Raw genomic sequence first — 46,599 nt, forward strand, 5'->3', positions numbered from 1 at the left:
TTTCGCCACTAAGTGTCGCTCCCGGCAGCACAAAGGTGCCGCTACGTTCAGGTATAAGTCGATAGCGACGGGTAAAGGTGCGGTAACGCTCGCCGTTCACCAGTTCAGTGCCTTCAGTGTCTTTGCCTAGTTGTTCTATGCTCAGGCCTTCTACTTTAGGCTCACTTAAGGAACCACGTTGTAAATCGCCCTGGAAAAAGATTTTCACCTCCAAATAAGCCAGTTGCTGCACGTAGAGAGTGGTGCTGTCCAAACTGCTTTGCACAAATAACTGCGCATCCTGACTGTTTTGAGCCGTCGCTTGAGATTCCTGAACTTCAACTTCTATGGCAGAAGAACTGATATTTTCAATCTGAAACGCTGGAATTACGAAAGTACCCGCCTTTTTGGCTTTTAATAATAAACGCCAGCTGGTGGTGCGGCTGGCTTTACCATTGATGATTTGCATTTGCTGCCCCATGGAAGGGCCCTGCACCAAAAAATGCTGATCCAATACTGAAAAATCAGGTTGCTGTGCTACCTGATCATCTGCAACCAATTCCAGTACCGCCGTCTCACCCAATAACAACGGGTTTTTATCCAGGGAAACTTTTAGCTCAGTCAAAGCCCAGACTGGACTACTTAGTAATAAAAACAAGCATAACCACTGCTTTACCATTCTTCGACAACTCCGGCTGGTGGTTGATCATAACGACGTTTTTGATATTCAAGCGCCATTTTGCGGCGTAATAACAAAGAAGGATCGTCCTGTACTTTGCGTAATAAATTATCCAGTTGCTGACTCTGTTCGGCGTTGGCATTAGGCCAGGCTTCAGAAATCGCTTTGTGTTGCTGTTCCTGTTCTTCCTGCTGTGCAGCAACCTGTTGTTCTGCTTGTTCAGCGGCTTGTTGCTGCTGCTCTTGCTTTTGCTGCTCGGTTTGACCAGGCGGCTGATCTTTTTGTGAAGCGGCATCATCGGCTTGCTGAGCAGACTGTTGTTCGGAAGATTGCTGTTCAGATGCAGAATCGTCAGATTGTTGTTTTGACGATTCTGCACCTTGGCCCTGATCGTTGGATGAGTCGCCCTGCTGCTGATCCTGTGCTTCGCCTTCACCTTGCTGCTGGTTTTGTTGCTGCTGTTGTTGTTCCAGCGCTTTTTGAACCACATCTATGTTTTGTTGGGCTTTATCAAGCGCCGGGTTTTTAGCCAAAGCCTGCTGATAGGCTTCTATTGCCTCTGCATATTTTTGCTGTTGCGCCAGACTATTGCCAAGGTTATACAAAGCATCAGCAGTGTCCTGTTGTCGATAAGACTGCTCAGCCGCTGGGTAATCTCCGGCTTTATAGGCGGCGTTGCCTTTCCACAGTGGGTCATCAAAGTTTTGCCAGGCACCGCTGTAATCCCCTTGCTGATAAGACTGCTGTGCTTTTTGGCTTTTTGTTTGCCACAGATCATTCCATTCAAAGGCTTCTGCTCTGGGCAAAAACAGCACCAGTACAAAAACAGTGAGAGCACCGCGTTTATGTAGCCACAACGCCAGAGGTAACAGCAACCAAACCAGATAAACAGCGTTGTCTTGCCACTGATCACCAAAAAGCTTTTGTTGCTCTTCGCTGTCGGTTTTTTTATCCATGGGCTTTAATGCCCATAAAGCCTCAATATCGGAGTCTCCAGAACCTGAGGTAGCAAATACTCCTGAGCCTAATTCCGCCAACTGCTCTAACTGCGTAAAAGGCACACGAGGCAGCACTATAGAGCCTTGACGATCTTTTAATAACTCACCGTTACTCAAACGCACCGGCGCACCTTGTGAGGAGCCAAAAGCCAGTACAGATAAACGATGCGGCCAGCTGTTCATTAAATCACGTAACCGAGGATAATCTGCCGAACCAAAGCCGTCGGTAAAAAGCACTACGTCTCCTTGCAGATAACCGCCTTGTTTCAGTAGTTGATCTGCCAGTAGCAGGGCGGCTTCGAGGTTGGAACCTTGAACCGGCATAATATCAGGGCTGAGTTCAGGTAAGAGTAACCGGACGTTATTGTGATCCTGAGTTAAAGGCGAAATGACAAAAGCATCACCGGCAAAACTGACCAAAGCCAGTTCCCCTTCTTTGACGCCATCTATATAGTCCAGAGCTTTAAAGCGGGCTTGGGTTAATCTGTCAGGCGATAAGTCGGTTGCACGCATCGACATCGACATATCCATCAGAATCACAGTAGCTTTTTTCAGTTGAAACACTGGTTGTGGTAAACGTTGCCAGCTCGGGCCAGCCAGAGCAATCACGCTAATCAACCAGATGATCAGGACCAGCCACAACATTGGTTTTTGCTGTTGTATGGCTGGCACTGTGAGCAACTCTTTTTGCAGATGCGGTGCTATCCAGTGTTGCCATGCACTTTGAGGTTGACGTAGTTTGGCGAACAGACCCCAGATTAGTAGCACAGGAATGAGTAACCAGAAATACTCTGGTCTTAACCAATGAAAATCAGCCCACATTATTCAGTCTCCCTGACCATCTGATTTGGCCTAAGGCAAGTAACACAGAACAAAACAACGCCGCTAATAAAGGCCAGTGCAACAGGCTTTGTTGCGGACGATAGCTGATTTGGTCGCGCTCAATAGGTTCTAATTGATCCAGCAGTTTGTATATTTGTGCCAATTCAGCCAAATCGCGGGCGCGGAAATACTTGCCGCCGGTTTCTTCTGCAATACGGGTCAGCAGCGCTTCATCTAAATCTTGCGACGGGTTGATTAACTGACGGCCAAAAATACTTTGTTGCACCATTTGTTCGGCTCCAACACCAACGGTGTACACTTTGACGCCGGCAGCTTTGGCCAGTTGCAAGGCTTCCATAGGTTGAATCACACCTGCGGTGTTGGCACCATCACTTAATAAAATCAGTACTTTGTTTGAGGTTTCATACGTATTCAGCCGTTTAACCGCTAAGCCTATGGCTTCACCTATAGCGGTACGCTCACCGACTAACCCACGCACAGCTTCATCCAGCATGGTTTGAATAGTAGTCAAGTCATAGGTTAAAGGGGTTTGTTGATAAGCAGCATCACCAAACAAAATCAGACCAATGCGGTCGCCTTTGCGTTTTTGAATAAAGTCGCTGACGACCAGCTTCACAGCTTGCAGCCTGTCTATGCTCTGGCCCTGATGTTGCATATCACTGATCGCCATAGAGCCGGATAAATCCAGCGCCAACATCAGATCGCGGCCTTGTTGTGGCAAGGTAACGGTTTCCCCCAGCCACTTGGGCTGAGTGGCCGCCAGCACTAAAAAACACCAACACAGCAGTGCCATCAAGGTTTTGACAGAGCGGGGCGCTTTGCTGACCAGGCCAGAACCCTGACTGCTGGCTTTAATCAGGGCTTTATGTGTTAAAGGACTGCCTTGCTGCTGCGTTTTACGTCGCAGCAACAAAGGCAAAGGTAATAACAAAAACAACCAGGGGTAGCTGAATTCAAACATCAAAGCCGCTCCAGCTGTTTAACAGAAACTTTATGCAGCCAGGTTTCAGCAAATTGCAAATAAGTAGTGAAATCAGTTTGATCCGATACAGATTGATACAGCACTTTCTGTAAATCAGGCAAAGGCTGTTTGGGCAATTGTTGCTGTAAAAACTCCTGCCAGTGTTTCACAGGTGCAGACAACACATTATGGCCAGGGCTGTAACAGCGCACCAGACGTTTCAGCAATTCGTTGAGCTCAGCGCTCTGCTCTGGCTGTTTAATCAGCCGCAATTCTGCTTTGGCCTGACGCAGGGGCAAGGCTTTTTGCCATTTTTTCCAGAAAAAACGAAAGCTATAGGCCAGCAGTACAATCACCAGCACAGTCAGCAACCACCAGCCCGGAGCCGGTGGCCAGAAAGTGTTAAGCATCGGCTCTTGGATATCAGCCAAGGCCAATTGGGGTTCAGTGTTCGCCATCAGGCCAACTCCTGTTTAATTGTTCGATTAAAGGCAAGGCAGCACTTATTGCTAAATAGCGACAATCAAGCTTTTTTAAGTTCAATTGCAAAGCCTGTTGCCACAGGCTTTGCTGTTGCCGGTAACTGTCTTTTAAAGCGGATGAACCTAAATCCAGCGTTTTTAGCTCCACACCATCTGTCACTGCGGCTAAACCTGAAGCAGAAAGAGGCAACTGTAAATCCAGTGGATCGGTAATATGCACACAACGAATTTCATTATGCTGGCGCATGGCCTGTAAATGGCGCAAGCCTTGTGCGTCAAGTGCGCTGAAATCTGAGATCACAAAAATAAGAGCGCCGGGACGGGCTAAACGCCGCATTAAACCCAAAGCATGGTTAATGTTGGACTCTGCTGCCATACCTTGGTTTTGCTGCACTTTAATCAGTGCATTTAAATACCTCAATACGGCCTGGCTGCGCGCTGCAGGTTTGAGCTCAAGCAATTGCTGTTCACTGAAGACCAAGCCACCCAATTTATCGCCGGTTTCACGCACATGCCAGGCCAATAAGGCAGCCAAATGTGCTGCCTGCACCGACTTGAGCAGCAGTTTGGTGCCAAAACGCATCGACTCCGACATATCTGTCAGGATAAACACTGGGCGCTCTTTTTCTTCACGGAAGAGTTTGGTATGGACTTTACCGGTGCGGGCAGTCACCCGCCAGTCGATGGTTCGCACATCATCACCGGGTTGGTAATGCCGTACTTCATCAAACTCCATACCCCGACCTTTACTGCGCGCCAGATAACTGCCTGCCAGTTTACTTTGAATGGCCATTTTGGGGGCTAAATCCAGCAACGCATGATGGCGCTGGTAGGCCAGCAGCTGCGGTAAATCCAGATGGATACCGTCTGTGGCCAGTTGTTCAAGCTGAAGTTGGGTATTCATCAATAGCACATCAGGCAACAGGAACCAGTTTTAAAATCTCTCTGAGTACATCATCTGTGCTTAAGCCCTGGGCTTCGGCATCGTAAGTTAAAATCAGGCGATGACGTAACACATTAAAAAACACCGCCTGAATATCATCCGGCGTGACAAAGTCACGGCCTTCCAACCAGGCTTTAGCGCGGGCGCAACGCTCCAGCGCAATACTGGCACGTGGGCTGGCACCATAAGCTATCCACTTCGCCAGTTGCTCGCTATAAGCTTTGGCATTGCGGGTTGCCATCACCAACTGCACTATGTAGTTTTCCAGGCTTTCGGCCATATGCAGTTTTAAAATATCCTGACGAGCGGCAAAAATATCGGCTTGGCTAATAGGACTCAATTTAGCCTTTTCATGGGATAAAGCTTCACCTCGGGTTAAACGTAAAATAGCCAGTTCAGTGGCTGCATCAGGATAATCCACTTTCAGATGTAATAAAAACCGGTCGAGCTGCGCTTCAGGCAAAGGGTAAGTACCTTCCTGCTCAAGCGGGTTTTGCGTAGCCATGACTAAAAACAGTTCGGGCAGGGCATAGGTTTTACGGCCTACGGTAATTTGTTTTTCTGCCATAGCTTCTAACAAGGCCGACTGTACTTTAGCAGGTGCGCGGTTAATTTCGTCAGCCAAAATAATATGGTGAAACAAAGGACCTGCCTGAAATTCAAATTGCCCGGTTTCAGGGCGGTAAATATCAGTGCCTGTTAAATCGGCTGGTAATAAATCCGGCGTAAACTGAATACGGTGAAAACGACCTTCGACACCATGGGCCAAAGCATTCACTGCGCGAGTTTTGGCTAAGCCCGGTGGGCCTTCCACCAGTAAATGACCATTGGCCAATAAAGCCAACAAAATACCTTCTGTCAGCGCGTGTTGACCTAAGACCTGACTGTCCAGATAGTCTTTTAAAGCGGAGAATGCCTTTACCATAATACTCACTACTATTTTTTAGTTATCATCGTCAGTTAAACCCTTCGTACTTGAAGCTGCCGCTTTGTTGACTGCGTGCTCTCGCCCCAGTCACATAAGTAAACTATGCTCCTCAGGTCTCACGCTCTTGTCGCCGCTCTGCAACACCAATTACTTTGGGTATATTGTTGTTTGTTTTCCAAGCAGTTAGCTCAAAAAAAAGCTAGGCTAAGACCACTTGCTTTTATATAAGGTTCAAGACGTTTTAAAACAAGTGTTTTAATTTGCCTGATCTCTGGTTACAATCGAAATTATCTACAGGTCAGACCTGTCAAAAGTCACATAAAGAGGATTGTCCATGGCTGCGCCACTACAACTTACCACACGTCAGGGAGACCGTATCGCCATAGTGCGTGGTCTGCGTACTCCATTTGCTAAACAAGCCACCGAATTCCATGGCGTCTCAGCGCTGGAACTGGGCAAGCTGGTCGTCAACGAACTGCTGATCCGTAGCGAATTATCGCCCAAGTTAATAGATCAATTGGTTTTTGGTCAAGTTGTACAAATGCCGGAAGCTCCAAACATTGCTCGTGAAATCGTGTTAGGCACTGGCATGAATGTGCATACAGATGCCTTCAGCGTCACCCGTGCTTGTGCTACCAGCTTCCAGTCTGTGGTCAGTGTGGCCGAAAGCATGATGGCAGGAGTGACGGAAATTGCTATCGCTGGTGGTGCAGACTCAAGCTCTGTGTTGCCTATTGGCGTCAGCAAAAAATTAGGCCGTGCTTTAGTGGATTTAAACAAAGCCAAAACTTTTGGTCAGAAACTGGCGATTTTCCGCCGCTTAGGTTTAAAAGATTTATTACCGGTACCTCCTGCTGTGGCCGAATACACCACGGGTTTGTCTATGGGGGATACGGCTGAACAAATGGCCAAAACCCATGGTATCAGCCGTGCTGATCAGGATGCGATGGCGCACCGTTCACACAGCTTAGCGGCGCAGGCCTGGAAAGACGGTTTGTTAAAAGATGAAGTGATGGCCGCTCATATTGAGCCGTACAAAACTTTCCTTGAAATCGACAACAATATCCGGATGGATTCCAAGCTGGAATCGTACAGCAAGTTAAAACCAGTATTTGACCGTCAGTTTGGTACAGTCACAGCAGCCACCAGCACCCCTTTAACAGATGGTGCTTCCGCTGTATTGATGATGACCGAAAGCCGTGCCAAAGCCATGGGCTATGAAGTGCTGGGTTATATCCGCAGCTATGCTTTTGCCGCTATTGATGTCTGGGAAGATATGCTGATGGGCCCGTCTTATGCGACACCTATTGCGTTGGATCGTGCAGGCCTGAAGCTGTCTGACCTAACCCTGATTGAAATGCACGAAGCTTTTGCCGCTCAGGCACTGGCCAATATGAAAATGTTTGGCAGCAAGAAGTTTGCTGAAGAAAAATTGGGTCGCGCTGAAGCCATAGGTGACATTGATATGGCGAAATTTAACGTCATAGGTGGTTCTTTAGCCTACGGCCATCCTTTTGCGGCGACTGGCACCCGTTTAATTACTCAAACCTTAAATGAATTAAAACGTCGTGGTGGTGGTATTGGTTTAACCACGGCTTGTGCTGCAGGTGGTTTAGGTGCAGCTATGATAGTGGAGACTGAATAATGAGCCAGCCGACTTTTAGTTTAAGCATTCGCCCTGATCAGATTGGGGTCATTAGCATGGATGTCGCTGGCGAGAGCATGAATGTGCTCAAAGCTGCTTTTGCTGATGAAATTAAATCTTTGCTCAGCGAAATCAAAAACAATAAAGATATTAAAGGTTTAGTTATTATCAGTGGCAAGCCGGATTCATTTATCGCTGGTGCTGATATTTCGATGCTGGATGGCTGCACTACAGCGCAGCAAGCCGAAGACATTGGCCGCATGGGCCAACTGGTGTTTAACCAGCTTGAAGCTTTAGCTATTCCTTTAGTGGCTGCTATTCATGGCCCTTGCTTAGGCGGTGGCTTAGAGCTGGCGTTAGCTTGTCATGCCCGTATAGCTACTACAGACAATAAAACTGTATTGGGTTTACCTGAAGTACAACTGGGCTTATTGCCTGGCAGTGGTGGTACTCAGCGTTTACCTCGTCTGGTTGGTATTCAAAAAGCTTTGGATATGATTTTAACCGGTAAGCAGCTGCGTGCTGCTCAGGCGAAAAAAATCGGTTTAGTCGATGCAGTAGTACCAAAAAGTATTTTGCTGGAAGCCGCAGTGCAATTAGCTCTCAAAGGCAAACCGGCAGCCCGTGAAGTCAAACTGAACTTTGTGGGTAAAGTGCTGGAAAAAACACCTTTTGGCCGCGCTGTTGTATTTAGCCAGGCCGAAAAACAAACCTTAGCCAAAACTCAAGGTAATTATCCTGCGCCGCTGAAGATCCTCAAAGCCATTAAAGCCGGTGTGGATGGTGGTTTTAATAAAGGTCTGGATGTAGAAGCCAAAGCTTTTGGTGAGCTCTGCATGACCAGTGAGTCCAAAGCTCTACGTTCATTATTTTTCGCCACCACTCAGATGAAAAAAGAGACTGGGGCAGGGGATGTGGTGCCACGTAAAGTGCGTAAAGCCGCTATTTTAGGTGGTGGTTTGATGGGCGGTGGTATCGCCAACGTCACAGCCACTAAAGCTGGCGTGCCGGTGCGGATCAAAGACATAAGCCAGCAGGGTATTTCCAATGCAATGAAATACAGCTACAGCCTGCTGGAGAAAAAGCTGCGTAAGCGTTTTGTTACTAAGACTGAAGTGCAAAAACAAATGTCTTTGCTGACAGGCACCACAGATTACAGTGGTTTCCACGATGTGGATTTAGTGGTTGAAGCTGTGTTTGAAGACTTAAACTTAAAGCAGCAGATGGTGGCTGATATCGAAACCAATTGCTCAGAACATACGGTGTTTGCCAGCAACACCAGTTCATTGCCAATAGGTCAGATCGCGGCCAAAGCGGCTCGCCCTGAAAATGTGATTGGTCTGCATTACTTCTCTCCTGTGGACAAAATGCCACTGGTCGAAGTGATAGCTCATGACAAAACCTCGGCTGAAACTATCGCGACTACTGTGGCTTTTGCCCGCAAGCAAGGCAAAACGCCAATAGTTGTCAAAGATGGCGCAGGTTTTTATGTCAACCGTATTCTGGCGCTGTATATGAATGAAGCGGCCAATATACTGCTTGAAGGCGAACCAGTTGAAGCGCTGGATAAAGCGCTGGTGAAATTTGGTTTCCCTGTAGGTCCTATTACCTTGCTCGATGAAGTGGGCATAGACGTAGGCGCTAAAATTTCCCCCATTCTGCTGAATGAATTGGGTGAGCGTTTTACTGCCCCAGCTGCTTTTGATCGCTTGTTAGCCGACGGTCGAAAGGGGCGTAAAACCGAAAAAGGTTTTTACCTTTACGGCGCCAAAGCCAAAGGCAAGAAACAGGTGGATGCATCAGTGTATACAGTACTGGGTTTAAACCCAGCTGCGAAATTAAGCGGAGATCAAATAGCGCTGCGCTGTGTGGTGCAAATGCTGAACGAAGCAGTGCGCTGTTTAGAAGAAGGCATTATCAGCAGTGCTCGTGACGGTGATATAGGGGCTATCTTTGGTATAGGCTTCCCGCCTTTCTTGGGCGGCCCGTTCCGCTATATCGATCAGATGGGCGCCGCCACTTTGGTAGCGCATCTGCGTAGCTTTGAGAGCCGTTTCGGTGCTCGTTTTGCCCCAAGTAAGTTGTTGCTGGAAAAAGCAGAGCAAAACACTACTTTTTACTAACAGATGATGTGATAACAAAAGGCCTCAGTTTGACCAACTGGGGCCTTTTTTCTTTTTTGCCTTCCTTTTGTTACATTTGAGTGATAACTGCTTGTTTTTCCGTGGTGGTGACTTGATTCATGATGTGTTAACGTTTTGTCTTCGTTTAACCAACAAAATCCACGTGCAGAAAAGAGAGATGAAGATGCCCAATCCAGTTCGTATCCTTAGTTATGGAGTTGCCATGCTTACCAGTGTTCAACTGATGGCCGCCATGCCGTCGTCAGCGCCAATAGCAGCTGTAAAACCTTATGTTGTGAAGTCAGAGCACGGTGACAGACAAGACCCTTACTACTGGCTTCGGGACGATAAAAGGCAGGCTCCCGAAGTTTTAGCTTATCTGAATGCCGAAAATCAGTATTACCAGCAGTATGCCGATCACTACAAAGCACTAAATAATAGCCTGGCGGATGAAATTATCGGTCGAGTGAAGCAGGATGACAGCACTGTCCCTGCTGTCAAAGGAGACTATTCCTATTACACCCGCTTTGAGCAAGGCAAAGAGTATCCTATTTATGCGCGTAAACCCAAAGCAGGCGGCGCTGAGCAAGTGATGCTGGATGTGAACAGCATGGCAGAAGGTAAAGACTTCTATCAAATAGGTAACTTTCAGGTCAGTCCCAATCAGCAGTTGCTGGCGTACGCAGAAGACACTACAGGTCGGCGTAATTACAACCTCAAAGTTCGTGACTTACGCACCGGCAAAGACTCAGCCACTACTATTACCGGTGCTGAAGCTTCTATTGCCTGGTCGGCTGATAACAGTCAGCTATTTTATATTGAAAAAGACCCACAGACATTGTTGGGTACCAAAGTGCGCCGCCATACGCTAGGTCAGGATGTGGTCAAAGATGAAGTGTTGTACGAAGAAAAAGACAGCAGCTTTTATATGGGCGTAGCCAATAGTGCTGATGATAAGTTTGTGGTGATTTGGCTTGGCAGTACAGTCTCCAATGAGATGCTGGTGCTGAAAAGTGATGATAAGTCTGGCAAATTTACCTCTATAGCACCACGTCAGCGCGATTTTAAATACGAAGTTGAGCATATCGATAATCGTTGGGTGATCCTGACCGACTGGGATGCGCCTAATTATCGTCTGATGACGGTGAATGATGATCAGATAGGTGATCGCAGCCGCTGGCAGCCGTTGTTGGCTCATAACCCTGATGTATTTATTGACTCATTCCAGCTGTTTACCGACTATCTGGTGATTAATGAACGTAGCAATGGCCTGGACAGAGTGCGTCTGATGCCTTGGGCTGATTTGACGAAAGCCCAGTATGTAGCATCTGATGAAGCTGCTTATGTGGCCAAAACAGACAACAATCCAGAACAAAATAGTCTTTGGTTACGTTACCGTTATACCTCGTTAACCACTCCGTCTTCTGTGTATGAAATGCATATGAAAACAGGCGAAAAACGTTTGTTGAAGGAACAGGAAGTCTTAGGTGGTTTTGATAAAAACAACTATCAGACAGAGCGTGTCTGGGCGACTGCTCAAGATGGTACTCAAATTCCGGTCAGTCTGTTGTATAAAAAGGGCCTGAAAAAAGATGGTACAGCACCTTTGTATCAGTACGCTTATGGCTCTTATGGCATCTCCAGTTCTCCATCCTTTCGAAGCACAGTGTTGTCTTTAGTAGACCGTGGTTTTGTATATGCTATTGCTCATATTCGTGGTGGACAGGAAATGGGGCGTGCCTGGTATGAAAACGGTAAGCTATTGAAAAAAATCAATACCTTTACTGACTTTATCGACGTCACTGATTACCTGGTCGCTGAAAAATATGCAGCGAAAGATAAAGTCTTTGCCATGGGCGGCAGTGCCGGCGGTCTGTTAATGGGCGCTATTGCCAATATGGCGCCGGAGAAATACCGTGGTCTGGTGGCTCATGTACCTTTTGTTGACGTAGTGACTACTATGCTGGATGAATCTATTCCACTGACAACCAATGAGTTTGACGAGTGGGGCAATCCAAAACAAAAAGCTTACTACGACTACATGCTGTCGTATTCACCTTATGATCAGGTTAAAAAACAGGCTTATCCGGCCATTCTGGTGACTACAGGTTTGCATGATTCGCAAGTACAGTACTTTGAACCAGCCAAATGGGTTGCGAAGCTACGTACCATCAAAACCGATCAGCAGCCTTTACTCTTTCGCACCACTATGGAAGCGGGGCATGGTGGCAAATCCGGGCGTTTCTCACGTTTGATTGAAGTTGCGGACGAATACGCTTTTATTTTGTCCCTACTACCTGCCACACCTGCGTTATAAGTCAGCATTAAGAAGTCTGAAGTAAGAGATCAACGGCGCTACATCTGTGATGTGCGCCTTTTTCTTTAATGCTGCCCTGATCCCAACTTTCGTCGCATTTCAGAATGTTTTTCTTAAACCCTGGTTGCTCTCTCTGGTATAGTGCACCGGTTTTTAAGCAGAGTTGCTACGCAGGAGGTCAGTGTGGTGTTTATCCTGAGTCTGTTATGTCTGAGCAGTGTTAGTGTCTATATTGCAGCCTTACGTGCAGGAATGGCAGCAAAGCGCTGGGCTCTGGCTGCATTCTGTTTAGGTCCTTTGGTGCTTCCTTTGTTTCATAACCATAAAAGACTGACTTTGCGTCGTGCCTTTGGTCGTTTTTCGAATTTCTTTTAAGACTGATCCCTCTCTTTTTTAATGACGTAACTATGCATGTAGTTTTTGACTGACTAAAAAGGTTATTGGTCAATTAGTTGCGGTTATTTTCTAAGCAAAATATAGCTTGCGCGGTGTTTCACAATCATTTCTTTTGACAAAGCAAAATTTTTGTTTGACGAGTCTGATTTTGTTTACCATACTGCGCACAGTTTGATTCGGATAGCTGTAGATACAACAAAATTAGAGGAAAAAAGTGATGCAGCAAAGTTTTGTCGCTAACCGTCGCTTTTTCGATGACCAGAATTTCCCTAAGGGATTCACCAGGTCCGGGCGCTTTACTCTGGCAGAGGGTAATCTGCTGGAAAAACATGGCAACGCCATGCAGGAACTGGAAGCAGGCTCACGCCAGCCAGTCAATGAAGAAGAGCAACGTTTCGTCGCTGTTTGCAAAGGTGAGCAGGAAGCCAGCAGTCAGTATGAAAAGGTTTGGATGAAGTACAAGCAACGTTTGCAGGAAAAACGCAAATTCCATACCGTATTCGGTAAGAAGCGTATTGCTGACGGTGGAGAAGATTTCTCCTTCGTAGATAACGACGCAGATTAGTACTGGGGGTCAGGCCTTGAATGTTGAATTCAACACTCAAGGCCTGACCCCTTTGGTTTTTTTCAAGCAGGAACAGCTGCTAACTTGGGTTTTTGTTGTTTCTGTTGTTTTAAGAACAAACCAAATTCCTGAGCTGACAAAGCTTTGCTGTAAAAATACCCCTGAATAATCTCACAGCGCAGTTGTTTCAGCTGTTGCAGCTGCTCTGCATGTTCTACCCCTTCGGCAACAACAGTCAGATTAAGGTTGTGTGCTATGGTGACTATAGTGTCTACCATATTGCGGCCTCTGGCTGTGTTCATATCGTCGATAAAAGCTTTATCTATTTTCAATGTGTTCAGTGGGAACTGCTTTAGATAGGCTAAAGATGAGTAGCCAGTACCAAAGTCATCCATAGCTAAATGAATGCCCCGAGCCCTTAGTTTTTTCATGGTATCTATGGCTAAGGTCGGCGACTGCATTACTGTGCCCTCAGTGATTTCTAGCTCAAGGTGATAAGACGGCAGTTCTGAGCGTCGCAAAATATCGTCTATCTGCTCACACAAGAATGGCAGCATAAATTGCTTGGCGGATAAATTGACTGCAACACGGCCATGAAACAGGCCCATATCTATCCAGCGTTTAACATCTTCACAGGTTTTTTGCAGAACTACTTCGCCAATCTCCAGAATTTGACCTGTCTCTTCTGCGACAGGAATAAAAGCAGCCGGGCTTATTAAGCCTTTTTTTGGTGTAATAAAACGAACCAAGGCCTCCATACCCACCAACTGCCCAGTAACTATGTCCATCTTTGGCTGATAATAAACAGTGAAATAATCTTCTTTTAAACCATGACGGATCAGGTTTTCTACCTGTAAACGTTTGACCGCCAGTTTATTCATGGAGTCATTAAAAAACAGATACCGGTTGGCCCCTTCATTTTTGGCGTGGTACATGGCGGTATCGGCGTTTCGCAATAGCGCCTGAGGGTCGTGGCCATCTTCCGGATAAAGTACTATGCCTATACTGCTGGTGATGGCTAATTCATGTTGTTCGATAAAAAATGGCAGATTAATTTGTTTTAGTAAATCTTTGGCCAGACTGGTGATGTTATGAATATCATTGGTGTTTTCAAGCAGTACGGCGAACTCATCCCCACCCAAACGGTATAACTTGGCTTTAAAGCGGATAAAATGACTTAAACGTTCAGATAGCTTACACAGCAGAGTATCACCCAGTTCATGACCCAAAGAGTCGTTTATTTTTTTGAAGTTGTCTAAGTCGAACACCAAAAGCGCATGCTCCACTTTTTCACGCACTGACTGGGTTAAATGACTGGAAAAACGAGCCCGGTTTGGCAAGCCTGTCAGAGTGTCAGTGTCCGCCAAACGATTCAGTTCTGCTTCTCTTTTCTTTCGATCACTGATGTCAGAAACTACGCCAACAAATTGCTGTACCTGACCTTGCTCATCCTTGATCACATCAAAACTGAGTTCAGCTTGAAACAACTCACCGTTATGCCTTTTGTCTTCAATTTCGCCAGCCCAATACCCCTGCTCCAGTAAAGCCTGGCGGATTTCGTGTAAAAAGCGGGCAGGGTAGAGGCAAAGCTCAAAAACGTTATTTAGCACGGACTCGCGACTTTTGCCCGTCATGGTGACAAAGGCAGGGTTGACCTCTAGCAAAGAAAAATTAGTATCACAGACCATCACCGCATCAGAGATGTTGTCTAAGCAACGTGCGAACAAGCTTAGGCGCTCTTCGGTTTCTTTTAATTGCTGAATATTTTTTAAGGTACCTGTCATTCTGATCGCTTGACCTTGCTCGTTCAGTTGCACCACTTTGCCTCTGTCGAGTACCCAAAGCCACTGACCATTGGCTGCTTTGATGCGATAACTGGCTTCAAATATCGGAGTCATGCCATGCATATGTTGTTGCAATGAACTAGTGACTCTCTCTACATCTTGTGGATGGATTTCAGAACGATTGGGTGGAAACTGTTGGCTATCGCCAGGTTGTTCAAGGGGTTGATGCCAGGAGCTTGAACGGTATAATTGACCGGCCTGCATGTCCCAGTCCCAAAGCTCATCACCGCTACCCCACAAAGATAGCCGCAAACGTTCTTCACTTTGCTCAAGTTTAGTCTGATAGCGGCGCATCCTTACTATGCTCAGGTGAGCCAGAGTTAATGCAACAATCGAAAGGACTGAGATAATGGTCAATACGTAAGGCTGCAACTGCTCCCAGCCTGCGGCATACGCAGGCAAAGGTGCAGTGAGAACAAGGCTAAATGCCAAAGAAAAAACAGGAGTAAGGCGCACAGTAAGACTTTTTTAATTTATGTTATTTCACGTTAACGAAAGTTGTCAGGACTGTCAAAGCCATTCCGACAATAAAGGTAATTTCTCTAATAAATTGAACGGGTTTTGTTCAGTCAAATGGCTATGGTCAGGCTTATCCCCCGTAGCCAGAAAAATAGCATCATAGTCTGGCGCCAACAGTTGGTAAAAAAATGCGATAAAATCAGTCAGGCTTAATTGCTCTAACGCCTGTTCAATTTGCCCGTTTAAGTCAAATTGATGATCACCTTGACCAATTGCCAGCCACAAACGTTTAGCTCTGGCGCCCAGGCTGCTGTCGCGTTCTTTTATTTGCGTTGACAAGCCTTGTTTCATCTGCACAAATTCCTCTTCATCCAGCGCTTCAAGCTCTGACAAAAAGTTTTTGTAAAAAGCCAAGGTGGCTTGGTACAAATCGGCACATGATGCCGAAGGGCTTTGAATATAAAAAGCGATACCGGGTAACAGGTTCATAGGCACATAACCAGTGCCCACCAGATAGCCCAACTGCTGCTCAGTGCGCAACACATGGAAATATTCCGGAGAGAGTAAATGATTTGCCAACATAAAAAGCGCCATATCCACAGGCCGCTTTTGCCGTGATGGTAAGTAAATCACCAGTGCCTGATCACTGTGTTCAACAGGCACCTTGACCCAGACAGGCCCTATACCCTCTGTGTTATAACGCTGGCGAGGCAAAGCTTCACCCTGTAGTTGTTCTGCAAGCCAAGACCTTAAAGACTGACTTAACTGTTCTGCGTCCTCTTTACGCCAGTTACCCAGCATAAAAGCGTCCAGATGGACTTGTTTCAGCAGTTGTTGATGAAACTGTTTGAAAGCGCTGAAACTTTGTTGCTGTAACGCCTCTGCCAGTTGATCAATATCTGGGTTCAAAGGCTGTAACAAGGAGGACAGCTGGCTGAATAATTTGGACACAGGTTTATTTTTGCTATGGTTTTGCCAGTGTCGTATCAACTGACGTTTGATTTCATCAAAACGCAGCTCATCAAATGGACAAAAGCACATCTGCCCCAATAAGTCAGAAACCAGTTTAATTTGATTTCCAGCTAATCCGCTGCTGTGCAAGCTGATGCCATTGTGTTGTACGTGCAAATGATAAGTCAGGCCCGCTGTTGTCGCCGCATAAAAACTTTCGTTGATTTGATCCTGAAACAACTCTAGCCATAAACGGCTGCAGGCCATTTGAGCGACAGAACCAATGCAATTGGGTAAATTCAACTGAACAAAAATATGACCTTTCGGTGTTTTAAAGTCGGTATCTGCTTTAAACCACAACTTAAAGCCACTTTCCTTCGCCATTAAAACCGGCTTGGTCATATGATCAGCTTCTTCCAACAAGTTTAGTTGTGTTACCAGGTAAGGATTACTTTGTGGCAAATGACTGCCTGCTGGCACCTGAGCCTGCAAATAGGCTTGTAACTGGATTGGTTGGAGTGGTTGCACGCTGTATGGGGTTTGATACCAGCGAGCTTCACGATTGGCCTGAATTTCAGGCGCAATAAACATCACTCTCATATTATCAGGCCTGAAAAACTGCAATAGTTCCCGGTACAAGGGATCTGGTGGCAGATCCATCCTGTAATCGCCGTAGACATAATCATCCACTGGATAATGCTGCATATTCACCGACAAGTCGCAGGCTCCCTGCAGCGCAGTGCTCGGTTCCTGATACAAGTAGCTCCATTGCACTAAACGTTGACGCTCCAAAAACAGCTGATGTGGAAATGGCGATTGACGAAGTAGCTGCAACTGACCAAACAAAGTTTCGATGATTTGTTCTTTGGCAAGGACCCCTTGCTCTGTTAACTCAAATGATAAGGTGAAATCCTTATAGTTACTGCCATCTATGCCACCACCCGCACTTAGCTGATTGACCCAGCCTTTGTCCTTTGTATAGGCGAGTAAAGAACCCGGACCTTCATCCCCTAATAAATGCGCCAAAAAAGAGATCAGCTTGTATTTATACCAAGGCTGGATGTCCGGCAACGCGAAGCTGGCAACGAGCCGTTGGCTAAATTTATGTGGAGCTATGTCTAATTGCAGAGCTTGATGTTCATCCAGATACAAAGGTTGCGATAATGAGGCTTTTGCGCTGACATCATTAGGTAAGGTTTCGAAGTATCGGTGAACCAGCTGTTCCAGTTGTTGCAAAGGTAATGGTGATACCAGGCATAAAGTCATACGACGGGCGCCGTATTGCTCTTTGAAAAACTGCTGAACAGCCTGTTGCAGGCTTTGTTCTGGTGTATCGCACAAGGTCAACAAATTGCCCACAGAAAACTTGGCAAAAGGGTGGGCTGGATTCACAGTTTCTTTGTGTACCTGATAGATGCGTCTGCTGTCGTCTTTTAACTTAAGTGAAAACTCAGCTTCAATAGCCTGGCGCTCTTTTTCAATGTAATCAGCGTGAAACAGCGGGGCTCGAAACATGTCAGAAAATCTGTCAAGGGCCTGTTCAAAGTAATCTGTGTCTATGTCGAAAAAGAAACTGCTATGTTCAGTGCCTGTCCAGGCATTGTGACTGCCACCATGATGATTAATAAAATGCTGATAGTCACCGGCATCCGGATACTTTTCCGTGCCTAAAAAAAGCATGTGCTCCAAAAAGTGGGCTAAACCCTGGCGCTCTGCCGGATCATCAAAGTGTCCGACATTGATGGTCAGAGCTGCTGCACTTTTTTCTGCATCTTGTTGATGCACTAAGAGCACGGGCAGTTGGTTCGATAAATTCAATGCCAAATACTGACGTTTATCGTTAGGGCTTTGCATTAACTGGCTTTTTTTCAATTTATGCCTCGTGACAGGAACCCTGAAAATACAGAATGCGAGGGTTCATCATAGCGATTAGGAATATAATAACGCAATTTTATGCTTTATTAGCAGTTACTGTCGGCCGTAACTTTCATTATCATAGCGCACTCTTTTCGCGAGCGTCGCGAAGTTGTAACTGGTAGCAACAATGGTAAATTTGGTTATTATGCGGCACGGTGAAGCTGAACCGCAGTACTTGAGCGACAGTGAACGACAATTAACAGCAGCAGGTCAGGCCGAAGTCAGTCAAATGGCTGAGTGGCTGCTCCACCACTATAGTGCATTTGACCGGATTTTCTCCAGCCCTTATCGTCGGACTGCTCAAACTGCGGCACTTTTGGTGTCTCATGGGCTGACAAACCAGGCTGCTGAGCTAAATACAGATCTGGTGCCTGAGGGAAATGCACAGCTAGTGGTCGATTTTCTCGACGTGCTGTACGCAGAAAATCCTGAAGCCAAAATAGTGCTGGTCTCTCATATGCCGCTGGTGAGCTTTTTGGTTGAAGCTTTAACCCGCAGTGGACAGACGCCAATCTTTGACACTGCAGGTATGGCTTGCATTTGTTACCATCAACATAAAGGGGGTATAAAAGAATATGCCTGCCCAAGCCTGATCGAGCGGGTTAAGTCGGTGTCCTGAGTAACACCAGTAAAGCACCATCCCGGCCCCATTCGGTAGGGGCCGTATGAAAAGCCCGTACATTGGGGTGCTGCACCAACCAGTTGGGTACTCTTTTTGCCAGAATACCCAGTCCTTTGCCATGAACCACACAAGCGCAATTAAAATGCTGTTGCTCGCAATAAGCCAATAAACCAGACAATTCGGTTTTGGCTTGTTGTTGGGTTAAACCATGTAAATCCAACACTACGGCTGGGCGGAATTCGCCTCTTTTTAATTGACGGGCTAAAGTGGGGTCATCACCTGTCTGGACAAAAGCCAGAGTCTGGCTATCGCTGAAAAAGCCTTCATATTGGTCGGAAAAGTAAAACAAATGGCTATCTGGACTGCTATTTGTTAAAGTTGCGGCCATTCTGACCTTGCCGGGTTGGCGGGCAAAAGGTATCTTGTCCTGCTGCAAGGGGCGTGCGCCTGTCACCGAATCTCGGAACAGCTGCTTTTCATCATCAGGAAGATCTGGAACTGGTGTTTTTTTTCGCATGCCCGAAGTCTAACCAATCACTAGAGTAAAACACAATGACAGAGCATCAAAGCAGCCATCTGACTGCGGAAATTATAGACGAAGCCATCCGCGAGCTGCATTCCATTCACGACTGGTTACGCTGGTCTGTCAGTCAGTTTAACAAAGCCCACATCTATTTTGGCCATGGTACTGATAATCCATGGGATGAGGCGGCCTTGCTGCTGGCGCACAGTTTGGATATGGCGCGTATTACTGAAAACCTGTTGTCACTGCGCATGACCAGCACCGAAGCCAAAGTCTTTTGCGATTTGTTGCTGCAACGCATTGAACAACGTATTCCGGCTGCTTATTTAACTCAGCAAGCCTTTTTCTGTGGTTTGAGTTTTTATGTCGACGAGCGGGTGTTAGTGCCACGTTCTCCTATAGGCGAGCTGATTAACCGAAGCTTCGAGCCTTGGTTTAAAGCGCAAAAACCAGCCCGTATTTTAGATTTATGCACCGGCTCTGGATGTATTGCTATTGCCTGCGCTAAGCAATTTCCTGATGCCGAAGTGGATGCATTAGATATCAGTGAAGATGCACTCGACGTGGCTATTTTTAATATCGAGCAGCATGAGCTGGAACATCAGGTATTTCCGATGTTGTCTGATGGTTATGATGCGATCAAAGGCCAGACCTACGATTTGATCGTGACTAACCCGCCCTATGTTGATGCTGAAGATATGGCTGACTTGCCAGATGAATACCATCATGAGCCTGAATTAGGTTTAGCCTCTGGTCAGGATGGTTTAGAGCTGACACGCCGCATTTTGTCTGAAGCCGCAGAACATTTAAATGATGGTGGCTGGCTGATTTGTGAAGTAGGTAACAGCATGGTCGCACTGCAAGAGCAATATCCGGATCTGCCTTTGCAATGGTTGGAGTTTGAACGTGGTGGTTTGGGCGTATTTGCCATCAGCAAAACCGATTTAGTAAAACATCAGGATAGTTTTTCAGCTTAATTAGTCAGAACAGATAATAAGATTCAGGAGTAGAAGATGTCGGGTAACTCTATAGGTCAACTGTTTAAAGTGACCACCTTTGGTGAAAGCCATGGCCCCGCTATTGGTGGCATAGTGGATGGCCTGCCGCCCGGCTTAAAGCTCGATTTGGAACAAATTCAGCTTGAACTGGATAGACGCAAACCCGGCACTTCGCGTTACACCACAGCGCGTCGCGAAGACGATATTGTCAAAATCTTATCTGGAGTATTTGAGGGTGTCAGTACAGGCGCATCCATAGGTTTATTGATTGAAAATACCGATCAGCGCTCACAGGACTATTCAGCGATTAAGGACCTGTTCCGTCCGGGGCACGCCGATTACACCTATTGGCATAAATTTGGTATCCGAGATTACCGTGGTGGCGGCCGCTCTTCAGCCCGTGAAACTGCGGTGCGTGTCGCAGCTGGTGCCATTGCCAAGCAGTACTTAAAAGCCAAGTTTGGCATCGAAATTCGTGGTTATCTGGCCCAACTTGGTCCTGTTAAAGCGCAGAAGCTGGATTGGGCTCAGGTCGAGCAAAACGCCTTTTTTTGCCCTGATGTCGATGTAGTTGAGCAGTTAGATGAGTATATGCGTCAACTGAAAAAAGACGGTGACTCAGTCGGTGCTCGTATTAACGTAGTGGCTTCCGGTGTGCCTGTGGGGTGGGGCGAGCCAGTGTTTGACCGCATTGATGCCGATATAGCCCATGCCATGATGAGTATTAATGCCGTCAAAGCAGTCGAGATTGGCGATGGTTTTGCTGTAGTAGAACAGCGCGGCTCGACTCATCGCGATGAGCTGCGTTTAGCTGGCTTTAGTGCCAACCATGCGGGCGGTACTTTAGGTGGCATTACGTCGGGCCAGGATATTAACGTCAGTATTGCGTTAAAACCTACGTCCAGTATCAGCATTCCAGGTCAAACTATTACCACTAGTGGTGAAGAAACAGAGATGATCACCAAGGGCAGACACGACCCTTGTGTCGGCATTCGTGCTGTACCTATCGCTGAGGCGATGCTGGCGATAGTACTGATGGATCATTTTCTGCGCCACAGAGCACAAAATGCGGATGTGGTTGTCACAACACCGGATATAGCAAGGCAGCCGTAACGGTTTGAGATAGAATAGAAACGTCGCTTAACGCGGCGTTTTGTTTTTTTACATCGTAGTGATGTACTTTTAATTTTGTAGTGGAAATCTGATGAAACTTGCCACCACCCCAGCTTTGGGCCTCGCTTACTTTGCTTATTTTGCCGTATTGGGCATTTTTGTTCCTTATCTGCCGATGTTTCTTGATGGTCGTGGTTTTAATTCTCACGACATAGGCTTGCTGCTGGCAATAGTCACCACCAGCCGGATTATTGGCCCTAGCCTCTGGGCTATGGTGGTAGAGCGCAAAGGCGACCCTATCAGTGTGATGCGTTTTGGCGCTGTGCTCGCATCCATTGGCTGGCTGAGCAGTTACGTTGATTTTGGCTATTGGCCTCTGGTATTGGGTTTGGGATTATTCAGCTTATTCTGGACTGCGATTTTGCCACAGCTGGAGGTCAGCGCTTTTCATTATCTGAACAACGACAGCACTGTGTACGGTCGTGTCCGCAGTTTTGGTAGTGTCGGCTACATCGTTGTTGTGATGCTGGGTGGGCTGCTGCTGCAACATTTTGGCTCAGAGTTTTTGCCTTGGGGGGCCACTGTGTTTTTGGCACTGCTGCTTGGAACTTTGTTTCTACTGCCGTCGTTTACCTTAAAAAATACTGAAGGACAGGAGTCTATTCGTTTCAGAACTCTGTTTAAGCATCCGGTGTTTTTACGTTTTATGGCGGCCACTTTTTTAATGCAAATCAGCTTTGCACCTTTTTATGGTTTCTTTATTTTGTATTGCCGCGACTTAGGTTACAGCGGTGTGACTTCAGGAATGATGATCGCACTGGCGGTGTTGGCAGAAATTATTGCGTTTTTCTACGCCGGTAAAGTATTAAACCGTTTTAGTTATAGAGTGTTACTAACCTTTTGTTATGGCCTGACCATAGTACGCTGGTTGATTGTGGCTTATTTGGCAGAACACTGGTATTGGCTGGCTTTTAGTATGTTATTCCACGCCGCCAGTTTTGCATTGGCTCACAGCTGCGCTATGCAGTTTATTCAGAGCTTTTTTGCACCAGCGCAGCGTAGCCGTGGTCAGGCTTTGTATGCAGGTGTAGTGTATGGCGGCGGTGGTGCTATTGGCGCTTATTGTGCCGGCGTACTATGGGCTGATGGACCTGGCGCTACTTTAACTTTTGTCAGTGCTGCAGTGGCGGCTTTAGGCGCCACCTTAATGGCCTTTTCTTTGCCAAAAACCTTGCGTCAACCGCAAAACCTTTAGCGCAGTAGTGAGTTCCTGCTGGGCATTGCAGGTGTAAAAGGCTACAATGCGGCGTTTTTTTTACGCTGTAGAGGGTGTTGTGGCCAGTCTGTTTCGTTTAGGTTTAATTATCAATCCTGTAGCCGGAGTAGGTGGTGCTGTTGCACTGAAAGGCAGTGATGGCGTGGTGGAACAGGCTTTAGCTTTAGGTGCTGTGCCTCAGGCGCAAAATAAAACCGCTTTGGCCTTAGATCAGTTGTTGCCTCTGAAAGAACAGATACAAATACTGACGGTTGCTGGTGCTATGGGCGCTGATTTATTAGCATCTTTAGGCTTTCACTTTCAGATTTGTTACACACCAGAATCCAGCCACACCTCTGCAGACGATACAGAACAAGCTGCTACTGCCATCGCAGAACAGGGCGTGGATTTATTGTTATTTGCCGGTGGTGATGGCACAGCACGGAATATCTGTGCTGCTGTTGGTGAACGCGCTACTGTGCTTGGTGTGCCAGCAGGCTGTAAAATTCATTCCGGCGTTTATGCCATTAGCCCATTGGCAGCTGGCAAAGTCATAGCTCAATTGGTTAAAGGCGAGTTAGTCACTTTAACCGAAGCTGCTGTGATGGATATAGACGAAACGGCCTTCCGTCAGGGCATAGTGCGCGCTAAACGTTTTGGCGAAATGCGTATTCCAGCCGAGCTGCGTTATATCCAAAGTGTGAAAAATGGCGGTAAAGAAGCAGAAGAGCTGGTTTTGGATGATTTAGCAGCCTATATAGCCAGCACCATGGACGATGACGTGCGTTATGTGATGGGCTCAGGCTCCACTGTCGCCGCCGTAATGAAAGAATTAGGTTTGCCCAATACCTTATTAGGCGTTGATGTGGTTGAAAATGGTCAACTGATTGCCTCCGATGTCACAGCCACAGAGTTGCTGGAGCTGGTGCAGGATTATCCAAGCAAGCTGGTGATCACCTTAATTGGCGGGCAGGGTCATGTGTTTGGCCGCGGTAATCAGCAATTAAGTCCTGCTGTTATTCGCGCAGTGGGCCGCGCTAATATTTGTTTAGTCGCCACTAAAACTAAACTACAGCAACTCGAAGGCCGGCCTTTATTAGCCGATACCGGTGATGCAAATCTTGATCAGCAATTACAGGGCCTGATCCCTGTGCTGGTTGGTTACAACGATTATGTGATGTACAGACTAGGTCTGGAGGAGTGAAAATGCAGGACGTTCAGGCCTATATTCAGCAGGTTGCCCAGTTTTTAGATGCAATGGTGCAAAAAGCCAGTGATGATGAATTGTTTGCCGGTGGTTATTTACGTGGCCACTTTGATTTAGCCGTGGGGCGTTTAGAGCTTACTGAACAGCACTTTGATCGGGCTGAACTTGCTGATTCTGTGCAACAGAGCCTTGATTCAGCTATTGACGGTGGTGAGCTGACTGAACAGGACCAAAGCCTGGTTTTAGGTTTATGGCAGCAGCTACAACAACTTTCGTGATCTGATGTTGCATCAGATTGAAACTGAAGCCGAATTTGATTTGCGCTTCTACAACGCGCTTCATGCGCCAAACTACAAGTGAACTTTATGTCTACTAAATTTACCAGCTTAGAGCAACACGCCAGTTATGGCATAGGCCTGCAAATGGGTCAGCAACTTGCTGACAACCCTTTTGACGGTTTGGATATTCTGGCGGTAGCCGCAGGTTTAGCTGCTGCTTTCCAGGGTGACGAGCCAGAAGTATCTGAACAGCAAATTGGTGCTGCGTTCCAGGTGATCAGCCAGCGTATGCAGGAACAACAGGAAGAACAAGCCAAAGCTTTAGCTGGCGCTGGTGAAGCTTTCCTGGCTGAAAATGCGAAAAAACCAGGCGTGACTGTGACTGAGTCGGGTTTACAATACGAAGTATTAGTACAAGGTGATGGCGAGAAACCAACCAAAGCTTCTACAGTGCGTACGCACTACCACGGCACTTTGATTGACGGTACTGTGTTTGACAGCTCGTATGACCGTGGTCAGCCTGCTGAATTCCCTGTTTCTGGCGTGATCGCCGGCTGGACTGAAGCGCTGCAACTGATGCCAGTTGGTACCAAGTTACGTTTAACTATCCCACACAACCTGGCTTACGGTGAGCGTGGCGCTGGTGGCAAAATTGCGCCATTCAGTACTTTAGTCTTTGATGTAGAGCTGTTAGCTATCATCGGCTAATAGCGTGTTTTATAAAAAAAGGAGCCTTTTGGCTCCTTTTTTAGATGTTGAATTTAGTCGTATGGATTGTATTTTTGCTTCTTAAACTGGCTGAAAATTAACATCAGTGACAGTAGCGTATAAACTACAAAAATGACACGAGTCCAGACTGGCATGGAGAGATCCATAAAACGCCAGGCTATATCACCACACATACCTGTTGGATTAAAAACTTCCGGAAACCATTTATCTAAAGGTAAACCCAGCGGGAATTCAGGAAACAAGCTGCAGGTATATAAACCGCCAGATTGCACTAGCTCTTCTACGCCTACGTGTTCGTGGGTAATGATAAAACCCCAAATCGAACTCGCACTAAAAGTGAATAAAGCTATCCAGCGTAATAAACCATTGGTCGGTGAAATTAACGCGATCAGGGCTGCGAAAATAACACCTGTCAATGCTGCTCTGGCATAAACACATAACATGCAAGGCTGTAAATTCATTTGATATTGAAAGTACAACGCCAGACCTAACAACACTGTGGCTGACAGAGCTAAAACGAGCCATGCCGATCGTTGTTTTGACCATTTTGCCAGACTGGATAACATTCGGATCCCTTTGTTTGATAAAACAAAACTATAAGTTGCTCAATCTAAGGTAAAAACAGCCGAAAGACAACCCACAGCGCGCTGAACAGCTATTTTTAATCCATAGCTTGTTAACTGCTTTGTCTCTGGTACAATCAGTGCCATTTATCTGACATTATAATAATGACAACGGGCTCATCCGCATGACTATGAATTTAATTAAAGCGCAAAGCCCAGCTGGTTTTGCTGAAGAATATATCGTTGAATCTATCTGGAATGGTAAATTTGCGCCGGGCTCCATTCTGCCAGCTGAACGTGAACTGTCAGAGCTGATCGGCGTCACCCGCACGACCCTACGCGAAGTATTGCAGCGTTTAGCTCGTGATGGCTGGTTGACTATCCAACACGGTAAACCAACAAAGGTTAATAATTTCTGGGAAACCTCAGGCTTAAATATTCTCGAAACGCTGGCGCGTTTAGATGAAGAACGTATGCCTGAGTTGGTGGATGAGTTGTTATCTGCCCGCACTAACATCAGTGCAATTTATATTCGTGGTGCTATTAAAACCCATAAAGATCAGGTCATAGCTTCGTTCGCCGGCGCAGAAGATTTAGCAGACACGGCTGAAGCTTTTGCTAGTTTTGATTACAACCTGAATCATGAAATGGCGTTGCATTCCTCCAATCGCATTTATGTGCTGATTTTAAATGGCTTCCGTGGTCTGTATAACAAAATCGCTCGGTTTTACTTTTCATCTTCTGAAGCCCGCGAGCTGGCTCGTCAGTATTACAGCCAGTTAAAGCAGTATGCAGAAGCAGGTAAACATGACGAAGTGGTGTTTGCGGTACGTAAGTACGGTAAAGAAAGTGGAAAAATCTGGGCTGGTTTACGCTCACAGATTCCAAAAGATTTAATCGAGTAGTCAGACACCGCCGAAAGGCGGTTTTTTTGTGCCTTCGTACTTGCAGCCGCAGCGTTGTTGACTGCGCGCCCGAGCCCAAGTCACATAGTGGACTATGCTCCTTGGGACTCGATTGCTTGTCGCCTTGCTGCAACAGCAATTACTTTGGCAAAATTATCCTTTAAGCTGTACTTACCTTGATCACCTTGTCACAGCTGTTGGGGCTGGTTATTATATTGCCATATATAATATAACCTTTAGTTATATGGGGCGAACCATGCAAAAGCCTGTTACCCGGCCACAAGAAATTTATCTGGATAATAATGCAACGACTCCTGTACTGGCTTGCGCTGCGGCTGCGGTGCAACATACGATGCAGCAGTGTTTTGGCAATCCAAGCAGTAGCCACAGTACTGGTATTAAAGCCAAAGTCGAGCTAGAAAGCACCAGGCAACTGGCACGCCAGCTGATTGGAGCCGGTTCCGGCGAGATCGTCTTTACCTCTGGAGCTACCGAAGGTATTCAAAGTTCTATTTTCTCTGCCTTGTTGCATGCCCGCATGTCGGGAAAAACAGGGCCTGCTTACAGCTTGCTGTACGGTGCCACAGAACACAAAGCTGTACCTCAAAGTCTTGAACACTGGAATCATGTATTGCAGCTTGGGGCGACTATTAAAGCTATTCCTGTCGATCAACATGGCCTTTTGAGTTTTGATTTTATCCAACAAGAATTGCCCAATACTCTACTGATTTGCACTATGGCCGCTAATAATGAGACAGGTGTAAAGCAGGACTTGACCGCGTTACAGCAGCTTATCCGTAGTATTGCCCCGCACGTGTTATGGATGGTGGACTGTGTGCAGGCGCTTGGAAAAATGCCCTTACAGCTGGAACAAATGACCATAGACTACGCGCCTTTTAGTGGTCATAAACTCTATGCCCCTAAAGGTATTGGCTTTTTGTATGTTCGTAAAGGAACGCCTTATCAGCCGCTCTTAGCTGGAGGCGGGCAGGAGAGTGGTTTACGTTCTGGTACTGAAAACTTGCCAGGTATTGCAGCATTGCAGGCGATATTTCAGCAGTTGAAATTAAAAGAGGGCTCGGTTTTTCAGCCAGATCAGCAGTTGTGGAGCTATCGTGATCAACTGTTGTCTGCGTTGCGTCAGGTCTTTCCTGATTTAGTTCTGAATAGCGACCAACCTTATATAGTGCCTACCACTATCAACTTCTCTGTACCAGGTTTTGCCAGCAAAGATATTATGGATTTATTTGATGCCGCGGGCATTCGAGTCAGTTCAGGTTCTGCTTGTAGCTCCAAAATTCCGACCAGTTTTGTACTCAATGCGATGGGTTTACCACTCTGGCGTAGTCAGGGGGCTATTAGGCTATCCTTTGGTCCTGCGATGACGCCACAGGAATGTCAGCAAGCATGTAGCGCTATTCTGGCATTAAAAGCCGTGGTGAATTCCTGTTGTTTAGTATTAAGTGATGCCAGTAGCACAGAACTTCAGCCTTTAGCAGGCTTAGTGCAGTTAAAACACGAAGATTTATGCAGCTATTTGCTGGTGTCAGCAGAGACCTCAGAAGTTATTATCATCGATGCCGTGTTGCCACTGGCTAGCCGCATTGCACTTTTAGTGCAGGGGCATCAGTTAAAAGTAAGGGCTATTCTTGATACGCATCAACATAAAGATCACCCTTCAGCACGGCCTGAGCTGGTCACTTTGTTAGTGGATTTACTGCACTCTGCAAATACCAACAGCCTTGGCTGGCCTTTAGACGAAACCAGCCTGAAAATGGGGCCTTATCAGTTGAACGCTGTGGCTACTCCTGGTCATAGTCCTGAAGCTGTGACTATTTTGGTACGGCAGCATCAGCAACAAAAATTTGCTTTTGTTGGTGATTTTATTCTGCCGGGAGGCACTGGACGGCTGGACTTACCGGGTGGAGACAGTCAGGCGTTTCGCCAGAGTTTACGAGCTTTGGAGCTGCAACTAGAGGCTCAAACCTTATTGGTCTCCAGCCATGACTATGCTCAGCGGTTTTTCACCCGTTGGGATCTGATGCTGCAAGAGCAACCTGTATTGCAACAGATCCTCAGAACCGAAGATACGCCTGAGCAGTGGCTAAGTGAATTGCAGCGTCAAAACGACTGGCTGCAACAGCAATCAGGGCATTTTTGTGGCGTGGTCGAGGTTTGTGCATCTGATGCCACTGCTGTGATTGATAAACATCAGATCGCAGCGTTAATACAGCAGTATCCTGATTTGCAAATATGGGATGTGCGTGAACCTCACGAGCAGGCTGCTGGCGCTTTGTCAGTGTACTTGCCTGACTTGGTTTCTAAAGACGTTCCTTTGTCTTCATTAGTGCAACGGGTCGCTGAGCACCATACAAAAACACCAGGACCAGTGCTACTAGTATGTCGTTCTGGTAATCGTAGTTTATTAGCTGCAAAAGTGTTGAACAGAGCTGGGTTTGAACTCGTGTTTAATTTAAAAGGTGGGGTAGCGCTTTTAGCCTGACTATCCTTAGTACTTAGTTTCGGCAGAAATAGGGGCGACCATAAAGGTCGCCCCTATAGTTTTCGGCTGTTTAGTAAAACAGATGCTGTAGTGGGTTTAACAAGCGTGTTAAGCCTTTTTTAAACTTCAGCGGTGCAGTTAATACCGACAGACACAAACAATCTTCACTCATAGTTCGTGGGGTATGTGTGTGGTCCGCTGTGTTAATTAATAAATCACCTTCACCATAGCAACCTGATTCGTCGTAGATTTTCCCTTTCAGTACTAAAGTTATCTCTACGCCTAAATGAGTGTGTTGTGGCACTTCACTGTCTTTGCGAATATATAGCAGAGATACGTTATGTTGGTCTTCACCTGCCAGTTTAGCTGTGCTGATACCGCCGAGATTTAGCCATTTCAGCTTGTCCTTTAGCAGTGGTCTTAGCGAAGCCGGCACTAATATTTCGCTATTTTGGATCTGCACAGCAAAAGGTTGTCTTTGTTTTTGCTGGGCTGCAGCTTCTGGTTGGGCTGTGATGAAGTCAAGCATTTGTTGCCAATCAGTTTCTGTGCTCTGAGCCTGTGGCAGAGCCGCTAACGCCACACCTGCCTCAGCTTCCAAATCCATTTTGATGCGCTGGCAATGTGGACAGAGGTCGAGGTGAGCAGCAATAGCTACGCTTAATTCGGGCGCAAGGCTGGCTTCTATATACTGCTCGAGTAACTCTACCGATGGGTGATATTTAACTGCGTGGATCATCAATAGCCTCTCTTAATCTATCAAGCGCAAGGCGAATACGAGACTTGACTGTTCCAAGCGGAATCGACAGTTCATCCGATACTTCCTGATGCGATTTTTCTTCTAAATAAACTTTTTCCATAACGTCACGCTGAGCTGGGGGCAGTTTAGCAAAGTGAGGCGCAACTTTTTCTGCCAATAACCACAGATCCCATTCGTTGCTGTCGGTGCCTTCTTGCTCAGGATAATCGCCATCGAAAAATAAATCGTCTGCTGACAGCTCATCTTTCCTGCTTTGCTTTTTGCGAAGCATATCAAATCGCACGTTCCGGGCTATAGTAAAGATCCAGGTTGAAGCACAGCCGCGACTGGCATCGAATAGCCTGGCTTTTTGCCACACGTTCAGCATGGTGTCCTGCACCATCTCCATCGCCTGTTGCTCGTTACCAAACATCTTCAGGCCGAAAGCTTTCAAACGTGGCGCAAAATAACTGAACAATTGTGAATAGGCTTGTTTATCGCGGTCCACCGCTATAAAAGTTAAAGCTTGTTCCCACTGCGTATTGTCTTGTGGTTGAACTGACATAGATCCTTGAATACTGAGCCTCTGGTAATTACCATCATCATGCCTTTGAACTGATGTTGAATCCAACATTATTCCAATCCTGCCTACATAGTTTTAACTCGTGCTTTAATTACGCTACGGCTTTGACTTTGGATTTGTTCATAAAATAGAAGGGTTTGTCTGATTTATTCTGATTTATTGTCTAAAAAGTTAAAGTTACTCTATGAGCATTCACTCGTTAGGAGAAACCATCATGGCACATGTACTAGTAATTAATAGTTCTATAAGCGGCGACAAAGGTCAATCAACTCAGTTAAGCCAGGAGTTTTTAGCGGCTCTACCTGCAGGTTTCAGCACTGAAACTGTTGATCTGGTTCAGGACAGCTACCCACATTTAACCATGACAGAAATGGCGGCCTGGATGACTCCAGAGTCAGACCGTACTGACGAACAAAAAGCTTTAGCTGCTTTGTCAGACGAAGCTGTTGCGCAAATTAAAAAGGCTGACGCTATAGTGATGGGCGTGCCTATGTACAACTTCGGTGTGCCGAGCCAGTTGAAAGCCTATTTTGACCGTCTGGCTCGGGCTGGTATTACCTTTAAGTACACTGAAACAGGTCCTGTCGGCTTGTTACAAGATAAACCAGTGTTTATTTTCGCAACTCGTGGTGGTTTGTATCAGGGCACTCCAATGGACTCGCAAACTCCGTTTGTCACTGCTTTGCTGAATTTCATCGGTTTAAAAGATTTAAACTTTATCTATGCTGAAGGTTTAAATATGGGACCAGAAAGTGCAGAAAAAGCCTTATCTGCGGCGAAAGCCCGTATTGCTGAATTAGCACCAGCTGTGGCTGCTTAACAACGGCCTTGGTTTTTTTGACCTGTTCCATTTTCCGCAAGCTTTGGCCACTTTGATTGAGTGGCCTTTTTTGAAAAAACTCTGCTTTTCCGTTGTTATTAAACCACTTTCTTCACTTAGGGTTTGGTAAGTGTGCTGGCTCTGAATTATGCTAGGTAAAACTTATGCCTCAGGGAGAGCAAGCTTTGGCAACTATTCAATCTCAACATAAATGGCGTTTTTTCCGATCAGGTGGTTTTGATCAGGTGGCGCTGGACTCTGCCGCAGATCTGCAGCATTTAACTGAACTCGACCCTAAACTCTGGACAGTGCTGAATTGTCCTACCACTGGCCTTGAATTTGACAGCCGCACTTTGGCCTTGTTGGATCTGGATGGCGATGGTCAAATCCGGGTGCCGGAAATTCTTGCTGCGGTGCGCTGGTGTTGTGAGCGGTTGCCGGATGCGGAAATCATGTTTAAAGCACCGGGCTTACCGCTTAACGCTATAAGCGATCAAGATGCCGAAGGCGCTAATTTGAAAGCTGCCGCTCTGCGGGTATTGGAAATTACAGGTAAAACACCAGCCGATCCATTGCAGGTTGCGGACTTAGCCGATATGACGCTGCTGTTTTCTCCACACCATTTTAATGGAGACGGCGTGGTGATGGCAGAACTGACCTCTGATACAGAATTGGCTCAGTTGATCACTGAAATTATTCAGACTCAAGGTGCTCAACCCGATCGCAGCGGTGGGAAAGGTATTGACGGCGATAGCCTGAATGCCTTTTATCAGCAAGCTACAGCTGTGGTGGAATGGCATGCGGCCGGAGGTACTGACGATCCTTTGTTTTGCCCGCTGGGTGATAAAACGACAGAAGCTGTTGCGGTATTTGAAGCGGTAAAAGCCAAGGTAGATGACTTTTTTGTCCGCTGTCAGTTGGCTGCTTTTGATAGTCGCGCTGCAGAAGCGTTAAATCCTGCTGTTGCTGCCTATGATTTGCTGAGTAATAAAGCCATCAGCGCTGCAGATACTGATGTAGCGGCCTTACCACTCGCAGCTATTGCCGCTGGGCAATCCTTACCACTGGGCGAGGGGGTTAATCCGGCCTGGGCCAGTGCTATGACCCAGTTCAAACTTCTGGTTGTTGAGCCTTTAGTTAGTAGCAAAAGCAAAAGTAAAGCCGGGCATTTAACGGCGGAGCAGTGGCAACAGATTTGTCAGTTGTTAGAGCCCTGGCGCTCATGGCAGGCAGCTAAACCAGATACTACTTTGCATCAACTGGGGCTTGATCGTCTGAAGGCTATAGTAGCCGGAGATGGTAAAGAACGTCTGGAGGCCTTAATTGCGCAGGATCTTGCAGCATCCACTTTTGCCGATAATATCGATGCGGTAGAGCGTCTGGTGCGATATCAGCGTGATTTAGTTACTTTGCTACGCAATTTTGTGTCGTTAAGTGATTTTTACCAACGTAAACATAAAGCGATTTTCCAGATCGGAACCTTGTATCTGGACCAGCGCAGCTGTGAGCTGGTACTCAAAGTATCAGACATGGCCCGTCACGCCACTATGGCCCCTTTTAGTGGTTGTTATTTGGTGTACTGTACCTGTGAACGTCAGGGCGAAACTCCGTTGCAGATAGTGGCAGCTTTGACTGCCGGAGACGTTGACGAGTTAATGGTACCAGGTCGAAACGGTGTGTTTTATGACAGGCAAGGTCGTGACTGGCGCGCTATGGTGACTAAAGTGGTGGCTCAGCCTGTCAGTCTTGGTCAGGCCTTCTGGTCCCCTTACAAAAGAGTTGCGGCTTTTATTGAAACTCAGTTGCAGAAGTTTGCTGCCTCGCGTGATAAAGACATTGAAGCCAAAACGACGACTGTCGTCGCTACAGCAGCTACGCCAGCCCCAACTCCTGCAGCAACAGCAACTGCGGCCGGATTTGATATCGCTAAATTTGCTGGTATTTTTGCTGCCTTTGGTTTAGCTGTTGGCGCTATGGGTACTGCTTTGGCTGCTGTAATGGCAGGACTTTTTTCGCTGGTCTGGTGGCAAATTCCATTAGTCGTTATCGGTGTCTTGCTGTTGATTTCAGGACCTTCGATCTTGATGGCGTTTTTAACCTTGCGGCGGCGTAATCTTGGACCTTTACTGGATGCTAATGGCTGGGCAGTGAACACCAGAGCCAAAATTAATGTGCCTTTTGGTGCTGCTTTAACAGGATTGGCTCGTTTGCCTGCCGGAGCAAAACGCAGTTTAGCCGACCCTTTTGCTGAGAAAAAACGGCCTTGGGGCACTGTGCTTATCCTCTCACTAATTGTAGTTGGCGCAGGGTTATTCTGGTGGCTCAGACTCAATTAGAGTCTGTCGATGAATACAGCCTGAGAAGCCATTTCGCAGGCTGTGTTCAGCTCTTGCCATTCCACTTATCGCCTGCTACCAGCTATTAAACCTATGCTATTCATACAGCTCTTGGTCTTTGACTGATTTCTTTGTATAAAGAGCTTACAACCACCACTAAAAAAGAATATCAATGAAAACAAAACCATGGTTAGTAGCGGCTTTTGTCGCGGCAAGTTTTATCGGTTCTGCTATTGCGGCTGAACCTCAAACCTATCAACTCACTCCTGTCAGTGTCAAAGCACCGGAAAATGTAGCCCATGCACCTTTTACTATGGAGCAGATTATGGCGCATCCGGACTGGTTAGGTCGTCCGGCTGAAGGGGCTTATTGGGCTGATAACAACAGTCAGTTGTATTTTCAGCAAAAACGTCAGGGTTCGGAAATTCGTGACTGGTATAGCTTAAAAGCAGAACAGGGTGCTGTTGCAACGGCCGTACCTATGGCCGACTGGCATTTAATGGGAACGGCGCGCACTGTCTATAGTCAGGACGGCAAATCGCTGGCCTATTTGTTTGAAGGCAATGTCTTTGTTAAACATTTGGGCAAGTTAACGCAAGTGACACGAAGCTCAACGCGTTATGACGAAGTGCAATTTCTAGCTGATGGCCGTTTGGTATTCCGTGCTGGCTGGACTTACCAGGTGCTGGATTTAAACAGCGGTGCTGTGACTGAACTGGTCAGCCTTAAAAATGCGGATAAACCTGCCGCACCTAAAGTAGGCACTTCCTATCTCGCGCAAGAACAGCACACACTCATTGGTTTTGTTGCTTTGACGCATAAAAACAAAACCGAACAGTTTGAACAACGGCAATTACTTGCGGCACAAAATGGTGCGATGGCAACGCCTGCCGTTTATCTGGATAAAAACAAGCGTATTGCATCGGCCAGCTTGTCGCCCAAAGGCGACAGACTGCTGGTGGCTTTAGCCGATAAAACGCCAGGGCGCGATAAAACCGACATTATGCCCAACTACATTACAGCTTCTGGTGATATAGCCGCTGAATCAGTACGTCGCCGTGTGGCCGATCAAAAACCTCAATCGCACCAGTTGTTTTTGGTTGATCTGAAAACTCAGCAGGCAACAGAGCTGAAATTTACTGATTTGCCTGGTTTTGATGAAGATGTGCTGGCAGCTGTGAAAGCAGAAAATGCCAAAGCACAGGGCAAAACTTACCAGTCGAAAAAAGCCCCTCGTGCTATTGAATTAATTAACGACTGGAGCTGGAGTCAGTCTGCTATCCAGTGGCATGATTCAGGCTCACAAGTGGCAGTCATGCTTAAAGCCTGGGACAACAAAGACCGCTGGCTGGCCACAGTAGATTTCGCGAAAAAGCGTCTGGTCAATCAGCACAGATTGCATGACGATGCCTGGATTAGCTACAGCTTCAACGACTTTGGCTGGTTAAGCCAAAAAGAAAGCTTGTATTACCTGTCTGAGGAATCAGGCTATGCTCATTTGTATGTTAAACCCGTCAATGGCACAGCAAAGAAACTGACAGCCGGTACTTTTGAAGTCAGCAATCCGCGTTTAACTAAAAACGATCAGTACCTGTATTTCAAGGGCAATATCAGCCATCCTGGCATTTACGAAGTGTATCGGGTGAGTTTAGCTTCAGGTCAGCTGGAACAAATGACTGCGCTTAAAGGTTCGGCGGATTACCAGTTATCACCTGATGAAAATAAGCTGTTGCTGACCTGGTCTAACTCTGTCACTCCACCAGAGTTGTATCTGATGGACAACAAACCTAAAGCCAAAGTCAGTCGTTTAACCCACACAGTGTCAAAAGAGCTGATGGCGTTAAATCTGACGGCACCCCAAGTAGTGGCAGTACCATCCAGCCATGGTAAACAGCCAGTGTTCTCCAAGCTTTATTTACCAAAAGATTATCAGCAGGGTGAAAAACGCCGCGCTGTGATCTTTAACCACGGCGCTGGTTATCTGCAAAACAGTGATTTGGGCTGGTCTGGTTATTTCCGTGAATACCTGTTCCATAACTTACTGATCCAACAAGGTTATGTGGTATTGGATATGGATTACCGTGCATCAAAAGGTTACGGCCGTGATTGGCGTACAGCCATTTACCGTCAGATGGGGACTCCTGAAACTCAGGATTTAGTCGATGGTGTGAAATATCTGGTGGCGAATGCTCATGTCGATGAAAAACGTGTTGGCACTTATGGTGGCTCTTACGGTGGTTTTATGACTTTTATGGCACTTTTCACTGAACCAGATCTGTTTAAAGCCGGTGCTGCTTTACGTCCTGTCAGTGACTGGGCTTATTACAACCATGGTTATACTTCGAATATTCTGAATACACCTGATGTTGACCCCATAGCCTACCGTCGCAGTTCACCTATTTATTTTACCGAAGGTTTAAAAGGCAAGCTGCTGATTAATGCGCCTATGGTGGATGACAACGTGTTTTTCCAGGATGTAGTGCGTTTAGTACAACGTTTAATTGAGCATGAAAATGCCAACTTTGAGACTGCGATTTATCCGGTCGAGCCGCATGGTTTCCGTCAGCCAAGCAGCTGGCTGGATGAATACAAACGTATCTATCGGTTGTTTGAACAAGAGTTATAACAGCATCAGGGTCAGAGCTTTTGCTCTGGCCCTACTCAAAATCCGGTTCCAACTCAAAACGTAACAGCTGCGAAGAATAAGGCTGATACACCTCTAAACATAACGCCTGTAATAACAAACGTGGTGCTGCGGCATAAGCTTCATCATGAGCATAAAAAGCATCGCCTAAAATGGGATGCCCAATACTTTGCATATGCACCCGCAATTGATGCGAACGTCCTGTCACAGGGCGCAGTTCTACCAAACTACTTTGGCCATCAAAACTTAAACGTTGAAAATGAGTCAGAGCCGCTTTGCCGGTTTTTTCACAGATTTTTTGCAGAGGAGGTGTGGCTGCATCAGCGATCAGCGGAGCATTCACCATGCCTTGTTCGGCAATTTCACCCCAGACTCTGGCGCGGTAAATTTTTTTCACTGAGCGTGAGGCAAACTGTTGTTTCAGCGCCGCTTCTGCTTTACGACGCAGTGCAAACACCACTAAACCAGAGGTGCTCATATCAAGGCGGTGCACCAATTGAGCCAATGGAAATTGTTGCTGCACTCTGTGCAATAAGCAGTCCTGCATATCTTCACTGCGGCCCGGATTGGTTAATAAACCACTGGGTTTATTCACCACCAGAATGTCTTTATCCAGATACAAAATATCCAGCCAGGGTTCGGCTGGTGGGTTATATACAAAAGGCCTTTGCATCCACTTACTCTTATTTATACAGATGGTTAGTACAGATATAGCTACTGCAGTTATACCTCTAATTCTGGCATACTAGCGCCAACTTTGTATCTAGTTATTTAGACCATGAATACACCGATTAATGATCTGGCGGTTTTGCCCGCTACGAAACAGGCCTGGACTTTAGTCTATCAGGATGAGCATCTGCTGGTGGTGAATAAACCTGCGCATTTATTAACAGTGCCGGGACGGCATCCGCAAAATCAGGACTGCTTGATAAGCCGGGTGCAACTTGAATTCCCCTCCGCTTCTGTGGTGCATCGATTGGATTACGACACCTCGGGTTTACTGGTATTGCCTCTGAGCAAAAAAGCGCTGTCGACCATCAGCAAAGAGTTTCAAAGCAGGGGCACAAAAAAGATTTATCAGGCTGTTGTATCTGGTGTGCCAGATCCATCAGAGGGCACTGTGGATAAGCCAATAGCTGCTGATCCAGACAACAGGCCTTTGTATAAAATCAGCCCAGAGGGTAAAGCCTCTGTCACTCACTACAAGGTGCTGAAATTATTACCACAGCAGCAAGCCTCTTTAGTGCAATTAGAGCCGGTGACAGGTCGCTCACACCAGTTGCGGTTACATATGCAAAGCATAGGGCACGCCATTTTAGGTGACCCGTTCTATGCAACCCAAGCCCAGCAACAACAAAGTAACCGTTTATTATTGCATGCCGCAGTGCTGGAGTTTACTCATCCACAAAGCGGGCTTTTGATGAGCTTTAGTGCTGAACCTGACTTTCTGCAGGCTTTGCGCTGATAACAAACAGCAGCCCGAGCAGCAGACCACAAATCACCCCATAAAAATGTGCGTCTATGGCTACATTGGCATCTATCAGTGCGGCCAGTTCCTGATCTGGCCCTTGCCACTGCTCGTAGCCGACTTTGGCTATCACACCCAGCAGAATAAGCCAACCGGAGTGGATTTTGTGCTTAATATCCAGCAAAGCGCCGACGGTAATAAAGCAATGCAACCAGCCAGATAAACCGAGATAAATCTGAATATCAGGACTGAACAGATACAAAAGCACACTGATGCCTATGCAGCCCGACAGCAGCAAGAGCGCAAAAGAGCTCAGTTGGTAATACAACTGATGCAGCATCAGCATCAACAGTAAAGCACCCAAATTCATCACCAAATGCCAGTGATTGCTGTGCAGTAAATGGCCGGTTAGAGCGCGCCAGATTTGTGCTGGTTGCGATCTGTGGTATTCGAGCACAGATCGGATACTGTCTGGCAACAGATGCAGCAGTATCAACAACAGAGCAAAAGCCAGCATAGCGTATTGAAAGGAAGAAAAAGCGCGAAAATTCATCAACATCATCGTTCATTGCATGGAATAGCTGCTATGCAAAAGCATTCGTCGCTTCAGGTCAAGGCTTTTAACGTGAAAAGACGTTTCAGTCATTGATCCAACTGGCCCTACTAGGTAAGGTAAGGGTCTATTGAATGCAGGAAAAATAATGATAACAACTCAATTTAAGCTTCGGATCCTGACAGCAGCTTTGCTGTTCAGTAGCTCCACTTTATTTGCCGCAATAACAGACCCTGAAGCCACTACTGGTATAGAACAAAAACAACTTGCCACAGCCAAATACTATATGGCTTCTGCTGCGAATCCGCTGGCGGCCAAAGCGGGCGAAAAAATTCTTGCCAAAGGTGGCAGCGCAGTGGATGCGGCTATTGCCATGCAACTGATGTTAGGGCTGGTCGAGCCGCAAAGTTCAGGTATTGGTGGTGGACTATTTTTACTACACTGGGACAAACAGCAGGCCAAATTAACGTCTATCGATGGCCGCGAAACAGCGCCATCCTCAGCTGGGCCAGATTTGTTTATGGAACAGGGCCAATTGATGAACTGGCGTCAGGCTTTTGTTGGCGGCAAGTCAGTTGGCGTCCCTGGTGTGATTAAAGCACTGGAACAGGCTCATCAGCAGCACGGTGTATTGCCTTGGGCTGAACTTTTTGCGCCTGCAATTCAAACTGCAGAACAGGGTTTTGTAGTATCGCCCCGTTTAGCTGGTTTGTTAAAGGCCAACTGGAACCCGGGTTTAGATAAATTTCCTCAAACAGCGGCTTATTTTAAAACGGCTGGTCAGTGGCTGCCGGCTGGATTTGTCCGGAAAAACCCGGATTATGCTGCTTTACTGAAGCGCATCGCCAAAGACGGCAGTAAAGCGTTTTATCAGGGCGATAATGCCAAAGCTCTGGTTGCGGCTGTGCAGCAGGCTCCTGTTAATGCAGGCAAGATTAGCCTGAAAGATTTAAGTGCTTACCAGACTAAACAGCGTGAGCCTATCTGCATCCCATATCGACAGTTTAAAATTTGCAGCATGGCGCCACCAAGTTCTGGAGGTGTAGCTGTATTGCAAATGATGGGTATGCTGGCGCATCAGCCTATGAGCAAACTAAAACCCAATTCAGTGGAGGCTATTCATCTGATCAGCCAGGCCGGTAAGCTGGCTTTTGCCGATCGTGAACGTTTTGCTGCCGATCCGGACTTTGTGAAAGTGCCAGTGCAAGGTTTACTGGCTGATGATTATTTAAAACAACGCGCTAGCTTGTTGAGTGCGCCTGAAGGTGGTCCTGCTAAAGCGGGAGATCCACAAGGTGCTGAACCTTTGGCGTCAGGTAACGCCATTGAATTTGCCAATACCAGTCATTTATCTGTAGTCGACAGCAAAGGGAATGCGGTCAGTATGACCACCAGTATTGAAAATGCTTTTGGTTCAGGTTTATTTGTTAATGGCTACCTGCTGAATAACCAACTGACAGACTTTTCGTTGCAGGCAAAAGTTGATGGCTATTGGGTTGCAAACCGAGTGGAGCCCAATAAAAGACCAAGGTCTTCGATGGCTCCTGTGATGGTGTTCGATCAAAAGGGTACACTGAGGTATATCACAGGCTCACCAGGTGGCAGCCGCATTATTAATTACGTAGCCCATAACTTAGTTGCTGTGCTGGACTGGAATATGGATGCACAACAAGCGGCGAACCTGCCACGATTCACTCATCGTAATGACGCTCTGGTGTTGGAGCAAAATACCAATTTAAGCCAGTTGGCGCCTGCGTTACTGGAGCTTGGATATCAACCCAAAATGGCTGATTTAAACAGCGGTATTCATGCTATTGAAATTAAAAACACCCATTTAGAAGGTGCGGCTGATCCACGTCGCGAAGGCATAGCTGCAGGTCAGTAGCTGAGAAAGGAATAAAAAATGAGTATTGATGTAGCACTGGAGCAAGGCGTTTTAACCCTGACTCTGAACAGACCACATAAGAAAAATGCACTGAATAAACTCATGTATCTGCAGTTAGTGCAGCATCTGCAACAGGCCACACAAAACGATGAGGTTAGGGTGGTTGTGTTGCAAGGCTCTAAAGATTGCTTCTCGTCGGGTAATGATTTAGCTGATTTTTTACAAAGTGGCGATTTGGACGACAATCATCCAACAGTGATGTTTTTATATGAAATAGCCAAGTTTCCCAAACCTGTAGTAGCGGCCGTAGCAGGCTTGGCGATAGGCATAGGTACTACGGTATTGCTGCATTGTGATTTGGTTTACAGTACCGCAGATTGTCGTTTTCAGCTGCCTTTTACCCAACTGGGCTTATGTCCGGAAGCAGGGTCTAGTCTGCTGTTGCCTTTAATCATTGGCCATCAGCGGGCCAGCAGTATGCTGCTGCTGTCTGAAGCTATTGACGGTAACGAGGCCTACCGCTTGGGGCTAGTCAATCTGGTCGTCGATAAAGACAAGCTGCTGGAGTTTGCTCTGACTCAGGCGAAAAGGCTGGCCGCGTTACCTGCGGATGCTGTACAAAGTAGTAAAAAACTGATGAAAGCGGGTTCTGCGGTGAAGCAGACTATAGCAATGGAGCTGGCTGATTTTAGTCGCTTACTCAACACAGCGGATTGCCAAAAGGTCATACAGCAGTTTTTTAAAGGCTAAGACTTAGCCAAAAATGTAGGGGCGACCTTTATGGCCGCCCGTCTTTGGTCTAACTACACCTCAGTTCTGGAGTAAGGGTTTGGTTTTACCCCCTCCACCAGCCATTTGCCCTCTTCTTTCACCAATTTGACGACACGCAATTCTATCTTCTTATCGCCATTGCTTTTGCCTTCCAGCAGCATGGTGATCTCTGCGGTGTTGCCGTATTGTTCCCTCAGATTTTTGCCGGTCCGGTCAATACTTATAGTTACTTCGTCAAAACTCATATTATACAAAGTGCGGACTATACCTCTGGTATTGCCGTAGGCATCCAGAATACGGGCATAGGAGGGGGTGCTTAATGCTTTTGCTTTTGTTAAGTCTTTGGTGATGTACAAGGCATGAAAAAATTCTCCTGCAGCAAACTCTGGCGAGCCCAGATTGGCGTTCACTTTTGGAGCCTCTTCGGAGCAAGCCACTAATAATAATGAAAATAGCAGTATTAAAATTTTTTTCATTGCTTTCACCCAAACTAAATGTTCGGCTTACAGTCTGGGGAAAAACAGGGGGAAAGTAAAGCAAAAGGCCACGGAAGTGGCCTTTTGCTGAACGTAACATCTTGATTAGGCTTGTAATTCGCTTTCGGTAAAGAAGTCTGCAAACAGCGCACTGGATAAATAACGCTCTGTTGAGCTTGGGATAATGACCACAATATTTTTACCAGCGTTTTCTGGCAGCTCAGCCAGGCGCTTGGCGGCAACGACGGCTGCTCCTGAAGAAATACCAGCCAGAATACCTTCTTCTTTCATCAGACGGTGTGCCATAGCTATGGCTTCGTCATTACTGACCGTTTCTACCGCATCAATAATAGATAAATCCAGGTTACCCGGAATAAAACCAGCGCCTATGCCCTGAATTTTGTGTGGACCTGGTTTTATTTCCTGACCCGCGCGAGCCTGGCTTATCACAGGAGAATCTACAGGTTCTACGGCCACACTGATCAGCGGGTGTTTTTTCTCATGCTTAATGTAACGGCTTACACCTGTGATAGTACCGCCTGTGCCTACACCTGCTACGAAGATATCGATGTTGCCATCTGTATCATTCCAAATCTCAGGACCTGTAGTGTCAAAGTGAATTTGTGGGTTGGCCGGGTTTTCAAACTGCTGCAGCAATACATATTTATCCGGCTCGGATGCCAGAATTTCTTTGGCTTTTTCGATAGCGCCTTTCATGCCTTTTGCGCCTTCGGTCAGCACTAAATTGGCACCTAAAGCTTTGAGCAGTTTACGGCGCTCTAAACTCATAGTGGCTGGCATGGTCAGAGTTAATGCATAGCCGCGGCTTGCCGCAACAAAAGCCAAAGCAATACCTGTGTTACCAGAAGTAGGTTCGATAATTTCTTTACCTGGGCCTAACAGACCTTTTTTCTCTGCATCCCAAATCAAAGCTGCACCTAAGCGGCATTTCACGGAGAAGCTTGGGTTACGGGATTCGATTTTGGCAAATACATTGGCACCAGATGTGACGCGCTTTAAACGCACCAGAGGGGTATTACCAATAGAGAGTGAGTTATCTTCGTAGATCTTTGACATAATAAAAAACCTTCAGGCTTTGATGAATGGTTATAAGAATACTCGCGCCTTATTAAAACGAAAGAAAAGATTTGATATAAGATATTCCCATCTTAAGTCTGCACCCTAAAAAAGAAGTAACCTCAGATGATTTTTCAAAGCACAGAACACTATATTTTATCGCCTGAACTGGCATTAGCTGTCAATGCCGCAGTCACTTTAGAAAAACCTTTATTGATCAAAGGCGAACCTGGCACGGGCAAAACCCGTTTAGCTGAGGAGTTGGCAGCAAGTTTAGGCACTGATTTGATCAACTGGCAAATCAAGTCCACCAGTAAAGCTCAGCAGGGGTTGTATGAGTACGACGCGGTTTCACGTTTGCGAGATGGCCAGTTGGGCAGTGAGCGCGTAGCGAACATCAGCAACTACATCAAGCCAGGCAAACTCTGGACTGCTTTTACCGCAGCAAAGCGCCCAGTGCTGTTGATCGACGAAATCGACAAAGCCGATATCGAGTTCCCAAACGATTTATTGCATGAACTCGATCGCATGTCTTTTGATGTGTATGAAACTGGGGAGCGTATTAGTGCAAAGCAGCGGCCTATAGTGGTGATCACATCCAACAACGAGAAAGAATTACCTGATGCTTTTCTTCGCAGATGTTTTTTCCATTACATCCGTTTTCCCGACAAAGACACCTTAACTCAAATAGTGCTGGCGCATTTTCCGACCTTGCAGGCCGATTTATTAACAGCCGCACTCGAGGTATTTTTTGACTTGCGTGCAGTGGATGCGTTAAAGAAAAAACCTTCGACCTCAGAGCTGCTGGATTGGTTAAAACTTTTGTTAGCCGAACAGATAGCGCCATCAGTGCTTCATGATAAACAGCATCAGGGTGGTTTAATGCCGTTGTATGGCGCCTTACTGAAAAACGAACAGGATGTGGCTTTGTTGGAAAAACTGGCCTTTATGGCTCGTCGCGCTGGCCGTTGATATGCTGATTTCATTCTTTTTAACTTTACGCAAATATGGCCTGAAATCCAGCATCACAGAGCTGCTGGATTTACTTAAAGCGCTGCAACAGCAACTTATTTTTGCAAGCATAGATGATTTTTATCTGCTGTCCCGCTTGTGTCTGGTCAAAGATGAAAGCCAGTACGACAAATTCGACCGCGCTTTTGCAGAGTATTTTGAAGGGGTCGAAAGCCTGGATTTAGCTGCGCTTATTCCGGATCACTGGCTACTGCCTGGGCTTATTCGTCAGTTGTCGGAGGAAGATAAAGCCAAACTGGCCTCTTTAGGCGGGCTTGAGCAGTTACTGGAGCAATTTAAACAACGTTTAAAAGAGCAGCAGGAAAAGCATGCAGGCGGCAATAAATGGATAGGCACGGGCGGCTCATCGCCTTTTGGTGCTTATGGTTTTCACCCTGAAGGCATCAGAGTAGGCCAGCAGGGCAGTGGTCAGCGCCGTGCTGTTAAGGTGTGGGACAAACGTGATTTTAAAGACTTTGATCAAAACGCAGAGTTAAATCACAGAGCTATGCAGCTGGCGCTTCGCCAGTTGCGGCGTTTTGCCCGCACCGGACAAGCCACAGAGCTGGATTTAAACGGCACTATAAAAGCCACAGCTCAGCAAGCGGGCTGGCTGGATTTAAAGTTTCAGGCAGAGCGGCACAATGCGGTGAAAGTGCTGATGTTTTTTGATATAGGCGGCTCTATGGATGATTATATTCATGAGTGCGAGCAGCTGTTTGCTGCAGCCCGCACTGAATTTAAGCATCTGGAGTTTTTTTACTTTCATAACTGCCCCTATGAGCAGGTATGGCGCACTCATCAAAGGCGTGCCGCTGATGCCGTCTCTATGACTCAGCTTTTGCAGACGTATCACAGTGACTACAAAGTGATTTTTGTTGGTGATGCCACTATGGGTCCTTATGAAATTACTTATCCTGGCGGCAGTGTGGAGCACTTTAACCCAGAATCCGGTGAAGTCTGGTTAAAACGCTTGCTGGCGCATTTTAGTAATGCGGTTTGGTTGAACCCACAACCACAAGCCTGGTGGAGCCATTATCACTCTATTGAAATACTGCAGAAACTGATGGAAAACCAGATGTATGGTATGACGCTGGATGGCTTAAGCTGTGCTATCCGACATTTGTCCAAGCGGCATTGAAAAGGGTAGGCCAACTGATTAAAGTGTTATATCTATCAGGTGTTTAGCAAGGAATTGTGATGCAGCACGAGCAGCCAGACCATCAGGACATCAGGGAAGTTGCGCCTGACACTTTTGTCGATGAAACAGGTCATCAATTAACAAAAAAAGAAGTGCGCCAAATCGTGACGCCTCATGCCTTTGCGGTAGCGGATGAATTGATAGGGCAGCCTTTGGCTAAACCTCTGCGCCGGGGCATAGCTATGGGCATAGACGGTCTGATTATTAGTGGTCTTGCTGCTGCAAGTCTGGTTTTTGTCTTGCCTACTATGTTGTATTTGTGTTGGAACAGATACAAAGCCCAAAAGATAAACCATCTGCTGCTGCTGGTCTTTGTAACCTTATGTATGGCAGCAACGCTTAGCTGGGCGCCGGAACTGGTGCAGGAGCAGGACTCTGAATCGAGCTCTGATTTCCAACTGACATCGCACGCGGGCGCTGAACTGGCGAAAGTCTCGTTGGAGCTGTCGACCCAAGCTTGTGATGACCTTTGTATTGAGATCAAGGTAAAAGAGCTTGTACTTGTGCTGCAGGAGTCTGGCGTCAGCGCTGAACACCAGCGCGATGTGCTGAATGAACTATTGGATTTAACTGAATTAAAAAGGACTGAAAAACGAGCCCTTATGGATAAATACGTCGTTGAGCCCGCACTACCTGCAATAGTGTCAGAGACTCAGGCTGCCGCTGTGGAACCAGCCAAAGAGGACTCGTATTCAGTGCTGGATAAGCTAAAAAACTCTGACTACAGCCTGATTAAGTGGGTTAAAGGCATACTGGCTGATTTTGGTTTAGGGTACGGCTGGGCTATGTTTTATTTTACTTTTTTTATCAGTTGGAATAATGGTCAAACCATAGGAAAGCAGTTGACCCGAATTCGCGTGGTGCAACTGGATAATCAGCCTTTGACCTTGTGGGCTTCTTTTAGTCGTCAGGGCGGATATGGCGCAGGTCTGGCGACAGGGTTGATTGGATTTGCGCAAATCCTCTGGGATCCGAACCGACAGGCGATCCAAGATAAAGTCGCTAGCACTGTAGTGATCTATCAGCCTTAGCGCAGCAAAAAACTCGGCAGGTACTGCACTAGTTAGGCTAGAATAGCGACCAATTCAGCAACTCATTACAAGAAGTTGCATTTATGACAAGGGTATTCTGAATGAAAAATGTGCTGATCAGCGGCTCAGGCCTGTTTACACCCACTGAAACTGTCACCAACGAAGAATTGGTCGCTAGTTTTAATCAGTATGTCGATTTGTTTAATCAGCAATATGCTGAGGATATTGCTGCTGGTGAACTGGCCGCCCTAGAGTATTCCAGCTGCGAGTTTATTGAAAAAGCTTCAGGCATTAAATCCCGTCATGTGTTGCACAAAGAGGGGATTTTAGATCCTGCCGTGATGATGCCAGTTTTCCCCAAACGTGGTGAAGACGAACATCCTGAAATGGTGGAAATGGCGATAGTGGCAGCTCAGGAGGCGATGGCACAAGCGGGTAAAACTGCAGCTGATATCGATCTGATTATTTGCGCTGCTTCGAATATTCAACGGCCCTATCCAGCCTTATCTATTGAACTGCAGCAGGCTTTGGGAGCTAGCGGTTATGCTTTTGATATGAATGTGGCCTGTTCATCTGCCACTTTCGCCATCAGTAATGCGGTGAACGCTATTCGCGGTGGTATGGCCAAAGTGGTGTTGGTGGTTAATCCGGAATTTGCTTCCCCTCAGGTCAATTACACCAACAGAGACAGCCATTTTATTTTTGGTGATGTCTGTACCGCCACTATTATCGAAGCGGAAGAGACTGTGACGTCTAACAACGCTTACCGCATTTTAGGTATGAGTTTAAAAACTGAATTTTCTAACAATATTCGCTGTGATATTGGTTACACAGAACATTGCCATCCAGAAACAGACCCTGATGCACCATTCTTTAAGCAACAGGGCCGTAAGGTATTCAAAGAGTTATTGCCTATAGTGGCCGACGTCATTTTAAACGAGATGCAGCGTTTAGCCGTGGCGCCAGATGATTTAAAACGCTTGTGGTTACACCAGGCCAATATCAATATGAACCTGTTTGCCGCGAAAAAGATTTTAGGTCGTGATCCTTTACCAGAAGAAGCGCCGCTGGTACTGGATACCTACGCCAATACGGCGTCGGCGGGTTCTGTGATTGCCTTTCATAAAAACAAAGAAGGCATTCAGTCTGGCGAAAAAGCTATTCTGTGCTCCTTCGGTGCAGGCTACTCAGTAGGCTGTCTGATACTGGAAAAACGCTAAATAGAAAATGGTGGGGGTCTGGCCTTCGGCCTGATAATCATCTAGCCTAAGTGGCCTT

40 protein-coding genes (1 of these 40 cut by a window edge) are annotated in these 46,599 nt (G+C 46.6%); 24 read left to right on the forward strand and 16 right to left on the reverse strand.

Annotated elements, in window-relative coordinates:
* The 6 genes in view from EMM73_RS14010 to EMM73_RS14035 are tightly spaced (at most 10 nt apart) and all read right to left on the reverse strand, a layout consistent with a single transcriptional unit that may run on beyond the window.
* Positions 1 to 658 carry the beginning of a BatD family protein gene (locus EMM73_RS14010; RefSeq protein ID WP_127687304.1) on the reverse strand. Its footprint begins 983 nt before the window's first position, so 658 of the gene's 1,641 nt are visible here — the first part of the coding sequence; its start codon is at positions 656 to 658; its stop codon lies off the left edge, out of view.
* Positions 652 to 2,478, reverse strand: a complete 1,827-nt coding sequence (locus tag EMM73_RS14015) for a VWA domain-containing protein (RefSeq protein ID WP_127687306.1) — start codon at positions 2,476 to 2,478, stop codon at positions 652 to 654. The genes EMM73_RS14010 and EMM73_RS14015 overlap by 7 nt, the downstream gene beginning before the upstream one ends.
* Positions 2,468 to 3,460: a vWA domain-containing protein gene (locus tag EMM73_RS14020; protein ID WP_127687308.1), complete on the reverse strand. Its 993-nt coding sequence runs from the start codon at positions 3,458 to 3,460 to the stop codon at positions 2,468 to 2,470. Before EMM73_RS14020 ends, EMM73_RS14015 begins: the two co-directional genes overlap by 11 nt.
* On the reverse strand, positions 3,460 to 3,918 hold the full coding sequence (locus EMM73_RS14025) for a DUF4381 domain-containing protein (protein ID WP_127687310.1): 459 nt from the start codon (positions 3,916 to 3,918) through the stop codon (positions 3,460 to 3,462). Before EMM73_RS14025 ends, EMM73_RS14020 begins: the two co-directional genes overlap by 1 nt.
* Positions 3,905 to 4,846 carry a DUF58 domain-containing protein gene (locus EMM73_RS14030; RefSeq protein ID WP_127687313.1) on the reverse strand — a complete coding sequence of 314 codons (942 nt, stop codon included), beginning with the start codon at positions 4,844 to 4,846 and terminating at the stop codon, positions 3,905 to 3,907. Before EMM73_RS14030 ends, EMM73_RS14025 begins: the two co-directional genes overlap by 14 nt.
* Positions 4,847 to 4,856: 10 nt before the next feature.
* Positions 4,857 to 5,810 (reverse strand): AAA family ATPase, encoded by a 954-nt coding sequence (locus EMM73_RS14035; RefSeq protein WP_127687375.1) that lies wholly within the window; start codon positions 5,808 to 5,810, stop codon positions 4,857 to 4,859.
* A 337-nt stretch (positions 5,811 to 6,147) separates the two neighbouring features.
* Between EMM73_RS14035 and fadI the strand changes: the two genes are divergently transcribed.
* The 5 genes from fadI to maoP all read left to right on the forward strand — a co-directional run bounded on the left by fadI (position 6,148) and on the right by maoP (position 12,859).
* Positions 6,148 to 7,458: an acetyl-CoA C-acyltransferase FadI gene (gene fadI / locus EMM73_RS14040; RefSeq protein ID WP_127687315.1), complete on the forward strand. Its 1,311-nt coding sequence runs from the start codon at positions 6,148 to 6,150 to the stop codon at positions 7,456 to 7,458.
* Positions 7,458 to 9,581 carry a fatty acid oxidation complex subunit alpha FadJ gene (gene fadJ, locus EMM73_RS14045; protein ID WP_127687317.1) on the forward strand — a complete coding sequence of 708 codons (2,124 nt, stop codon included), beginning with the start codon at positions 7,458 to 7,460 and terminating at the stop codon, positions 9,579 to 9,581. The genes fadI and fadJ overlap by 1 nt, the downstream gene beginning before the upstream one ends.
* 223 nt (positions 9,582 to 9,804) lie before the next feature.
* The gene (locus EMM73_RS14050; RefSeq protein WP_261373438.1) at positions 9,805 to 11,898 is read left to right on the forward strand and encodes a S9 family peptidase; all 2,094 of its coding nucleotides are present in this window, start codon (positions 9,805 to 9,807) and stop codon (positions 11,896 to 11,898) included.
* A gap of 183 nt (positions 11,899 to 12,081) precedes the next feature.
* Positions 12,082 to 12,273, forward strand: coding sequence for a hypothetical protein (locus EMM73_RS14055; RefSeq protein WP_127023842.1), 192 nt, complete (start codon positions 12,082 to 12,084; stop codon positions 12,271 to 12,273).
* Positions 12,274 to 12,511: 238 nt separating this feature from the next.
* Entirely contained in the window at positions 12,512 to 12,859 is a 348-nt protein-coding gene (gene maoP, locus EMM73_RS14060) for a MaoP family protein (protein ID WP_127687321.1), read from the forward strand.
* Between the two features lie 62 nt (positions 12,860 to 12,921).
* On the opposite strand, the gene EMM73_RS14065 is transcribed toward maoP, so the two are convergent.
* Entirely contained in the window at positions 12,922 to 15,159 is a 2,238-nt protein-coding gene (locus EMM73_RS14065; RefSeq protein WP_127687323.1) for a putative bifunctional diguanylate cyclase/phosphodiesterase, read from the reverse strand.
* Between the two features lie 54 nt (positions 15,160 to 15,213).
* Positions 15,214 to 17,967, reverse strand: a complete 2,754-nt coding sequence (locus EMM73_RS14070) for an insulinase family protein (RefSeq protein ID WP_261373439.1) — start codon at positions 17,965 to 17,967, stop codon at positions 15,214 to 15,216.
* Between the two features lie 190 nt (positions 17,968 to 18,157).
* Here EMM73_RS14070 and sixA point away from each other — a divergent pair, with 190 nt between their 5' ends.
* Positions 18,158 to 18,649: a phosphohistidine phosphatase SixA gene (sixA, locus tag EMM73_RS14075; RefSeq protein ID WP_261373440.1), complete on the forward strand. Its 492-nt coding sequence runs from the start codon at positions 18,158 to 18,160 to the stop codon at positions 18,647 to 18,649.
* Here the strand turns inward: sixA and smrB are convergent.
* Entirely contained in the window at positions 18,633 to 19,169 is a 537-nt protein-coding gene (smrB, locus tag EMM73_RS14080; RefSeq protein ID WP_127687327.1) for an endonuclease SmrB, read from the reverse strand. The genes sixA and smrB overlap by 17 nt on opposite strands.
* 35 nt (positions 19,170 to 19,204) lie before the next feature.
* Here smrB and prmB point away from each other — a divergent pair, with 35 nt between their 5' ends.
* From prmB to EMM73_RS14110, 6 genes are all read left to right on the forward strand, one after another.
* Positions 19,205 to 20,152: a 50S ribosomal protein L3 N(5)-glutamine methyltransferase gene (prmB, locus tag EMM73_RS14085; protein ID WP_127687329.1), complete on the forward strand. Its 948-nt coding sequence runs from the start codon at positions 19,205 to 19,207 to the stop codon at positions 20,150 to 20,152.
* Between the two features lie 36 nt (positions 20,153 to 20,188).
* Positions 20,189 to 21,286, forward strand: a complete 1,098-nt coding sequence (gene aroC / locus EMM73_RS14090) for a chorismate synthase (protein WP_127687331.1) — start codon at positions 20,189 to 20,191, stop codon at positions 21,284 to 21,286.
* Between the two features lie 91 nt (positions 21,287 to 21,377).
* Positions 21,378 to 22,541 carry an MFS transporter gene (locus EMM73_RS14095; protein WP_186435233.1) on the forward strand — a complete coding sequence of 388 codons (1,164 nt, stop codon included), beginning with the start codon at positions 21,378 to 21,380 and terminating at the stop codon, positions 22,539 to 22,541.
* A gap of 46 nt (positions 22,542 to 22,587) precedes the next feature.
* Positions 22,588 to 23,745 carry an ATP-NAD kinase family protein gene (locus EMM73_RS14100; protein WP_222422669.1) on the forward strand — a complete coding sequence of 386 codons (1,158 nt, stop codon included), beginning with the start codon at positions 22,588 to 22,590 and terminating at the stop codon, positions 23,743 to 23,745.
* Positions 23,746 to 23,747: 2 nt separating this feature from the next.
* Positions 23,748 to 24,026: a YfcL family protein gene (locus EMM73_RS14105; RefSeq protein ID WP_127687335.1), complete on the forward strand. Its 279-nt coding sequence runs from the start codon at positions 23,748 to 23,750 to the stop codon at positions 24,024 to 24,026.
* An 87-nt stretch (positions 24,027 to 24,113) separates the two neighbouring features.
* Positions 24,114 to 24,734: an FKBP-type peptidyl-prolyl cis-trans isomerase gene (locus EMM73_RS14110; RefSeq protein ID WP_127687336.1), complete on the forward strand. Its 621-nt coding sequence runs from the start codon at positions 24,114 to 24,116 to the stop codon at positions 24,732 to 24,734.
* 53 nt (positions 24,735 to 24,787) lie between these two features.
* On the opposite strand, the gene dsbB is transcribed toward EMM73_RS14110, so the two are convergent.
* Positions 24,788 to 25,321, reverse strand: coding sequence for a disulfide bond formation protein DsbB (gene dsbB, locus EMM73_RS14115; RefSeq protein ID WP_127687338.1), 534 nt, complete (start codon positions 25,319 to 25,321; stop codon positions 24,788 to 24,790).
* Positions 25,322 to 25,503: 182 nt separating this feature from the next.
* Here dsbB and fadR point away from each other — a divergent pair, with 182 nt between their 5' ends.
* The gene (fadR, locus tag EMM73_RS14120) at positions 25,504 to 26,223 is read left to right on the forward strand and encodes a fatty acid metabolism transcriptional regulator FadR (protein ID WP_127687340.1); all 720 of its coding nucleotides are present in this window, start codon (positions 25,504 to 25,506) and stop codon (positions 26,221 to 26,223) included.
* Positions 26,224 to 26,479: 256 nt separating this feature from the next.
* Positions 26,480 to 28,726: an aminotransferase class V-fold PLP-dependent enzyme gene (locus EMM73_RS14125; RefSeq protein ID WP_127687342.1), complete on the forward strand. Its 2,247-nt coding sequence runs from the start codon at positions 26,480 to 26,482 to the stop codon at positions 28,724 to 28,726.
* A gap of 70 nt (positions 28,727 to 28,796) precedes the next feature.
* Here the strand turns inward: EMM73_RS14125 and EMM73_RS14130 are convergent, their stop codons facing one another.
* Together EMM73_RS14130 and EMM73_RS14135 are read right to left on the reverse strand one after the other, a co-directional pair.
* On the reverse strand, positions 28,797 to 29,465 hold the full coding sequence (locus tag EMM73_RS14130; RefSeq protein WP_127687343.1) for a ChrR family anti-sigma-E factor: 669 nt from the start codon (positions 29,463 to 29,465) through the stop codon (positions 28,797 to 28,799).
* Complete coding sequence (locus EMM73_RS14135; RefSeq protein WP_186435234.1) at positions 29,449 to 30,099, reverse strand: sigma-70 family RNA polymerase sigma factor; 651 nt, start codon at positions 30,097 to 30,099, stop codon at positions 29,449 to 29,451. Before EMM73_RS14135 ends, EMM73_RS14130 begins: the two co-directional genes overlap by 17 nt.
* A gap of 163 nt (positions 30,100 to 30,262) precedes the next feature.
* On the opposite strand from EMM73_RS14135, the gene EMM73_RS14140 reads away from it, so the two are divergent.
* From EMM73_RS14140 to EMM73_RS14150, 3 genes are all read left to right on the forward strand, one after another.
* Positions 30,263 to 30,868 carry an FMN-dependent NADH-azoreductase gene (locus EMM73_RS14140; protein WP_127687345.1) on the forward strand — a complete coding sequence of 202 codons (606 nt, stop codon included), beginning with the start codon at positions 30,263 to 30,265 and terminating at the stop codon, positions 30,866 to 30,868.
* Positions 30,869 to 31,032: 164 nt separating this feature from the next.
* The gene (locus tag EMM73_RS14145) at positions 31,033 to 33,204 is read left to right on the forward strand and encodes a hypothetical protein (RefSeq protein WP_127687346.1); all 2,172 of its coding nucleotides are present in this window, start codon (positions 31,033 to 31,035) and stop codon (positions 33,202 to 33,204) included.
* 172 nt (positions 33,205 to 33,376) lie between these two features.
* Complete coding sequence (locus EMM73_RS14150) at positions 33,377 to 35,830, forward strand: S9 family peptidase (RefSeq protein ID WP_127687348.1); 2,454 nt, start codon at positions 33,377 to 33,379, stop codon at positions 35,828 to 35,830.
* A 31-nt stretch (positions 35,831 to 35,861) separates the two neighbouring features.
* On the opposite strand, the gene EMM73_RS14155 is transcribed toward EMM73_RS14150, so the two are convergent.
* Positions 35,862 to 36,521 (reverse strand): RluA family pseudouridine synthase, encoded by a 660-nt coding sequence (locus EMM73_RS14155; protein WP_127687349.1) that lies wholly within the window; start codon positions 36,519 to 36,521, stop codon positions 35,862 to 35,864.
* 105 nt (positions 36,522 to 36,626) lie between these two features.
* On the opposite strand from EMM73_RS14155, the gene EMM73_RS14160 reads away from it, so the two are divergent.
* Positions 36,627 to 37,313: an RluA family pseudouridine synthase gene (locus EMM73_RS14160; RefSeq protein ID WP_127687351.1), complete on the forward strand. Its 687-nt coding sequence runs from the start codon at positions 36,627 to 36,629 to the stop codon at positions 37,311 to 37,313.
* Here the strand turns inward: EMM73_RS14160 and rrtA are convergent.
* Positions 37,276 to 37,875 carry a rhombosortase gene (gene rrtA / locus EMM73_RS14165; RefSeq protein WP_261373442.1) on the reverse strand — a complete coding sequence of 200 codons (600 nt, stop codon included), beginning with the start codon at positions 37,873 to 37,875 and terminating at the stop codon, positions 37,276 to 37,278. The two genes, EMM73_RS14160 and rrtA, sit on opposite strands and share 38 nt — an antisense overlap.
* 142 nt (positions 37,876 to 38,017) lie before the next feature.
* Between rrtA and ggt the strand changes: the two genes are divergently transcribed.
* Both ggt and EMM73_RS14175 read left to right on the forward strand, forming a co-directional pair.
* Positions 38,018 to 39,754: a gamma-glutamyltransferase gene (gene ggt, locus EMM73_RS14170; protein ID WP_127687354.1), complete on the forward strand. Its 1,737-nt coding sequence runs from the start codon at positions 38,018 to 38,020 to the stop codon at positions 39,752 to 39,754.
* A gap of 18 nt (positions 39,755 to 39,772) precedes the next feature.
* Entirely contained in the window at positions 39,773 to 40,504 is a 732-nt protein-coding gene (locus EMM73_RS14175) for an enoyl-CoA hydratase (protein WP_127687356.1), read from the forward strand.
* 53 nt (positions 40,505 to 40,557) lie between these two features.
* Here the strand turns inward: EMM73_RS14175 and EMM73_RS14180 are convergent, their stop codons facing one another.
* Together EMM73_RS14180 and cysK are read right to left on the reverse strand one after the other, a co-directional pair.
* Positions 40,558 to 41,001 carry a hypothetical protein gene (locus EMM73_RS14180; protein ID WP_127687358.1) on the reverse strand — a complete coding sequence of 148 codons (444 nt, stop codon included), beginning with the start codon at positions 40,999 to 41,001 and terminating at the stop codon, positions 40,558 to 40,560.
* A gap of 105 nt (positions 41,002 to 41,106) precedes the next feature.
* The gene (gene cysK / locus EMM73_RS14185; RefSeq protein ID WP_127687360.1) at positions 41,107 to 42,078 is read right to left on the reverse strand and encodes a cysteine synthase A; all 972 of its coding nucleotides are present in this window, start codon (positions 42,076 to 42,078) and stop codon (positions 41,107 to 41,109) included.
* 126 nt (positions 42,079 to 42,204) lie between these two features.
* Between cysK and EMM73_RS14190 the strand changes: the two genes are divergently transcribed.
* The 4 genes from EMM73_RS14190 to EMM73_RS14205 all read left to right on the forward strand — a co-directional run bounded on the left by EMM73_RS14190 (position 42,205) and on the right by EMM73_RS14205 (position 46,541).
* On the forward strand, positions 42,205 to 43,050 hold the full coding sequence (locus EMM73_RS14190) for an AAA family ATPase (protein WP_127687363.1): 846 nt from the start codon (positions 42,205 to 42,207) through the stop codon (positions 43,048 to 43,050).
* Between the two features lies 1 nt (position 43,051).
* Positions 43,052 to 44,230 carry a vWA domain-containing protein gene (locus EMM73_RS14195; RefSeq protein ID WP_127687365.1) on the forward strand — a complete coding sequence of 393 codons (1,179 nt, stop codon included), beginning with the start codon at positions 43,052 to 43,054 and terminating at the stop codon, positions 44,228 to 44,230.
* A gap of 59 nt (positions 44,231 to 44,289) precedes the next feature.
* The gene (locus EMM73_RS14200) at positions 44,290 to 45,321 is read left to right on the forward strand and encodes an RDD family protein (protein ID WP_222422670.1); all 1,032 of its coding nucleotides are present in this window, start codon (positions 44,290 to 44,292) and stop codon (positions 45,319 to 45,321) included.
* A gap of 101 nt (positions 45,322 to 45,422) precedes the next feature.
* Positions 45,423 to 46,541, forward strand: a complete 1,119-nt coding sequence (locus EMM73_RS14205; RefSeq protein ID WP_127687367.1) for a beta-ketoacyl-ACP synthase III — start codon at positions 45,423 to 45,425, stop codon at positions 46,539 to 46,541.
* Positions 46,542 to 46,599: the final 58 nt, after the last annotated feature.

The sequence above is a fragment of the Rheinheimera sediminis genome, assembly GCF_004005375.1.
In the GTDB taxonomy this organism is placed as follows: domain Bacteria; phylum Pseudomonadota; class Gammaproteobacteria; order Enterobacterales; family Alteromonadaceae; genus Pararheinheimera.

Bases quoted from the DNA above. Each gene is read 5' to 3' on its own strand.
- EMM73_RS14015 (WP_127687306.1), bottom strand. From the start codon at position 2,478: ATGTGGGCTGATTTTCATTGGTTAAGACCAGAGTATTTCTGGTTACTC.
- EMM73_RS14020 (WP_127687308.1), bottom strand. From the start codon at position 3,460: ATGTTTGAATTCAGCTACCCCTGGTTGTTTTTGTTATTACCTTTGCCT.
- EMM73_RS14025 (WP_127687310.1), bottom strand. From the start codon at position 3,918: ATGGCGAACACTGAACCCCAATTGGCCTTGGCTGATATCCAAGAGCCG.
- EMM73_RS14030 (WP_127687313.1), bottom strand. From the start codon at position 4,846: ATGAATACCCAACTTCAGCTTGAACAACTGGCCACAGACGGTATCCAT.
- EMM73_RS14035 (WP_127687375.1), bottom strand. From the start codon at position 5,810: ATGGTAAAGGCATTCTCCGCTTTAAAAGACTATCTGGACAGTCAGGTC.
- fadI (WP_127687315.1), top strand. From the start codon at position 6,148: ATGGCTGCGCCACTACAACTTACCACACGTCAGGGAGACCGTATCGCC.
- fadJ (WP_127687317.1), top strand. From the start codon at position 7,458: ATGAGCCAGCCGACTTTTAGTTTAAGCATTCGCCCTGATCAGATTGGG.
- EMM73_RS14050 (WP_261373438.1), top strand. From the start codon at position 9,805: ATGCTTACCAGTGTTCAACTGATGGCCGCCATGCCGTCGTCAGCGCCA.
- maoP (WP_127687321.1), top strand. From the start codon at position 12,512: ATGCAGCAAAGTTTTGTCGCTAACCGTCGCTTTTTCGATGACCAGAAT.
- EMM73_RS14070 (WP_261373439.1), bottom strand. From the start codon at position 17,967: ATGCAAAGCCCTAACGATAAACGTCAGTATTTGGCATTGAATTTATCG.
- sixA (WP_261373440.1), top strand. From the start codon at position 18,158: ATGGTAAATTTGGTTATTATGCGGCACGGTGAAGCTGAACCGCAGTAC.
- smrB (WP_127687327.1), bottom strand. From the start codon at position 19,169: ATGCGAAAAAAAACACCAGTTCCAGATCTTCCTGATGATGAAAAGCAG.
- prmB (WP_127687329.1), top strand. From the start codon at position 19,205: ATGACAGAGCATCAAAGCAGCCATCTGACTGCGGAAATTATAGACGAA.
- aroC (WP_127687331.1), top strand. From the start codon at position 20,189: ATGTCGGGTAACTCTATAGGTCAACTGTTTAAAGTGACCACCTTTGGT.
- EMM73_RS14095 (WP_186435233.1), top strand. From the start codon at position 21,378: ATGAAACTTGCCACCACCCCAGCTTTGGGCCTCGCTTACTTTGCTTAT.
- EMM73_RS14100 (WP_222422669.1), top strand. From the start codon at position 22,588: ATGCGGCGTTTTTTTTACGCTGTAGAGGGTGTTGTGGCCAGTCTGTTT.
- EMM73_RS14105 (WP_127687335.1), top strand. From the start codon at position 23,748: ATGCAGGACGTTCAGGCCTATATTCAGCAGGTTGCCCAGTTTTTAGAT.
- EMM73_RS14110 (WP_127687336.1), top strand. From the start codon at position 24,114: ATGTCTACTAAATTTACCAGCTTAGAGCAACACGCCAGTTATGGCATA.
- dsbB (WP_127687338.1), bottom strand. From the start codon at position 25,321: ATGTTATCCAGTCTGGCAAAATGGTCAAAACAACGATCGGCATGGCTC.
- fadR (WP_127687340.1), top strand. From the start codon at position 25,504: ATGACTATGAATTTAATTAAAGCGCAAAGCCCAGCTGGTTTTGCTGAA.
- EMM73_RS14125 (WP_127687342.1), top strand. From the start codon at position 26,480: ATGCAAAAGCCTGTTACCCGGCCACAAGAAATTTATCTGGATAATAAT.
- EMM73_RS14130 (WP_127687343.1), bottom strand. From the start codon at position 29,465: ATGATCCACGCAGTTAAATATCACCCATCGGTAGAGTTACTCGAGCAG.
- EMM73_RS14135 (WP_186435234.1), bottom strand. From the start codon at position 30,099: ATGTTGGATTCAACATCAGTTCAAAGGCATGATGATGGTAATTACCAG.
- EMM73_RS14140 (WP_127687345.1), top strand. From the start codon at position 30,263: ATGGCACATGTACTAGTAATTAATAGTTCTATAAGCGGCGACAAAGGT.
- EMM73_RS14145 (WP_127687346.1), top strand. From the start codon at position 31,033: ATGCCTCAGGGAGAGCAAGCTTTGGCAACTATTCAATCTCAACATAAA.
- EMM73_RS14150 (WP_127687348.1), top strand. From the start codon at position 33,377: ATGAAAACAAAACCATGGTTAGTAGCGGCTTTTGTCGCGGCAAGTTTT.
- EMM73_RS14155 (WP_127687349.1), bottom strand. From the start codon at position 36,521: ATGCAAAGGCCTTTTGTATATAACCCACCAGCCGAACCCTGGCTGGAT.
- EMM73_RS14160 (WP_127687351.1), top strand. From the start codon at position 36,627: ATGAATACACCGATTAATGATCTGGCGGTTTTGCCCGCTACGAAACAG.
- rrtA (WP_261373442.1), bottom strand. From the start codon at position 37,875: ATGTTGATGAATTTTCGCGCTTTTTCTTCCTTTCAATACGCTATGCTG.
- ggt (WP_127687354.1), top strand. From the start codon at position 38,018: ATGATAACAACTCAATTTAAGCTTCGGATCCTGACAGCAGCTTTGCTG.
- EMM73_RS14175 (WP_127687356.1), top strand. From the start codon at position 39,773: ATGAGTATTGATGTAGCACTGGAGCAAGGCGTTTTAACCCTGACTCTG.
- EMM73_RS14180 (WP_127687358.1), bottom strand. From the start codon at position 41,001: ATGAAAAAAATTTTAATACTGCTATTTTCATTATTATTAGTGGCTTGC.
- cysK (WP_127687360.1), bottom strand. From the start codon at position 42,078: ATGTCAAAGATCTACGAAGATAACTCACTCTCTATTGGTAATACCCCT.
- EMM73_RS14190 (WP_127687363.1), top strand. From the start codon at position 42,205: ATGATTTTTCAAAGCACAGAACACTATATTTTATCGCCTGAACTGGCA.
- EMM73_RS14195 (WP_127687365.1), top strand. From the start codon at position 43,052: ATGCTGATTTCATTCTTTTTAACTTTACGCAAATATGGCCTGAAATCC.
- EMM73_RS14200 (WP_222422670.1), top strand. From the start codon at position 44,290: ATGCAGCACGAGCAGCCAGACCATCAGGACATCAGGGAAGTTGCGCCT.
- EMM73_RS14205 (WP_127687367.1), top strand. From the start codon at position 45,423: ATGAAAAATGTGCTGATCAGCGGCTCAGGCCTGTTTACACCCACTGAA.